At 71.5% G+C, this 56053-nt stretch carries 55 protein-coding genes (2 of these 55 only partly in view); 34 read left to right on the forward strand and 21 right to left on the reverse strand.

Translation table 11 applies throughout. The features are described from left to right. The 19 genes from rho to ACH4OW_RS18170 all read left to right on the forward strand — a co-directional run. Positions 1-1217 carry the 3' portion of a transcription termination factor Rho gene (gene rho, locus ACH4OW_RS18080; RefSeq protein WP_398028828.1) on the forward strand. Its footprint begins 841 nt before the window's first position, so 1217 of the gene's 2058 nt are visible here — the last part of the coding sequence; its start codon lies off the left edge, out of view; the stop codon is at positions 1215-1217. A 377-nt stretch (positions 1218-1594) separates the two neighbouring features. Beyond that, the gene (locus ACH4OW_RS18085) at positions 1595-2719 is read left to right on the forward strand and encodes an LCP family protein (protein ID WP_398028830.1); all 1125 of its coding nucleotides are present in this window, start codon (positions 1595-1597) and stop codon (positions 2717-2719) included. Positions 2720-2893: 174 nt separating this feature from the next. After that, the gene (gene rpmE / locus ACH4OW_RS18090) at positions 2894-3118 is read left to right on the forward strand and encodes a 50S ribosomal protein L31 (RefSeq protein ID WP_003981327.1); all 225 of its coding nucleotides are present in this window, start codon (positions 2894-2896) and stop codon (positions 3116-3118) included. A gap of 158 nt (positions 3119-3276) precedes the next feature. After that, entirely contained in the window at positions 3277-4356 is a 1080-nt protein-coding gene (prfA, locus tag ACH4OW_RS18095) for a peptide chain release factor 1 (RefSeq protein ID WP_398029081.1), read from the forward strand. A 100-nt stretch (positions 4357-4456) separates the two neighbouring features. Then, positions 4457-5296, forward strand: a complete 840-nt coding sequence (gene prmC / locus ACH4OW_RS18100; RefSeq protein ID WP_030017734.1) for a peptide chain release factor N(5)-glutamine methyltransferase — start codon at positions 4457-4459, stop codon at positions 5294-5296. A gap of 53 nt (positions 5297-5349) precedes the next feature. Next, positions 5350-5997, forward strand: a complete 648-nt coding sequence (locus ACH4OW_RS18105) for an L-threonylcarbamoyladenylate synthase (protein ID WP_360132112.1) — start codon at positions 5350-5352, stop codon at positions 5995-5997. Beyond that, positions 5994-6656, forward strand: coding sequence for a protein-tyrosine-phosphatase (locus ACH4OW_RS18110; RefSeq protein WP_398028833.1), 663 nt, complete (start codon positions 5994-5996; stop codon positions 6654-6656). Before ACH4OW_RS18105 ends, ACH4OW_RS18110 begins: the two co-directional genes overlap by 4 nt. 437 nt (positions 6657-7093) lie before the next feature. Continuing rightward, entirely contained in the window at positions 7094-8407 is a 1314-nt protein-coding gene (glyA, locus tag ACH4OW_RS18115; protein ID WP_398028836.1) for a serine hydroxymethyltransferase, read from the forward strand. A 99-nt stretch (positions 8408-8506) separates the two neighbouring features. Beyond that, positions 8507-9862, forward strand: a complete 1356-nt coding sequence (locus tag ACH4OW_RS18120; protein WP_360132103.1) for an MraY family glycosyltransferase — start codon at positions 8507-8509, stop codon at positions 9860-9862. A 290-nt stretch (positions 9863-10152) separates the two neighbouring features. Further along, positions 10153-10590 (forward strand): hypothetical protein, encoded by a 438-nt coding sequence (locus ACH4OW_RS18125; RefSeq protein WP_360132100.1) that lies wholly within the window; start codon positions 10153-10155, stop codon positions 10588-10590. Between the two features lie 279 nt (positions 10591-10869). Then, entirely contained in the window at positions 10870-11667 is a 798-nt protein-coding gene (gene atpB, locus ACH4OW_RS18130) for a F0F1 ATP synthase subunit A (protein ID WP_360132311.1), read from the forward strand. An 80-nt stretch (positions 11668-11747) separates the two neighbouring features. After that, entirely contained in the window at positions 11748-11987 is a 240-nt protein-coding gene (gene atpE, locus ACH4OW_RS18135) for an ATP synthase F0 subunit C (protein ID WP_030022192.1), read from the forward strand. 62 nt (positions 11988-12049) lie between these two features. Further along, positions 12050-12598, forward strand: coding sequence for a F0F1 ATP synthase subunit B (locus ACH4OW_RS18140; protein ID WP_398029083.1), 549 nt, complete (start codon positions 12050-12052; stop codon positions 12596-12598). Next, positions 12595-13410 carry a F0F1 ATP synthase subunit delta gene (locus ACH4OW_RS18145; protein ID WP_360132094.1) on the forward strand — a complete coding sequence of 272 codons (816 nt, stop codon included), beginning with the start codon at positions 12595-12597 and terminating at the stop codon, positions 13408-13410. Before ACH4OW_RS18140 ends, ACH4OW_RS18145 begins: the two co-directional genes overlap by 4 nt. Positions 13411-13561: 151 nt before the next feature. Then, entirely contained in the window at positions 13562-15154 is a 1593-nt protein-coding gene (gene atpA, locus ACH4OW_RS18150) for a F0F1 ATP synthase subunit alpha (protein WP_398028839.1), read from the forward strand. 20 nt (positions 15155-15174) lie between these two features. Then, positions 15175-16095: a F0F1 ATP synthase subunit gamma gene (locus ACH4OW_RS18155; protein WP_360132089.1), complete on the forward strand. Its 921-nt coding sequence runs from the start codon at positions 15175-15177 to the stop codon at positions 16093-16095. A gap of 5 nt (positions 16096-16100) precedes the next feature. Continuing rightward, on the forward strand, positions 16101-17543 hold the full coding sequence (gene atpD, locus ACH4OW_RS18160) for a F0F1 ATP synthase subunit beta (RefSeq protein ID WP_360132086.1): 1443 nt from the start codon (positions 16101-16103) through the stop codon (positions 17541-17543). Between the two features lie 108 nt (positions 17544-17651). Next, the gene (locus tag ACH4OW_RS18165; protein WP_003981308.1) at positions 17652-18035 is read left to right on the forward strand and encodes a F0F1 ATP synthase subunit epsilon; all 384 of its coding nucleotides are present in this window, start codon (positions 17652-17654) and stop codon (positions 18033-18035) included. A gap of 119 nt (positions 18036-18154) precedes the next feature. Next, a complete protein-coding gene (locus tag ACH4OW_RS18170; RefSeq protein ID WP_360132083.1) occupies positions 18155-18604 on the forward strand; it encodes a DUF2550 domain-containing protein in 450 nt (149 codons plus the stop codon). Positions 18605-18818: 214 nt separating this feature from the next. On the opposite strand, the gene ACH4OW_RS18175 is transcribed toward ACH4OW_RS18170, so the two are convergent. From ACH4OW_RS18175 to ACH4OW_RS18185, 3 genes are all read right to left on the reverse strand, one after another. After that, positions 18819-20951 carry a glycosyl hydrolase family 18 protein gene (locus ACH4OW_RS18175; RefSeq protein ID WP_398028845.1) on the reverse strand — a complete coding sequence of 711 codons (2133 nt, stop codon included), beginning with the start codon at positions 20949-20951 and terminating at the stop codon, positions 18819-18821. Positions 20952-21140: 189 nt separating this feature from the next. Next, complete coding sequence (locus tag ACH4OW_RS18180) at positions 21141-21827, reverse strand: response regulator transcription factor (protein WP_360132079.1); 687 nt, start codon at positions 21825-21827, stop codon at positions 21141-21143. Continuing rightward, positions 21824-23059, reverse strand: a complete 1236-nt coding sequence (locus tag ACH4OW_RS18185; RefSeq protein ID WP_398028848.1) for a sensor histidine kinase — start codon at positions 23057-23059, stop codon at positions 21824-21826. Before ACH4OW_RS18185 ends, ACH4OW_RS18180 begins: the two co-directional genes overlap by 4 nt. A gap of 164 nt (positions 23060-23223) precedes the next feature. Here ACH4OW_RS18185 and ACH4OW_RS18190 point away from each other — a divergent pair, with 164 nt between their 5' ends. After that, the gene (locus ACH4OW_RS18190; RefSeq protein WP_398028851.1) at positions 23224-23835 is read left to right on the forward strand and encodes a hypothetical protein; all 612 of its coding nucleotides are present in this window, start codon (positions 23224-23226) and stop codon (positions 23833-23835) included. Positions 23836-23841: 6 nt separating this feature from the next. Here ACH4OW_RS18190 and ACH4OW_RS18195 read toward each other — a convergent pair whose 3' ends face one another. The 3 genes from ACH4OW_RS18195 to ACH4OW_RS18205 are packed head-to-tail and all read right to left on the reverse strand — an operon-like array spanning position 23842 to position 25987. Continuing rightward, positions 23842-24414 carry a cob(I)yrinic acid a,c-diamide adenosyltransferase gene (locus ACH4OW_RS18195; protein ID WP_360132070.1) on the reverse strand — a complete coding sequence of 191 codons (573 nt, stop codon included), beginning with the start codon at positions 24412-24414 and terminating at the stop codon, positions 23842-23844. Positions 24415-24424: 10 nt separating this feature from the next. Next, positions 24425-25180, reverse strand: coding sequence for an ABC transporter permease (locus ACH4OW_RS18200; protein WP_398028854.1), 756 nt, complete (start codon positions 25178-25180; stop codon positions 24425-24427). A gap of 24 nt (positions 25181-25204) precedes the next feature. Further along, positions 25205-25987: an ATP-binding cassette domain-containing protein gene (locus tag ACH4OW_RS18205; RefSeq protein ID WP_360132064.1), complete on the reverse strand. Its 783-nt coding sequence runs from the start codon at positions 25985-25987 to the stop codon at positions 25205-25207. 81 nt (positions 25988-26068) lie between these two features. Here ACH4OW_RS18205 and ACH4OW_RS18210 point away from each other — a divergent pair, with 81 nt between their 5' ends. The 4 genes from ACH4OW_RS18210 (at position 26069) to ACH4OW_RS18225 (ending at position 31080) form a co-directional block, all read left to right on the forward strand. After that, positions 26069-26710, forward strand: a complete 642-nt coding sequence (locus ACH4OW_RS18210; protein ID WP_360132062.1) for a TetR/AcrR family transcriptional regulator — start codon at positions 26069-26071, stop codon at positions 26708-26710. 126 nt (positions 26711-26836) lie between these two features. Next, positions 26837-27685, forward strand: a complete 849-nt coding sequence (locus ACH4OW_RS18215) for a 3-hydroxyacyl-CoA dehydrogenase family protein (RefSeq protein WP_398028857.1) — start codon at positions 26837-26839, stop codon at positions 27683-27685. Positions 27686-27952: 267 nt separating this feature from the next. After that, positions 27953-28276 (forward strand): STAS domain-containing protein, encoded by a 324-nt coding sequence (locus ACH4OW_RS18220; protein ID WP_360132056.1) that lies wholly within the window; start codon positions 27953-27955, stop codon positions 28274-28276. Positions 28277-28572: 296 nt separating this feature from the next. After that, entirely contained in the window at positions 28573-31080 is a 2508-nt protein-coding gene (locus ACH4OW_RS18225; protein WP_398028859.1) for an ATP-binding protein, read from the forward strand. A gap of 94 nt (positions 31081-31174) precedes the next feature. Here the strand turns inward: ACH4OW_RS18225 and nucS are convergent, their stop codons facing one another. Then, complete coding sequence (gene nucS / locus ACH4OW_RS18230; RefSeq protein ID WP_360132050.1) at positions 31175-31837, reverse strand: endonuclease NucS; 663 nt, start codon at positions 31835-31837, stop codon at positions 31175-31177. A 214-nt stretch (positions 31838-32051) separates the two neighbouring features. Here nucS and ACH4OW_RS18235 point away from each other — a divergent pair, with 214 nt between their 5' ends. Beyond that, complete coding sequence (locus tag ACH4OW_RS18235; protein WP_360132047.1) at positions 32052-32444, forward strand: SCO5389 family protein; 393 nt, start codon at positions 32052-32054, stop codon at positions 32442-32444. 226 nt (positions 32445-32670) lie between these two features. On the opposite strand, the gene ACH4OW_RS18240 is transcribed toward ACH4OW_RS18235, so the two are convergent. After that, complete coding sequence (locus ACH4OW_RS18240; RefSeq protein WP_360132044.1) at positions 32671-33699, reverse strand: LLM class flavin-dependent oxidoreductase; 1029 nt, start codon at positions 33697-33699, stop codon at positions 32671-32673. Between the two features lie 189 nt (positions 33700-33888). Between ACH4OW_RS18240 and ACH4OW_RS18245 the strand changes: the two genes are divergently transcribed. Continuing rightward, positions 33889-34206 carry an ATP/GTP-binding protein gene (locus tag ACH4OW_RS18245; RefSeq protein ID WP_360132041.1) on the forward strand — a complete coding sequence of 106 codons (318 nt, stop codon included), beginning with the start codon at positions 33889-33891 and terminating at the stop codon, positions 34204-34206. 12 nt (positions 34207-34218) lie between these two features. On the opposite strand, the gene ACH4OW_RS18250 is transcribed toward ACH4OW_RS18245, so the two are convergent. The 7 genes from ACH4OW_RS18250 to mce form a co-directional block, all read right to left on the reverse strand. Beyond that, complete coding sequence (locus ACH4OW_RS18250; protein WP_398028863.1) at positions 34219-35415, reverse strand: ABC transporter permease; 1197 nt, start codon at positions 35413-35415, stop codon at positions 34219-34221. Further along, positions 35412-36647 carry an ABC transporter ATP-binding protein gene (locus ACH4OW_RS18255; protein WP_398028865.1) on the reverse strand — a complete coding sequence of 412 codons (1236 nt, stop codon included), beginning with the start codon at positions 36645-36647 and terminating at the stop codon, positions 35412-35414. The genes ACH4OW_RS18250 and ACH4OW_RS18255 overlap by 4 nt, the downstream gene beginning before the upstream one ends. A gap of 126 nt (positions 36648-36773) precedes the next feature. Further along, a complete protein-coding gene (locus ACH4OW_RS18260; protein WP_360132308.1) occupies positions 36774-37547 on the reverse strand; it encodes an ABC transporter permease in 774 nt (257 codons plus the stop codon). 2 nt (positions 37548-37549) lie between these two features. Beyond that, a complete protein-coding gene (locus ACH4OW_RS18265; RefSeq protein ID WP_360132032.1) occupies positions 37550-38593 on the reverse strand; it encodes an ABC transporter ATP-binding protein in 1044 nt (347 codons plus the stop codon). 238 nt (positions 38594-38831) lie between these two features. Then, positions 38832-39770, reverse strand: coding sequence for a cellulose-binding protein (locus ACH4OW_RS18270; RefSeq protein ID WP_360132029.1), 939 nt, complete (start codon positions 39768-39770; stop codon positions 38832-38834). Between the two features lie 114 nt (positions 39771-39884). Further along, positions 39885-44129, reverse strand: a complete 4245-nt coding sequence (gene scy / locus ACH4OW_RS18275) for a polarized growth protein Scy (protein ID WP_398028868.1) — start codon at positions 44127-44129, stop codon at positions 39885-39887. Positions 44130-44328: 199 nt separating this feature from the next. Next, positions 44329-44802: a methylmalonyl-CoA epimerase gene (mce, locus tag ACH4OW_RS18280; RefSeq protein WP_398028870.1), complete on the reverse strand. Its 474-nt coding sequence runs from the start codon at positions 44800-44802 to the stop codon at positions 44329-44331. Between the two features lie 173 nt (positions 44803-44975). Between mce and ACH4OW_RS18285 the strand changes: the two genes are divergently transcribed. After that, positions 44976-46151: an acetyl-CoA C-acetyltransferase gene (locus tag ACH4OW_RS18285; protein ID WP_360132305.1), complete on the forward strand. Its 1176-nt coding sequence runs from the start codon at positions 44976-44978 to the stop codon at positions 46149-46151. 56 nt (positions 46152-46207) lie between these two features. Then, complete coding sequence (gene meaB / locus ACH4OW_RS18290; protein WP_398028872.1) at positions 46208-47167, forward strand: methylmalonyl Co-A mutase-associated GTPase MeaB; 960 nt, start codon at positions 46208-46210, stop codon at positions 47165-47167. Positions 47168-47704: 537 nt separating this feature from the next. Here meaB and ACH4OW_RS18295 read toward each other — a convergent pair. After that, positions 47705-48388, reverse strand: coding sequence for a PepSY domain-containing protein (locus ACH4OW_RS18295; RefSeq protein WP_398028874.1), 684 nt, complete (start codon positions 48386-48388; stop codon positions 47705-47707). A 75-nt stretch (positions 48389-48463) separates the two neighbouring features. Here ACH4OW_RS18295 and ACH4OW_RS18300 point away from each other — a divergent pair, with 75 nt between their 5' ends. Next, positions 48464-49126: a response regulator transcription factor gene (locus tag ACH4OW_RS18300; RefSeq protein ID WP_360135565.1), complete on the forward strand. Its 663-nt coding sequence runs from the start codon at positions 48464-48466 to the stop codon at positions 49124-49126. After that, entirely contained in the window at positions 49119-50516 is a 1398-nt protein-coding gene (locus tag ACH4OW_RS18305) for a HAMP domain-containing sensor histidine kinase (RefSeq protein WP_360135563.1), read from the forward strand. The genes ACH4OW_RS18300 and ACH4OW_RS18305 overlap by 8 nt, the downstream gene beginning before the upstream one ends. Positions 50517-50519: 3 nt before the next feature. Here the strand turns inward: ACH4OW_RS18305 and ACH4OW_RS18310 are convergent, their stop codons facing one another. The 4 genes from ACH4OW_RS18310 to ACH4OW_RS18325 all read right to left on the reverse strand — a co-directional run bounded on the left by ACH4OW_RS18310 (position 50520) and on the right by ACH4OW_RS18325 (position 53130). Further along, complete coding sequence (locus ACH4OW_RS18310; RefSeq protein ID WP_360135561.1) at positions 50520-50996, reverse strand: MarR family transcriptional regulator; 477 nt, start codon at positions 50994-50996, stop codon at positions 50520-50522. Positions 50997-51101: 105 nt separating this feature from the next. Beyond that, complete coding sequence (locus ACH4OW_RS18315) at positions 51102-51875, reverse strand: AIM24 family protein (protein WP_360135559.1); 774 nt, start codon at positions 51873-51875, stop codon at positions 51102-51104. Further along, on the reverse strand, positions 51872-52522 hold the full coding sequence (locus ACH4OW_RS18320; RefSeq protein WP_360135557.1) for an AIM24 family protein: 651 nt from the start codon (positions 52520-52522) through the stop codon (positions 51872-51874). The genes ACH4OW_RS18315 and ACH4OW_RS18320 overlap by 4 nt, the downstream gene beginning before the upstream one ends. Then, positions 52522-53130 carry an AIM24 family protein gene (locus ACH4OW_RS18325; RefSeq protein WP_398029085.1) on the reverse strand — a complete coding sequence of 203 codons (609 nt, stop codon included), beginning with the start codon at positions 53128-53130 and terminating at the stop codon, positions 52522-52524. Before ACH4OW_RS18325 ends, ACH4OW_RS18320 begins: the two co-directional genes overlap by 1 nt. Before the next feature lie 159 nt (positions 53131-53289). On the opposite strand from ACH4OW_RS18325, the gene ACH4OW_RS18330 reads away from it, so the two are divergent. Together ACH4OW_RS18330 and ACH4OW_RS18335 are read left to right on the forward strand one after the other, a co-directional pair. Continuing rightward, complete coding sequence (locus ACH4OW_RS18330; RefSeq protein WP_360135553.1) at positions 53290-53634, forward strand: DUF3817 domain-containing protein; 345 nt, start codon at positions 53290-53292, stop codon at positions 53632-53634. Beyond that, positions 53631-53936: an MTH1187 family thiamine-binding protein gene (locus ACH4OW_RS18335; protein WP_398028878.1), complete on the forward strand. Its 306-nt coding sequence runs from the start codon at positions 53631-53633 to the stop codon at positions 53934-53936. Before ACH4OW_RS18330 ends, ACH4OW_RS18335 begins: the two co-directional genes overlap by 4 nt. A 25-nt stretch (positions 53937-53961) precedes the next feature. Here the strand turns inward: ACH4OW_RS18335 and ACH4OW_RS18340 are convergent, their stop codons facing one another. After that, on the reverse strand, positions 53962-54960 hold the full coding sequence (locus ACH4OW_RS18340) for a DUF5937 family protein (RefSeq protein WP_360135549.1): 999 nt from the start codon (positions 54958-54960) through the stop codon (positions 53962-53964). A gap of 122 nt (positions 54961-55082) precedes the next feature. On the opposite strand from ACH4OW_RS18340, the gene ACH4OW_RS18345 reads away from it, so the two are divergent. Beyond that, the gene (locus ACH4OW_RS18345) at positions 55083-55841 is read left to right on the forward strand and encodes a hypothetical protein (protein WP_398028880.1); all 759 of its coding nucleotides are present in this window, start codon (positions 55083-55085) and stop codon (positions 55839-55841) included. A 67-nt stretch (positions 55842-55908) separates the two neighbouring features. After that, on the forward strand, positions 55909-56053 hold the start of the coding sequence (locus tag ACH4OW_RS18350) for a MarR family transcriptional regulator (RefSeq protein WP_360135547.1). It continues 365 nt past the right edge of the window; only the first 145 of its 510 coding nucleotides appear in the window; it begins with the start codon at positions 55909-55911; the stop codon falls past the right edge of the window.

The following is a 56053-nucleotide window of genomic DNA, read 5'->3' on the forward strand; positions in this document are numbered from 1 at the left end:
GCTACCGCGACCGCCGCGGCCGCCGCGGCCGTGAGGACTTCGGCAACGAGCCGCAGGTCTCCGAGGACGACGTCCTGATCCCCGTCGCGGGCATCCTCGACATCCTCGACAACTACGCGTTCATCCGGACCTCCGGCTACCTGCCGGGCCCGAACGACGTGTACGTCTCGCTCGCCCAGGTCCGCAAGAACGGCCTGCGCAAGGGCGACCACGTCACCGGCGCGGTCCGCCAGCCCCGCGAGGGCGAGCGCCGCGAGAAGTTCAACGCGCTGGTGCGCCTGGACACCGTCAACAGCGTCGCGCCCGAACAGGGCCGCGGCCGCCCGGAGTTCGGCAAGCTGACGCCGCTTTACCCGCAGGAGCGGCTGCGCCTGGAAGGTGAGCCGGGCGCGCTGACGCCGCGGATCATCGACCTGGTCGCGCCGATCGGCAAGGGCCAGCGCGGTCTGATCGTGGCGCCGCCGAAGACCGGCAAGACCATGATCATGCAGGCGATCGCCAACTCGATCACCCGCAACAGCCCCGAGTGCCACCTGATGGTCGTCCTGGTCGACGAGCGTCCCGAAGAGGTCACCGACATGCAGCGGTCGGTCAAGGGCGAGGTCATCTCCTCGACCTTCGACCGTCCCGCCGAGGACCACACCACCGTCGCCGAGCTGGCCATCGAGCGCGCCAAGCGCCTGGTGGAGCTGGGCCACGACGTGGTCGTCCTGCTGGACTCGATCACCCGTCTGGGCCGTGCGTACAACCTCGCCGCGCCGGCGTCGGGCCGCATCCTGTCCGGTGGTGTCGACTCGACCGCGCTGTACCCGCCGAAGAAGTTCTTCGGTGCGGCGCGCAACATCGAGGACGGCGGCTCGCTGACGATCCTGGCCACCGCGCTGGTCGAGACCGGCTCGCGGATGGACGAGGTGATCTTCGAGGAGTTCAAGGGCACCGGCAACATGGAGCTCAAGCTCGACCGGAAGCTCTCGGACAAGCGCATCTTCCCGGCGGTGGACGTGGACGCGTCCAGCACCCGTAAGGAAGAGATCCTGATGGGCAGCGACGAGCTGGCCGTCGTCTGGAAGCTGCGCCGCGTGCTGCACGCCCTGGACCAGCAGCAGGCCATCGAGCTGCTGCTGGACAAGATGAAGCAGACGAAGTCCAACGCGGAGTTCCTGCTCCAGATCCAGAAGACGACCCCCGGCATGGGCAACGGCAACGGCAACGACTGAGGCCTGCCCGGGTCCCTGGCCGAGCGAAGGCGCTCGTACAAGCGCCGGACGCGGCCATAGCCGTACGGCAGAGCCCTCCCGGTCACTTCGGTGGCCGGGAGGGCTTCTCGCTGTCCGCAGAACCCGCAGATTGTTGCCTTGCGCACACGCGCAATGTCGGCGGATGCCTCCCTTCCACTTCCAGGGACCGGACGAAAGCCCTGGTCACAAGGGACGTAGCGCACTGCCGCCGGAGCCTTGCGGTGCCGTTTTCTAAGAATGGCTCTCAATCCCGCTGTGCAACCCTTCCGGTCTACCCCCCGTCTTTCAAAGCGCAACAAACCGTGGCTGAACGGTGACGGCGAGGGGCAGCCGAGAGAACGAGGACTGAGGAGCAGATGGCGGACAGCAGCAAGGCCGCGCAGGCGGCCACCGGCCGTTCCCGCGGCATACGCGCCACGGGCCGCCGGCGCAAGGGCCCGACCCGGCGCCGCCGTGCCCTGACGATCACCGTGTGCGCGCTGGTCAGCTGCGTGCTGCTCGGCGGCGCGGGACTCGGCTACGTCTACTTCAAGCTCAACGGCAACCTGAAGGGCGTCGACATCAACGCCGCCCTGGGCAAGAACCGGCCCCAGGACAACGACGACGGGTCGATGGACATCCTCGTCATGGGCTCGGACTCCCGGGCGGGCGCGAACGGCTCGTACGGCACGGACGAGGGCAACGCCCGCTCCGACACCGCGATGATCGTGCACGTCTACAAGGGCCACAAGAAGGCCAGCGTGGTCAGCATCCCGCGCGACACCATGGTCCAGCGCCCCGACTGCACCAAGGACGGCAAGAACATCCCGGGCCAGCGCAAGGCCATGTTCAACACCGCCTTCGAGGTCGGCGGGCCGGCCTGCGCCGTCAAGACCGTCGAGTCGATGAGCGGCATCCGTATGGACCACTTCGTCGAGGTCGACTTCACCGGCTTCAAGAAGCTCATCGACGCCCTGGGCGGCGTGGACATCACCACCACCAAGCCCATCCACGACAACAAGAGCCACCTGAACCTGGAGCCCGGCAAGCACACCCTCAACGGCGAGGACGCGCTCGGCCTCGTCCGCACCCGGCACGGCGTGCCCGGCGGCGACGGCAGCGACCTGGGCCGCATCCAGCTCCAGCAGACCTTCATCAAGGCGCTGATGAAGCAGGTCAAGAGCATCGGGCTGCTGTCCAACCCGGCGAAGCTCTACGGCATCGCCGACACCGCCACCAAGGCCATCACCACCGACACCGACCTGAACTCGGTCAACGCGCTCATGGGGCTCGCCAAGCAGATGGGCGGCATCGGGTCGGACAACATCGACATGGTGACGCTGCCGGTGACGTACGACCCGAAGAACCCCTCCCGCGTCCTGCCGCTGGAGAAGCAGTCGAAGCAGGTGTGGGACGCGCTGGGCCAGGACCGGGACATCCCGAAGGAAGCGATCAAGGATTCCGCAGGTGACAAGGGCGGAACCGGCAGTTACGTAAAGTAGCTGAACCGTTTCTTCCGCGCATTTCCCGGCACCCCGGCACCCCCGGGGAATACCTCCGGGCCCACCCCGGTTTTGGGAGATGCGACCAGTCCTGGCAGACTGGACCGTCGGCCCCGGTTCACGTGACGCAATCCGCGGAACGACCCGGAGCCCTCCCGAACCTAGGAGAATCCCTTGAAGCGCGACATCCACCCGGAGTACGTCGAGACCCAGGTCAGCTGCACCTGCGGCGCGTCGTTCACCACCCGTAGCACCGTGGCCGGCGGCACCATCCGTGCCGACATCTGCTCCGAGTGCCACCCGTTCTACACGGGCAAGCAGAAGATCCTCGACACCGGTGGCCGCGTGGCCCGCTTCGAGGCCCGCTTCGGCAAGGCCGCTGGCTCCGCCAAGAAGTAGCGACCCGCAAGGCGCCGGTTCCCGGTCGCCCCTCCGAGGGGCGGCCGGACCGGCGTTTTGTCGTCCAGGCCACGGATCAGGCCGGAGATCCGCGGCCGCGGCAGCGCGCCGCACAGGTGCCGGCAACCGGTATACACAGCCAGGTGAGGAACCCCACGATGTTCGAGGCGGTCGAGGAACTGATCGGCGAGCACGCCGATCTCGAAAAGCGGCTGGCCGACCCCGCGGTCCACGCCGACCAGCGCGAGGCCAAGCGGCTCAACAAGCGCTACTTCGAACTGACCCCGATCGTCACCACGTACCGCTCCTGGAAGCAGACCGGCGACGACATCGGCACCGCCCGCGAACTGGCCGCCGACGACCCCGACTTCGCCGACGAGGTCAAGGACCTCGAAGCCGCCCGCGAAGAGCTGACCGAGAAGCTGCGGCTGCTGCTCGTACCGCGCGACCCCAGCGACGACAAGGACGTCATCCTGGAGGTCAAGGCCGGCGAGGGCGGCGAGGAGTCCGCGCTGTTCGCCGGCGACCTCCTGCGCATGTACCTGCGCTACGCCGAGCGCGTCGGCTGGAAGACCGAGATCCTGGAAGCCAACGAGTCCGACCTCGGCGGCTACAAGGACGTCCAGGTCGCCGTGAAGACCAAGGGCGGCAACGGCGCCACCGAGCCCGGCCAGGGCGTGTGGGCCCGCCTGAAGTACGAGGGCGGGGTGCACCGCGTCCAGCGGGTGCCCGCCACCGAGTCCCAGGGCCGCATCCACACCTCGGCGGCCGGCGTGCTCGTCACGCCCGAGGCCGAGGAGGTCGAGGTCGAGATCGGCCCGAACGACCTGCGCATCGACGTCTACCGGTCCTCCGGGCCCGGCGGCCAGTCCGTCAACACCACCGACTCCGCCGTACGGATCACCCACCTGCCCACCGGCATCGTCGTCTCCTGCCAGAACGAGAAGAGCCAGCTCCAGAACAAGGAGCAGGCCCTGCGCATCCTGCGCTCGCGGCTGCTGGCCGCCGCCCAGGAAGAGGCCGAGAAGGAAGCCTCCGACGCCCGGCGCAGCCAGGTCCGCACCGTCGACCGCTCCGAACGCATCCGGACGTACAACTTCCCCGAGAACCGGATCTCGGACCACCGGGTCGGCTTCAAGGCGTACAACTTGGACCAGGTCCTCGACGGCGAGCTCGACCCGGTGATCCAGGCGTGCGTGGACGCCGACTCGGCCGCCAAGCTCGCGGCCGCCCAGTAAGCCCGTACAAGCCCGTAGAACGAGCCGGAGGAACAGCGTGCCGTCGCCTTCCGGGGGCCACGCCCCCCAGCGGCCCCGCCGCGGGCCCAGTCCCCGTACCGTGCTGCTCGCCGAAGTGGCCCAGGCCACCCAGCGGCTGGCCGACGCCGGCGTACCCTCGCCGCGCTTCGACGCGGAGGAACTCGCCGCGCACGTCCACGGCGTCAAGCGCGGCGAACTGCACCGCGTCCCCGACGCGGACTTCGACGCCCGCTACTGGGAAGCCGTCGCCCGCCGCGAGGCCCGCGAGCCGCTCCAGCACATCACCGGGCGCGCCTTCTTCCGCTACCTGGAGCTGCACGTCGGCCCCGGCGTCTTCGTACCCCGTCCGGAGACCGAGTCCGTCGTCGGCTGGGCGATAGACGCCGTACGGGCCATGGACGTCGTCGAACCGCTCATCGTCGACCTGTGCACGGGCTCCGGAGCCATCGCACTTGCCCTGGCCCAGGAAGTGCCGCGCTCCCGCGTGCACGCCGTCGAGCTGTCGGACGAGGCCATGCAGTGGGCACGCAAGAACGTCGAGGGGTCCCGCGTCGTTCTCCAGCAGGGCGACGCGCTGACCGCGCTACCCGAGCTGGACGGCCAGGTGGACCTGGTCATCTCCAACCCGCCGTACATCCCGCTGACCGAGTGGGAGTACGTCGCACCCGAGGCACGCGACCACGACCCCGAGCTCGCGCTGTTCTCGGGCCAGGACGGCCTGGACACCATCCGCGGCATCGAGCGGACCGCACACCGCCTGCTGCGGCCCGGCGGCGTCGTGGTCATCGAGCACGCCGACACCCAGGGCGGCCAGGTTCCGTGGATCTTCACCGAAGAGCGGGGCTGGGCCGACGCGGCCGACCACCCCGACCTGAACAACCGGCCCCGCTTCGCCACCGCGCGCAGGGCGACGCCATGACGAGCCCGGCCCCCACGAGTCATCTGTACGTTCCGCACGAGGAGGTCCGTTAAATGGCACGGCGTTACGACTGCAGCGACGCGACCGACCGCGCGACCGGTCTGCGCGAGGCCGCATCGGCCGTCCGTCGCGGCGAGCTGGTCGTGCTGCCGACCGACACCGTCTACGGCATCGGCGCGGACGCGTTCAGTGCCGAGGCCGTCGGTGACCTGCTCCAGGCCAAGGGCCGCGGGCGCGGCATGCCCTCGCCCGTGCTCGTCGGCTCCCCGAACACCCTCCACGGGCTCGTCACGGACTTCTCCGAGCAGGCATGGGAACTGGTCGACGCCTTCTGGCCCGGCGCGCTCACCCTGGTCGCCACCCACCAGCCGTCGCTGACCTGGGACCTGGGCGAGACCCGCGGCACGGTCGCGGTCCGCATGCCGCTGCACCCGGTCGCCATCGAGCTGCTCACCGAGTTCGGCCCGATGGCCGTCTCCAGCGCCAACCTCACCGGCCACCCGTCGCCGCAGGACTGCGACGCGGCCCAGGAAATGCTCGGCGACTCCGTCTCCGTCTACCTGGACGGCGGCCCGACCCCCGCCGCCGTGCCGTCCTCCATCGTGGACGTCACGGGCCCGGTGCCGATGCTGCTGCGCGCGGGCGCGATCAGCGCGGAGGAGCTGCGCAAGGTGGTACCGGACCTTGAGGTGGCGAATTGATTGCCCCCATGGGGCGTGGCATAGCGGGACCCGGCGAGGACACCTACCGCACCTTCCGCATCCTCCACGTCAGCACCGGCAACGTCTGCCGCTCGCCCATCACCGAGCGGCTCCACCGGCACGCCCTCGACCTGCGTCTGGGCGAGGACCGCGGCGGCCTGGTCGTGGAGAGCGCCGGCACCTGGGGCCACGAAGGCGCGCCCATGGAGACCCACGCCGCCACCGTTCTGGCCGATTACGGAGCGGATCCGGCCGATTTCACCGGCCGCGAGCTGCTGGACGAGCACGTCATCCGGGCCGACCTCGTCCTGACCGCCACCCGCGACCACCGTGCCCAGGTCATCTCCATGGGCCATTCGGCGGGACTGCGCACCTTCACGTTGAAGGAGTTCAACCGCCTCGTACGGGCCATAGACCCGGCCACGCTGCCCGAGCCCGACCCGGCGCTGCCCGGCGGCGGGCTGGTCGAGCGCGCCCGCGCCCTGGTCGGCGCCGCCGCCGCGCTGCGCGGCTGGCTGCTGGCACCGAACCCGGAGGCGGACGAGGTCTACGACCCGTACGGCGCGCCCATCACGTTCTTCCGCTCCATCGGCGACGAGATCAACCAGGCGCTGGACCCCGTGGTGACCGCCCTGACGGGAGTTCCGGCCCGCGCCTGACCCTCGGGGCGGCGGGACCGCGAACGGGGCTCTGGGGGGCGCGGAGGACGCTCTGCGGCTTCGTGGCGGCCGCGCTTGGGTAGGCCCCCGGTGGGGGGATGTGGCGTTCGATTCGGCCTGGAGGGGGGCGGCCGGGGTCTGGCGCGCCGCCTCGGGTTGCCGTGGCTTCGTGGCGGCGGCGCTTGGGTAGGCCCCCGGTGGGGGGACGTGGCGTTCGATTCGGCCTGGAGGACGGGCGGTCGGCCCCGGGCCCGGCGCCGCCTCGGGCCGCCGGGCTTCGTGGCGGCCGCCTTTGGGTAAGCCCCCGCTGGGGGGACGATCACGTTCGATTCGGTCTGTGGGGCGGGTAGCGCGTCCACGGGCGGCACATCCGGCGCGCCCGGATGGCGCTCCGCGCCTACATTGGGACTACGTTCCTACGAGGCCCGGAGCCAGCCATGTCCGCCACCACCGCGTCACCCCGGAGCGAGACCACGGCTGCCCGGCGGGCGGGCGGCTACGCGGTGCCCTCCTGGAGCCCCGACTTCGCCGCGCTGCTGGAGCAGGACCCGGAGATCGCCGGGGTGCTGCTGGGCGAGGCGGCGCGGCAGGGCGACGGGCTGCAGCTCGTCGCCGCCGAGAACTTCACCTCGCGGGCCGTGCTCGCCGCCCTCGGCTCCCCGCTCGCCAACAAGTACGCCGAGGGCTACCCCGGCGCCCGGCACCACGGCGGCTGCGAGGTCGTGGACCTCGCCGAGCGCCTCGCCGTGGAGCGCGCCACGGACCTGTTCGGCGCCGAGCACGCCAACGTCCAGCCGCACTCCGGCTCTTCGGCCGTGCTGGCCGCCTACGCCGCCTTGCTGCGCCCGGGGGACACCGTCCTGGCCATGGCGCTGCCGCACGGCGGGCACCTCACCCACGGTTCGCCCGCCAACTTCTCCGGCCGCTGGTTCGACTTCGCCGGGTACGGCGTCGATCCGCACACGGGGCTGCTGGACTACGAGGAGGTGCGCGAGCTGGCCCGCCGGCATCGGCCGAAAGCCATCGTCTGCGGCTCGATCTGTTATCCGCGGCATCTGGACTACGCCGTCTTCCGGGAGATCGCCGACGAGGTGGGCGCGTATCTCATCGCGGACGCCGCCCACCCCATCGGGCTGGTCGCCGGGGGAGTGGCGCCCAGTCCCGTGCCGTACGCGGACGTCGTGTGCGCCACCACCCACAAGGTCCTGCGCGGCCCCCGCGGCGGGATGATCCTGTGCCGCGCCGAGCTGGCCGAGCGCATCGACCGGGCCGTTTTCCCCTTCACCCAGGGCGGCGCTCAGATGAACTCCGTCGCCGCCAAGGCCGTCGCTTTCGGCGAGGCCGCCACCGATGCCTTCGCGGCCTACGCCCGGCAGGCCGTCGCCAACGCGCGGGCGTTGGCCGCCTCTCTGGAGGAGGAGGGGCTGACGGTCACCACCGGGGGTACGGACACCCACTTGATCACCGCCGATCCGGCGCCGCTGGGGGTGGACGCCCGTACGGCCAGGGGGCGTTGCGCGGCGGCGGGGATCGTGCTGGACACCTGTGCCCTGCCGTGTGCCGAGGACCCGTCGGGGCGCCGGCCGGGGCTGCGGCTGGGCGCCGCGGCGCTGACCACCCAGGGGATGGGCGAGGAGGAGGCCGTACGGGCCGGCGCGCTGCTCGCGGCGGCCGTCCGGGAGGACCCGCGGGCCCGCGCGGGAACCGTGGCATTGGTCCGGCGCTTTCCGCCATATCCCGATCGGGGCTGAGGCCGGGAACCGTTCGCCTGAGCGGGTTGTCTTCCCTTACGTTCACGGATAGGGGGCGGACACGCATATGGTGTGTGGCTGTGATGGCCAGCGATACCAATGGGGCAGCCCGTGCGTGAATACCTGCTGACGCTGTGCGTCACGGCCGCGGTCACTTACCTCCTGACCGGGCCGGTACGGAAATTCGCCATCGCGGCAGGCGCGATGCCGGAGATCCGCGCGCGTGACGTGCACCGCGAACCCACCCCGCGCCTCGGCGGCATCGCCATGTTCGGCGGGCTGTGCGCGGGTCTGCTGGTCGCCGCCCACCTCACCAACCTCAAGTCCGTCTTCGAGCACTCCAACGAGCCGCGCGCGCTGCTGTCGGGCGCCGCGCTGATCTGGGTGCTGGGCGTGCTGGACGACAAGTGGGGCGTGGACGCGCTGGTCAAGCTCGGCGGGCAGATGATCGCCGCCGGTGTGATGGTCCTTCAGGGCCTGACGATCCTGTGGATTCCGGTGCCCGGCATCGGCACCGTCTCGCTGAGCCCTTGGCAGGGCACGCTGCTGACGGTCGCTCTGGTCGTCATCACCATCAACGCCGTCAACTTCGTGGACGGCCTGGACGGGTTGGCCTCGGGCATGGTGTGCATCGCCGCCGCGGCCTTCTTCATGTACGCGTACCGGATGTGGTTCGGGTACGGCATCGAGGCGGCCGCGCCCGCGACGCTGTTCTCGGTCGTCCTGATGGGCATGTGCCTGGGCTTCCTGCCGCACAACATGCACCCGGCGCGGATCTTCATGGGGGATTCGGGCTCGATGCTGATCGGGCTGGTCATGGCGGCCGGCGCGGTCTCGGTGACCGGCCAGGTGGACCCGGACCTACTCAACCTGAAGGCGGGCAGCGTCCGCGAGGCCACCCACGCGATGGTGCCGGTCTACATCCCGCTGCTGCTGCCGCTGACGATCATCGCGGTGCCGGTCGCGGACCTGGTGCTGGCCATCGTGCGCCGTACCTGGAAGGGCCAGTCGCCGTTCGCCGCCGACCGCGGCCACCTGCACCACCGACTGCTGGAAATCGGCCATTCGCACAGCCGGGCCGTCCTGATCATGTACTTCTGGTCCGCGCTGATCGCCTTCGGCGCCGTGGCGTACTCGGTGAACAACGCCAGCGTGTGGGTCGTGATGGGCATCGTGCTGCTGAGCGCGATCGGGCTGGTGCTCCTGCTGCTGCCGCGGTTCACGCCGAGGGCGCCGCGCTGGGCGGAGTGGATGGTTCCGCCGCGGTACCGGCGCAGCGTGCAGGCGGCGGCCGTGGCCGCCGCGGCCGCCGAGAGCGCGGCGATCGAGGAGGCCGGGCATCCGGACGCCGCGGATGGGGGGCGGCGGCCGGTGCCGGCGGGGATCAACGGGGCCACTGCGATCGGCGACCGGTCGCGCTTCACGGACCGCCGGAAGGCCGGAAGTCATCGCTGAGACAGCGTGTCGCTCGCACGGGCGACGCTCGAAAATCCGCCCAATAGGTCCCATAGCAGACCGAAGATGAGTGTGTCGCGCTCCAACGCGCGGGTTACTGCTCACGTGTGACGGGTAGCACACCGAGCAGGTAAAGACCTCATCAAATAGTTTGTGATACCGTTCACGAAACCCGGCGACAGAGCCGAAGGACCGTAGTGCGACGGTCCATCGGCCTCAGGTTCTCCCTCAGGCCGGGTCTACGCTCGTCCCTGACGACACCACCCCCATTTTCCTGCCGGAGCGCCGCCATGCAGTCCACTGACGCCCGCCTACTTGCCAATGTCTCCGTACCCTCACTCGCCACCGGCGCCGTCGGCGTCGTGATCAGTGCTGTGGTCGCGGGCGGGCCGGGGGCGATCGGGGCGCTCATCGGAACGGTGCTGGTCCTGGTGTTGATGGGGTCCGGCCTGGTGGTCCTCCAGCAGACCGCGAAGCGCCTCCCCGATCTATTCCAGATGATGGGGCTGCTGCTGTACGCGGTGCAGATCCTGGCGGTCGCGATCTTCATGATCGTCTTCAAGGACACCACGCTCTTCAACGTCAGGGCGTTCGCCTTCACCCTGCTCGCCACGGTCCTGGTGTGGATCGCCTTCCAGGCCCGCAGCTATATGAAGGCAAGGATTCTCTACGTGAATCCCGAATCCGCCGAGTCGAAGAAGGCGGAAACCGCGGGGTCGCGGACGTGAGGCGTAGGGCCGGAATAAAAGCCCACGCGAGAGCCTGCTATCGTCCGGTGCCAACTGCGGCGCAGTCGGCGCAGGCGGCTGAGCTTCCAGGTCCCGAACGAGGGAACCGGTTGCGAGCCCGGCCGACGCCTGTGAACCGATCCGGCCCCGCGCCGGTCAGCTGCCCCCCAATCCGTAAGACCAGTCCAGTGCCGCACCGTGGCTCAATGCCGCGCCGACACAACGAGGTTGCCGTACCCATGCGCCACGCTGAAGGAGCTCGCGGTGAGTGCTGAAACGATGCTCGCCCTCGACACGGAGTGCCACCTCTTTATCCCGGGGTGTGGCTTCGAGGCCCCGGGCCTTCATTCGTTCGTCTTCGAGCCCCTTTTCACCATCGGTGGCTACGAGTTCAACAAGCCGATGCTGCTGGCTCTGCTCAGCACCGTGATCATCGTGGCGTTCTTCTGGGCCGCCTTCGGTCGCGCCAAGGTGGTGCCCGGCAAGCTGCAGATGATCGGCGAGGCGGGTTACGACTTCGTGCGCCGCGGGCTCGTCTACGACGCGCTCGGCAAGAAGGAGGGCGAGAAGTTCGTCCCCTTCATGGTCGCGCTGTTCTTCTTCGTGTGGATCATGAACTTGTGGTCGATCATTCCGCTCGCCCAGTTCCCGGTGACCTCGGTCATCGCGTTCCCCATGGGTCTGGCCCTGGTGGTGTACATCACCTGGCTGGTGCTGACGTTCAAGCGGCAGGGCTTCGTCGGCGGTCTGAAGAACCTCACCGGCTACGACAAGTCGCTCGGCTGGGTCCTCCCGCTGATCATGTTCCTGGAGCTGCTGCAGCACCTGATCATCCGGCCCTTCACGCATGCGGTCCGACTGTTCGCGAACATGTTCGCGGGCCACATGCTCATCCTGATGTTCACCGTCGCCAGCTGGTACCTGCTGAACGGCATCGGCATCGCCTACGCGGGCGTCTCGTTCGTCATGACCATCGTGATGACGGCTTTCGAGCTCTTCATCCAGGCCATCCAGGCGTACATCTTCGTGCTCCTGGCCTGTAACTACATCCAGGGCGCGCTCGCCGAGCACCACTGAGCCCCCAGGTACTCCAGCAGTCCCACCAGACGTCCGGTGGCCAACCCCCACCGGTCCATGAAAGAGAAGGAAGACACGGCATGTCCGCGACTCTCGAACTCGCCGCCGGCCTCACTGGCAACGTCGCTTCGATCGGCTACGGCCTCGCCGCCATCGGCCCCGGCGTCGGCGTCGGCATCATCTTCGGTAACGGCACCCAGGCCCTGGCCCGCCAGCCCGAGGCCGCCGGCCTGATCCGCACCAACCAGATCATGGGCTTCGCCTTCTGCGAGGCGCTCGCCCTCATCGGCATCGTCATGGGCTACGCGTACCCGTCCTAATCACGGAACGCACCGACGACGCCACTTAGACGGAAGGCATTGATGTGAGCGCCCTGGTGAACATGGCGGCGGAGGTTCCTGAGAACCCCCTCGTCCCGCCGATTCCAGAGCTGGTCATCGGCCTGATCGCTTTCTTCATCGTCTTCGGCTTCCTCGCGAAGAAGCTCCTCCCGAACATCAACAAGGTTCTGGACGAGCGCCGCGTGAAGATCGAAGGCGGTATCGAGAAGGCGGAGGCCCTACAGGCCGAAGCCCAGCAGGTCCTGGAGGACTACCGGTCCCAGCTCGCCGACGCGCGCCACGAGGCCGCCCGGCTGCGCCAGGAGGCGCAGGAGCAGGGAGCGACCCTGATCGCCGAGATGCGCGCCGAGGGCCAGCGGCAGCGTGAGGAGATCATCGCTGCCGGCCACGCGCAGATCGAGGCGGACCGCAAGCAGGCCGCGCAGTCGCTGCGCCAGGACGTGGGCAAGCTCGCCACCGACCTGGCGGGCAAGCTGGTCGGCGAGTCCCTCGAGGACCACGCCCGCCAGAGCCGGACCATCGACCGCTTCCTCGACGAGCTTGAGGCCAAGGCGGCGTCGGACTCGACGAAGGCAGAGGCCGGCCGATGAATGGAGCGAGCCGCGAGGCACTCGCCTCCGCACGCGAGCAGCTCGACGCGCTGACGGACAACATTGCCGTCGACGCCGCGAAGCTCGCCGAGGAGCTGGCTGCCGTCACCGCTCTGCTCGACCGCGAGGTGTCGCTGCGTCGGGTCCTCACCGACCCGGCGCAGGCCGGCGAGGCCAAGGCCGAGCTGGCCGGGCGTCTGTTCGGCGGCCAGGTCGGCGGCGAGACCGTCGACCTGCTCTCCGGCATGGTCCGCTCCCGCTGGTCGCGCTCGCGCGACCTGGCGGACGCGACGGAGGAGCTGGCGTACTCCGCCGACCTCGTCGCGGCGCAGCGGGCCGGCGCCCTCGACGACGTCGAGGACGAGCTGTTCCGGTTCGGCCGCATCGTGGCCTCGTCGAACGACCTGCGGGCCGCGCTGACCGACCGCACCGCGCAGGGCCCGGCCAAGGCCGAGCTGCTGCGCTCGCTGCTGGGCGGCCGGTCCAACCCGGTCACCGAGCGGGTCGTGGTCCGGCTTGTCGCACAGCCGCGGGGCCGTAGCCTGGAAGCGGGGCTGGACGCCCTGTCGAAGCTGGCCGCGGCGCGCCGGGACCGGATGGTCGCGGTGGTCACCTCCGCGGTTCCGCTCAGCGACACCCAGCGGCAGCGCCTCGGCGCGGCACTGGCTTCGGTGTACGGACGGCAGGTCCACCTGAACCTCGACGTGGACCCCGAGGTCCTCGGCGGAGTGCAGGTCCGGATCGGCGACGAGGTCATCAACGGCACCATCGCGGAGCGCCTCGACGAGGCGTCCCGGCGGATGGCCGGCTGACCCACCCACCAACTCAAGAAGTAGTACGGCGGCCCGAGTTGGGCCGTGGACGCAGTGACATCACGGGGGCAACCGCCCCTGCCTGCGGCGGGGGGACGTGCATGACCCCCGTAAACGACGACGGGCCCAACAAGGAGAGCAGGGAACCCAGATGGCGGAGCTCACGATCCGGCCGGAGGAGATCCGGGACGCGCTGGAGAACTTCGTCCAGGCGTACAAGCCGGACGCGGCCTCGCGCGAGGAGGTCGGGACGGTCAGCGAGGCCGGTGACGGCATCGCGAAGGTCGAGGGTCTTCCCTCGGCGATGGCGAACGAGCTGCTGAAGTTCGAGGACGGCACGCTCGGTCTTGCGCTGAACCTGGAAGAGCGCGAGATCGGTGCGGTTGTCCTCGGTGAGTTCAGCGGTATCGAGGAGGGCCAGCCGGTGCGCCGCACCGGTGAGGTGCTCTCGGTCGCCGTGGGCGAGGGTTACCTCGGCCGCGTCGTCGACCCGCTGGGCAACCCGGTCGACGGCCTCGGCGAGATCGAGTCCGAGGGCCGCCGCGCCCTGGAGCTCCAGGCTCCGGGCGTCATGGTCCGCAAGTCGGTCCACGAGCCGATGCAGACCGGCTACAAGGCCGTCGACTCGATGGTGCCGATCGGCCGCGGCCAGCGTCAGCTGATCATCGGCGACCGCCAGACGGGCAAGACCGCCCTGGCCGTCGACACGATCATCAACCAGCGCGACAACTGGCGTTCCGGCGACCCGAAGAAGCAGGTCCGCTGCATCTACGTCGCCATCGGCCAGAAGGGCTCCACCATCGCGTCCGTGCGCGGCGCGCTGGAGGAGGCCGGTGCCCTGGAGTACACCACCATCGTCGCCGCCCCGGCGTCCGACCCGGCGGGCTTCAAGTACCTGGCGCCCTACACCGGCTCGGCCATCGGCCAGCACTGGATGTACCAGGGCAAGCACGTCCTGATCATCTTCGACGACCTCTCGAAGCAGGCCGACGCCTACCGCGCCGTGTCCCTGCTGCTGCGCCGTCCGCCGGGCCGTGAGGCGTACCCGGGTGACGTCTTCTACCTGCACTCCCGCCTGCTGGAGCGCTGCGCGAAGCTCTCCGACGAGCTCGGCGCCGGTTCGATGACGGGCCTGCCGATCGTCGAGACCAAGGCGAACGACGTGTCGGCGTTCATCCCGACCAACGTCATCTCCATCACCGACGGCCAGTGCTTCCTGGAGTCCGACCTGTTCAACGCGGGCCAGCGCCCGGCGCTGAACGTCGGTATCTCGGTCTCCCGCGTCGGTGGCTCGGCCCAGCACAAGGCCATGCGCCAGGTCTCCGGCCGGCTCCGCGTGGACCTCGCCCAGTTCCGTGAGCTGGAGGCGTTCGCCGCCTTCGGTTCCGACCTGGACGCGGCCTCCAAGGCCCAGCTCGCCCGTGGTCAGCGCATGACCGAGCTGCTCAAGCAGGGTCAGTACGCCCCGTACCCCGTCGAGGAGCAGGTCGTCTCCATCTGGGCCGGCACCAACGGCCACATGGACGACGTCCCGGTCGAGGACGTCCGCCGCTTCGAGCGCGAGCTGCTGGACTGGATGGGCCGCGAGAAGAAGGAGCTGCTCACCAGCATCGCCGAGGGCGCCAAGATGTCCGACGACACCATCCAGGCTCTCGCCGACACCGTCACCGCCTTCAAGCAGCAGTTCGAGACCTCGGACGGCAAGCTTCTCGGTGAGGACGCTCCGGTCAGCACGAGCAAGTGACGACGGAAGGGACCTGATCCATGGGAGCCAAGCTCCGGGTCTACAAGCGTCGCATCCGCTCCGTCACCGCGACCAAGAAGATCACCAAGGCGATGGAGATGATCGCCGCCTCGCGCATCGTCAAGGCGCAGCGCCAGGTGGCGGCATCGACGCCGTACGCGAGTGAACTGACCCGCGCGGTGACGGCGGTTGCCACCGGCTCGAACACCAAGCACGCCCTGACGACCGAGGCGGACAACCCCACGCGGGCCGCGGTGCTGCTCATCACGAGCGACCGCGGTCTGGCGGGCGGCTACTCCTCCAACGCCATCAAGGCCGCCGAGCAGCTCACCGAGCGGCTCAAGGCCGAGGGCAAGGAGGTCGACTCCTACATCGTCGGCCGCAAGGGTGTCTCGTACTACTCGTTCCGTGAGCGCAAGGTCACGGACTCGTGGACCGGCTTCACCGACAGCCCGACGTACGCGGACGCCAAGGCCGTCGCCGGGCCGCTGATCGCCGCCGTCCAGCAGGACACGGCCGAGGGCGGCGTGGACGAGCTGCACATCGTCTACACCGAGTTCGTCTCGATGATGACGCAGACGCCGGTCGACAACCGGCTGCTGCCGCTCAGCCTCGAAGAGACGGCCGAGGAGGCGCAGGAGTCGGCCAAGGGCGAGATCCTGCCGCTGTTCGACTTCGAGCCGTCGGCGGAGGACGTCCTGGACGCCCTGCTGCCGCGGTACGTCGAGTCGCGCATCTACAACGCGCTGCTGCAGGCCGCCGCCTCGAAGCACGCCGCCACGCGGCGCGCGATGAAGTCGGCGACCGACAACGCGGAAGAACTCATCAAGTCGCTCTCGCGGCTTGCCAACGCGGCCCGCCAGGCCGAAATCACCCAGGAAATCAGCGAGATCGTCGGTGGCGCGAGCGCACTGGCCGACGCGACCGCGGGGAGTGACTGACAACTATGACCACCACTGTTGAGACGGCCACGGCGACGGGCCGCGTCGCGCGGGTCATCGGCCCGGTCGTCGACGTGGAGTTCCCCGTCGACGCGATGCCGGACATCTACAACGCGCTGACCGTCGAGGTCCTCGACCCGGCCGAGGCCGGCAAGAAGAAGACGCTGACCCTTGAGGTCGCCCAGCACCTGGGTGACGGCGTGGTCCGCGCGATCTCGATGCAGCCCACCGACGGCCTGGTCCGCCAGGCCGCGGTGACCGACACCGGCGAGGGCATCACCGTGCCCGTCGGTGACGTCACCAAGGGCAAGGTGTTCAACACCCTCGGCGAGATCCTGAACGTGGACCCGTCCACGGTCGAGGTCAACGAGCGCTGGCCGATCCACCGCAAGGCCCCCAGCTTCGACCAGCTGGAGTCCAAGACCGAGATGTTCGAGACCGGCGTCAAGGTCATCGACCTGCTGACCCCGTACGTCAAGGGCGGCAAGATCGGTCTGTTCGGTGGTGCGGGCGTCGGCAAGACCGTCCTCATCCAGGAAATGATCTACCGCGTGGCCAACAACCACGACGGTGTGTCGGTGTTCGCCGGTGTCGGCGAGCGCACCCGTGAGGGCAACGACCTCATCGAGGAGATGACGGACTCCGGCGTCATCGACAAGACCGCGCTGGTCTTCGGCCAGATGGACGAGCCCCCGGGCACCCGTCTGCGGGTGGCGCTGGCCGGTCTGACGATGGCGGAGTACTTCCGTGACGTCCAGAAGCAGGACGTCCTCTTCTTCATCGACAACATCTTCCGGTACACCCAGGCGGGTTCCGAGGTGTCCACCCTGCTCGGCCGCATGCCGTCCGCGGTGGGTTACCAGCCGAACCTGGCGGACGAGATGGGCCTCCTCCAGGAGCGCATCACCTCGACCCGTGGTCACTCGATCACCTCGATGCAGGCGATCTACGTCCCCGCGGACGACCTGACCGACCCGGCGCCGGCCACCACCTTCGCCCACCTGGACGCGACCACCGTTCTGTCGCGTCCGATCTCGGAGAAGGGCATCTACCCGGCGGTGGACCCGCTGGACTCGACGTCCCGCATCCTGGACCCGCGCTACATCTCGCAGGACCACTACAGCTGTGCCTCGCGGGTCAAGACGATCCTGCAGAAGTACAAGGACCTGCAGGACATCATCGCGATCCTCGGCATCGACGAGCTGGGCGAGGAGGACAAGCTCACCGTCCACCGCGCCCGCCGCATCGAGCGCTTCCTGTCGCAGAACACCCACGTGGCGAAGCAGTTCACCGGTGTCGACGGCTCGGACGTGTCGCTGGACGAGTCCATCGCGGCGTTCAACGCGATCGCCGACGGCGAGTACGACCACTTCCCCGAGCAGGCGTTCTTCATGTGCGGTGGCCTCGAGGACCTGAAGGCGAACGCCAAGGAGCTGGGCGTCTCCTGACGGCCGGCCTCGTTCCGGGGGCGGCCATGGCCGCCCCCGGTCCGTACGACCACTAGTATTTGACCCAACATCTGCCGTACCCGGCAGGTGGAGACCCGAGGAGCCATCGTGGCTGAGCTGCACGTCGAGTTGGTCGCCGCCGACCGTCAGGTCTGGTCGGGCGAGGCCAGCCTGGTCGTCGCGCGCACCTCGTCGGGCGACATCGGCGTCATGCCGGGGCACCAGCCGCTGCTCGGCGTGCTGGAATCCGGCCCGGTGACGATTCGTACGACCGGCGAGGACGGTGACGGCACCGTCGTCGCCGCCGTGCACGGCGGCTTCATCTCGTTCGCCGACAACAAGCTGTCTCTGCTCGCGGAGATCGCCGAGCTGTCGGACGAGATCGATGTCCAGCGCGCGGAGCGGGCCTTGGAGCGGGCGAAGTCGGAGGCCGACGCGGCCGCCGAGCGCCGCGCCGATGTCCGGCTGCGTGCGGTGGCGGGCGTGCACTGAGCCCACCACCGACGAGGCAAGTCCCTCAGCCGCGGGCTGCGCTGGTTTCCACCAGGGCGGTCCGCGGCTGAGGCAATGCAGGTGCGTTCCCCGGATACGAGGCGAGGAGGTCGGTGGAGATGGTCCTCGCTCTGCTTGTGAGCGGCGCGGTTGTCGTACTGGTGCTGCTGGGGCTCTTCGTCTTCGGACTGCGCAGACGGCTCATCCAGCGCTCCGGCGGCACCTTCGACTGCAGCCTGCGGTGGAACGTGCCCGACGAGGAGGCCGAGCCCAGCGGCAAAGGCTGGATCTACGGCGTCGCGCGCTACAACGGTGACCGCGTCGAGTGGTTCCGCGTCTTCTCGTACGCGCCCCGTCCGCGCCGTGTCCTGGAGCGCTTCTCCATTGAGGTGCTGGAGCGGCGCACCCCGCAGGGCGAGGAAGAGCTGGCCCTGCTCTCCGACTCCGTCGTGCTCGCCTGCCGCCACCGCGGTACGAGGCTGGAGCTGGCCATGAGCGAAGACGCCCTGACGGGCTTCCTGGCCTGGCTGGAGGCGGCGCCTCCGGGGCAACGAGTCAATGTGGCTTGAATAAGAGGGGTTCGTTGATTGGGGGTCCCCCCGGACGGAGTCTGGGGGAGAGTCAATGTGGCTTGAATAAGAGGGGTTCGTTGGTTGGGGGTCCCCCCGGACGGAGTCTGGGGGAGGGTGAACGTGGCCTGAGGCCGTACTTCGGCTGGAACGGCCGGAGGCCGGGAAGGCGGGGGCGACGCCGCCTCCCCGGCCGGTCGGGGGTGCGGCCGGGTTACTTCAAGCCGCTGTCGATGGCGGTCATCAGTTCACCGTCGGCCGTGTCGCCGCTGAATTCCCAGAAGAACGCGCCGCCCAGTCCCTGCTGCTTGGCGTAGTTCATCTTGCCGACGATCGTCGCCGGGGTGTCGTAGCTCCACCAGTTGCTGCCGCAGCGCGCGTAGGCGGTGCCGGCGACGGTGCCGGTGGACGGGCAGCTCGTCTTGAGGATCCTGTAGTCCTCGATGCCCGCCTCGTACTTGCCGGGGGCCGGGCCGGTGGCGGTGCCGCCGGGGGCGTCCTGGGTGACGCCGGTCCAGCCGCGCCCGTAGAAGCCGATGCCGATCAGCAGCTTCTTCGCGGGGACGCCCTTGGCCTTGAGCTTCTGCAGGGCCGCGTCGGTGTTGAAGCCCTGCTTCGGGATGCCGGTGTAGGACGTCAGGGGCGAGTGGGGGGCGGTGGGGCCGGTCTTGTCCCAGGCGCCGAAGAAGTCGTACGTCATGACGTTGTACCAGTCGGCGTACTGCGCGCCGCCGCCGTAGTCGGCCGCGTCGATCTTGCCGCCGTCCGAGCCGTCGGCGGTGATCGCTGCGGTGACCAGCTGCTTGCCGAACTTGTCACGGAACGCCTTCATCATGGTGCTGAAGGCCGCCGGGCCGCTGGTGTCGCAGGTCAGGCCGCAGGCGTTGGGGTACTCCCAGTCCAGGTCGATGCCGTCGAAGAGGCCGGCCCAGCGCGGGTCGTTGACCAGCTGGTAGCAGGAGTCGGCGAAGGCCGCGGGGTTCTTGACGGCGTCGGTGAAGCCGCCGGACCAGGTCCAGCCGCCGAAGGACCACAGGATCTTGATGTTCGGGTACTTCGCCTTGAGCTTCTTGAGCTGGTTGAAGTTGCCGCGCAGCGGCTGGTCCCAGGTGTCGGCGACGCCGTCCACGCTCTGGTCGGCGGTGTACGCCTTGTCGGTGGCCGCGTAGGCGTCGCCGACGGTGCACTTGCCGCCCTGGACGTTGCCGAAGGCGTAGTTGACGTGCGTCAGCTTGCTCGCGGAGCCGGAGGTGACCAGGTTCTTCACGTGGTAGTTGCGGTCGTAGACGCCCCACTCGGTGAAGTAGCCCAGCTTGACGGCGTCGACCGGCTGTCCGCCGCCGCCGGTGGTGCGGACGGTGGTGGGGGCGCTGGCGGGGCCGGTCTGGTCGGCGGTGTCGCGGGCGACGACCGTGTAGGTGTAGTCGGTGCCCTTGGTGAGGCCGCTGTCGGTGTAGGCCAGCTTCTCGACCGTGGCGACCTTCGTGCCGTCGCGCAGCACGTCGTAGTTCTTGACGCCCTTGTCGTCGGTGGCCGCGGTCCAGCTGAGGCGTACGGAGGTGTCGGTGATGTCGCTCGCCACCGGCTTGCCGGGCGCGGAGGGCGGGGTGTCACCGGGCTGTCCGCCGCCGGTGGTGCGGACGGTGGTGGGGGTGCTGGCGGGGCCGGTCTGGTCGGCGGTGTCGCGGGCGACGACCGTGTAGGTGTAGTCGGTGTCCTTCGTCAGGCCGCTGTCGGTGTAGGCGAGCTTCTCGACGGTGGCGACCTTGGTGCCGTTGCGGAGGATGTCGTAGTTCTTGACGCCCTTGTCGTCGGTGGCCGCGGTCCAGCTGAGGCGTACGGAGGTGTCGGTGACGTTGCTCGCCACCGGCTTGCCGGGCGCGGAGGGCGGGGTGTCGCCGGGCTGCGTACCGTCGCAGGGGCCGCCGTTGAGCTTGCAGCCGGTCACGTCGCCGCCGCCGGAGCCGGTGCCGATGAACCCGAAGCTGACCGAGGCACCGGGGGAGATGGTGCCGTTCCAGCTGAGGTTCTTGGCGGTGTAGTGCCCGTTCGAGCCGCTGACCTGGGCGTCCCAGGCGGAGCCGACGGTGGTGCCGGAGGGGAAGTCCCACTCGACGGTCCAGCCGTTGATGGTGGTGGTGCCGGTGTTCTTCACCGTCCACTGCCCCTGGAAGCCGGTACCCCAGTCGGAGACCTTGGTGTACGCGGCGGTCGCCGACTCGGCGGCGTGCGCCGGGGAGGCACCGGCCAGGCCGATGAGCGCGGCCACGGGCAGGAGGAGGGCGGTGAGGGCCGCGAGGGCTCTTCGTCGGGCGTGGGTGGTGCGTATCAAGGTTCCGGGTGTCACGGATGCTCCCAGGTAAGGGGGTGGGGAAGGTGGGGGAACCTGCGCCGCCCGGTGAGCGCTGTGGGGCGCGCTCACCGCAAAGATGTGAAGGGAGCGTAAAAAGGTCCAGACCTACGGTCAAGAGGTCTGGACCAAAGTGGGTGGCGCCCTCCGCCGCGCCGCGCGGGACCGCGGCGGCCGCTACCCGTATCAGCCGTCGCTGACACCCAATTCCTGCGCCAATACCGCCGCTTGCACCCGGCTGCGCAGCTCCAGCTTCCCCAGCAGGCGGCTGACGTGCGTCTTGACGGTGGCCTCCGCCATCTCCAGGCGTTCCGCGATGCCGGCGTTCGACAGGCCCATGCCCAGGCAGCCCAGCACCTCGCGCTCGCGGCGGGTCAGCGCGTCCAGGACGGCCGGGTCCGGCGCAGAGCCGCTCCCCGGCTGCCGTACGCCGCGGGGGTTGGCGAACTCCGCGATCAGCCGGCGGGTCACCGCAGGGGCGATCAGCCCCTCGCCCGCGGCCACCGTGCGCACCGCGTCCAGCAGCGCCGCCGCCTCGCTGTCCTTGAGCAGGAACCCGGCGGCGCCGGCGCGCAGCGCCCCGAACACGTACTCGTCCAGGTCGAAGGTGGTCAGCACCAGCACGTCCGCCAATCCCTCGGCGACGATCTCCCGGGTGGCCGACACGCCGTCCAGCTTGGGCATCTGAACATCCATCAGTACGAGGTCGGGCCGCAGCTCGCGGGCCAGCCGTACCGCCTCCTCGCCGTCCGCGGCCTCCCCCGCCACCTCGATGTCGGCGGCGGAGCGCAGGATCAGTACGAGGCCGGCCCGCACGGCGGACTGGTCCTCGGCGATCAGTACCCGGACCGGGCGGCCGGTGGCAGCTGTCATCGTTCCTCTTCCTCCTCGCGGACCGGCAGGGTGGCCCGCACCCGCCATATCTTGCTGCCGCCGTGCCCGCCGCCGTCCTCCGGACCGGCCTCGAAGCGGCCGCCGAGCAGTTCGATCCGCTCCCGCATGCCGATCAGGCCGGCGCCGGAGCCGGGCGCGCGTGGCCCGGGCCGGTCGCCGAAGGGGCTGGTGACGTGGACGGTGAGCGGGCCGCCGGTGTCGTGGGCGAGGCGGACCACGACCTCGCCGGGCGCGGCGTGCTTGAGCGCGTTGGTCAGGGATTCCTGCACGATGCGGTACGCGGCCAGTTCGACCGGCGCGGGCAGCCGCGTGCCGCCGCCCGCGTCCCTGGCGTCCTCCAGGGTGAACGTCAGGCCGCTGCTCGCCCCGTTGACGCGGGCCTGCGCCAGCAGCGCCTCGACCCCCTCCAGCGTCGGCGTCGCCTGGGCCTCCGCCGCACCGCCGGGGGCCTTCTCGTCCCGCAGCAGCCCGATCAGGCGCCGCATCTCGGCGAGGCCCTGGACGCTGTTCTCGCGGATCACGCCGAGCGCCTCGCGGCTGGCCGCCGGGTCGTCTATGGCCTGCGCGGCCGTGGAGTGGATCGCGATGGCGGACAGGTGGTTGGCGACCATGTCGTGCAGTTCGCGGGCCATCCGGGCGCGTTCCGCCACGATGGCCTGCGTACGGTCCATCTCGGCCAGCAGCGCGACCTGTTCGGCCTCCAGCCGGGCGGCCAGGGCGGCGTTGCGGTGCTCGCGGATGATGACGCCGGTCCAGGCGGGGCCGACGGTGATCACGCCGACGCCGACGCCGATCAGCAGGGCCTGGGGGTCCCGCAGGATCGCCGCCGGGACGATGGTGGCGACGACGGTGAGCAGGATGCTGATGACCGGCACGCGCCGGGCGGTGGCCGGCGGCCCGTACAGCACCGCGGCGTACATGATGTCGGTGAACATCACGACCGTGGCGACCAGTCCGGAGCTGGACACGTCCACGGCGAGCGCGGCGGTGGCCACGGCCAGCGAGGTCCGCGGGGCGACGCGGCGCAGCAGTTCGGCACCGGACATGGCGGCCAGGGCCACCAGCGCCAGCCAGCCGGGCAGGTCCAGCAGCGGGGGGCCGGTGCGCAGCCCCAGCCCGTACAGCAGCAGGCCGCCGAGCAGCCCGCAGACCGCGATGCGCACGTCGTCGCGGTGCGGCCGTGCGAGGGCGGCGAAGGGTCGTGCGGTCACGTCTCCATCAAACACGGCGGCGCGGCCCGCTGCCTCCACGGCACGGGCGAAGCCGGGCGGCCGCGCGGTACATCGAAAGATGCAGTGCGGGATCGTCGCGTGCGACGAGGTGACGGCCGGTTTCCGGGGCGAGGCTGGAGGGGACAGGAAAGAAGGGGAGTCCCGTGATCGTCGCGTTGATCGTCATCTGCGAGGTCGGCTTCTGGGTGCTGCTGGCCATCGGGCTGAGCCTGCGGTACCTGGCGAAGCTGCCGCGTACCGGCGCCGCCGTACTGCTGCTGGAACCGGTGCTGGAGCTGGTCCTGATGGTCGCCACGGCCGTGGACCTGAAGAACGGCGCGCAGGCCGACATCAAGCACGGGCTGGCCGCCGTCTACATCGGCTTCTCGGTCGCGCTGGGGCACCGCACGATCAAGTGGGTGGACGTCCGTTTCGCCCACCGCTTCGCGGGCGGCCCCCCGCCGGTGCCGGTGCCGAAGTACGGCAGGGAGCGCACGGTCTTCGAGTGGCAGTCGGCGGGCCGCTGGATTCTCGCCGCGCTCATCGCGATCGGGCTGCTGCAGCTCGCGGCCTGGTATGTGGGCGACCCCGCGCAGACCACTTCGCTGCACGACTGGCAGACCAAGATGCTCTTCGTCATCGGCATCAACCTGGTGATCGCGGTGAGCTATACGATCTGGCCGAAGAAGGCGCCGGCGGGCCACCTGCCCCCGGGCGGCGCGGAGGACCGCGACCGCGCCGGGGCCGGCCGACAGGGCCCGCCCGCGTCCCAGTAGCCCGTCCTACCGTTCGCCGCCCGGCACCCACAGCACGTCGCCCAGCTCCTTGTTGGCGGTGCGGGCCAGGATGAACAGGAGGTCGGAGAGGCGGTTGAGGTAGGTGGCGGTGAGGTGGTTCATGGTGTCGCCGTGCATTTCCAGGGCCGCCCAGGTGGAGCGCTCGGCGCGGCGGACGACCGTGCACGCCTGGTGCAGCAGCGCGGCGCCCGCCGTACCGCCGGGAAGGATGAAGCTGCGGAGCTTCTCCAGGCTCTCCAGGTAGTGGTCGCAGTCGGCCTCCAGCTTGTCGATGTAGGTCTGTTCGACGCGCAGCGGCGGGAACTCCGGGTTCTCCACCACCGGCGTGGACAGGTCGGCGCCCACGTCGAAGAGGTCGTTCTGCACCCGGACGAGGACCTTGACCACGTCCTCCGGCAGCGAGCCCAGCGCGACGGCCACGCCGATCGCCGCGTTGGCCTCGTTGGCGTCGGCGTACGCCGCGATGCGCGTGTCGGTCTTGGCGGTGCGGCTCATGTCGCCGAGGGCGGTGGTGCCCTTGTCGCCGGTACGGGTGTAGATGCGCGTCAGATTGACCATACGGGCGAGCCTACGCCGCGGCCTTGCGGAAGGCGCGGGCGCAGACGGCAGCGGCCGGCGCGGCGAGCCCGGCCGCGACCAGCGCGCCGTACAGCACGGGCGCCCCGGTGTAGTCGCCGACGTACGCCGCGCGGACGCCGTCCACGAGGTAGCGCAGCGGCATGGCGTGCGAGAGCGCGTCGAGCCAGCCGGGAGCCAGGGCCATGGGCAGCATCAGGCCGGACAGCAGCATCGTGGGCATCGTGGCGGCGTTGACGACGGGCCCGAACTCCTGGGGTGTGGCGACCTTCATGGCCAGCGCGTACGAGAGCGAGGACAGCGCGACGGCCGTCGCGGCGACGAACGCGAAACCGATGAGGATGCCGCCCAGCGGCGCCCGCAGCCCCATCACCAGCGCCGCCAGCACCAGCAGCACCGACTGGAGGGTGAGCAGCGCCGCGTCCCGCAGCACCCTGCCCAGCAGCAGCGCGAGCCGGCTGACGGGCGTTGCCCGCATCCGGGACAGCACGCCGTACTGCTTCTCAAGGATGATGGAGAAGCCGCAGAACGACGCGCCGAAGAGCACGAGTTGGAGCAGCAGGCCGGGAACCAGGACCTGCCAGGAGCTGCCCTCGGAGGCCAGCGGCATGCCGGTCAGCAGCGGGCCGAAGAACAGCAGGTACAGCAGGGGCATCAGGACGCCGAAGAGCATCTGCATCTTGGAGCGCAGGGTCTGCCGGGCGTAGCGCCCGAAGATCAGGGCCGTGTCGGACAGGACGGAGGGCATGCGGGGCTCCTGGGGGAGGGGTGGTCAGACGGCTACGGGGGTGTGGTCGGCGGGTGCCGGACCGCGCCCGGTGATCGCGAGGAAGGCGTCCTGGAGGGACGCGTCGGGTGAGCCGGCATACTCGGTCTTGAGCGCGCGCGGGGTGCCCTCGGCGGCGACCACGCCCTGGTCCACGACGACGAGGCGGTCGGCGAGCGCGTCCGCCTCGTCGAGGTAGTGGGTGGTCAGGACGACGGTGGTGCCGAAGTCCGCACGCAGCCGCCGGACCAGCTCCCACAGGCCGGCCCGGCTGCCGGGGTCGAGCCCGGTCGTCGGCTCGTCCAGGAAGAGCACCGCGGGCCGGTGCGTCAGGCCCAGCGCGATGTCCAGGCGCCGCCGCTGTCCGCCGGACAGCGCCCCGCACGCGCGGTCCAGCAGCCCGTCGAGGCCGAGGGCGTGCGCCAGTTCGCCGGCGCGGGCCGCGGCCGCGGCCTTCGGCAGGCGGTGGAGCCGCCCTTGGGTCACCAGTTCCTCGCGTACGGAGACGGCGGGGTCCACGCCGCCGGACTGGGCGACGTAACCGCTGTTGCGCCGTACGCCGGCCGGGTCGCGGGCGAGGTCGCAGCCGGCCACCGTCGCGCTGCCGCCGGTGGGGGCGAGGAGCGTGGTGAGCATGCGCAGGGTGGTGGTCTTGCCGGCGCCGTTCGGGCCGAGGAGGCCGAGGATCTCGCCGCGCTCGGCGGTGAGGTCGATGCCGCGTACGGCTTCGACGGTGCCGCGTGGGGTGGTGAACGTCCGGGCCAGCCCGGTCGTGGTGATGACTGCCATGCGGGACAGAAAAACAGAGCCAGTGGAAATTTGCAATGGCCCCAAAAATCAATGAGGTCCAAGAAGGCTTACGATGGGCGCATGGCAGAAGGGCTCAGGGAGCGCAAGAAGCGGCAGACCCGCCAGCACATCTCCGACATGGCCACCGGCCTGTTCCTGGAGCGCGGCTTCGACGCGGTGACCATCGCGGAGATCGCCGAGGTCTGCGACGTCTCGGTCAACACGGTCTACAACTACTTCCCGGCCAAGGAAGACCTCTTCATGGACCGCAGCGCCGGGCTGGTGGACCGCCTCGCGCGGTATGTGCGCGGCCGGGACGAGGGGGAGTCCGCCGCCGCCGCCGTCCTGCGCGAGCTGCGCGAACAGGTCGAGGCGGTGTCACCCGCCGTCGGGCTGATCGAGGGCTACGACCGCTTCCTGCGCGTCATCGAGGGCGCCGCGTCCCTCAAGGCCCGGCTCTGGCACCTCCAGCAGGAGCAGCTCACCCGCCTGGAGGAGGCCCTGCGGCAGGAGGCCGGCGCGGCGGCGGACGACTGGCTGCCGCTCATGGTGGCGGGCCAGCTCAACTGGGTGCACGCCACCCTCACGACGTACATCGGCCGCGAGATGATGGCCGGGCGCGCACCCGGCGAGGTGTCACGCGAAGCGCTCGCCCTGCTGGACGAGCTGGAGGACGCGCTCGGCGGAAAGGTCCTCAACTACGCCGTGCGCGGCGGCCGGTGAGGCCGCGCGGTGTGATGTCCGTCATCTGAGACGTGACGCGCATCTCTAACCCTCCTATCGATCGCCGGTGGGCGCTAACGTCACTGCCGAGAGCCGTTACGTGCACAGCGTGTTAGGGGACAGCCAGTGGCAAAGAAGCTCGCCGTCATCGGGGCCGGACTCATGGGTTCCGGCATCGCGCAGGTCTCGGCCCAGGCGGGCTGGGAGGTCGTCCTCCGCGATGTGACGGAAGGGGCGCTGGCCCGCGGCCGCAGCGGCATCGAGAAGTCGTACGAGAAGTTCGTGGGCAAGGGCAAGCTGGCCGCCGAGGACGCGGAACGGGCGCTGGGCCGGATCGCCACCACGACCGACCTGGACGCGGCCGCCGACGCCGACATCGTCGTCGAGGCCGTCTTCGAGCGGATCGACGTCAAGCGGGAGATCTTCCAGAACCTGGACAAGCTGGTGAAGGACGAGGCGGTGCTCGCCTCCAACACCTCCGCCATCCCGATCACCAAGATCGCGGCGGCCACCGGGCGCCCCGAGCGGGTGGTGGGCACGCACTTCTTCTCGCCGGTGCCGATGATGCAGCTGTGCGAGCTGGTGCGCGGCTACAAGACCAGCGACGAAACCCTCGCCACAGCCCGCGCGTTCGCCGAGTCGGTCGGCAAGACCTGCATCGTCGTCAACCGCGACGTGGCGGGCTTCGTGACCACCCGTCTCATCTCGGCGCTGGTCGTCGAGGCGGCGAAGCTGTACGAGTCCGGGGTGGCGAGCGCCGAGGACATCGACACCGCCTGCAAGCTGGGCTTCGGGCACGCCATGGGGCCGCTGGCCACCGCCGACCTGACCGGCGTGGACATCCTGCTGCACGCCACCGACAACATCTACACCGAGTCGCAGGACGAGAAGTTCGCGCCGCCGGAGATCATGCGGCGGATGGTCGATGCCGGCGATATCGGACGCAAGAGTGGGCAGGGCTTCTACGAGCACTGATACCGCGCCGGACGGCTACGGGCCCGCGCACCGCGCTGACACCGCGTCAGCCGCCGGGCCCGGCACCGCTCCGGGCCCGGCGGCGGGCACACCGGCCACCGGTGGCACACCCGTCACGGCAGCCGTCGCGTCAGCCGCACGGTCCGGCGGCGTCACCCCCAGGGGTGAAATCGGTATCGGTTCGCTTACAGGCGGCAACTTCGCCGCATGAGAGGCAGTCAGTTCTGTAGACGTAACGATCGAGCACTCATCACCCGGGGAGCGCATATGCACATCAGGGGCGACCACGCCGAGCTGGTCGTCGGGGGCCGCCTCGACGTCCGCAGCGCGGCGGACGCCCGTACCGTCCTGCACGCCGCCGTCGACGCCGGCCAGGGCGACCTCGTGCTGGATCTGACCGCGCTGGACTCGTGGGACGCCACCGGGCTCGGCGTGATCATGGGCGCGCACCGCCGCGCCGGGCGGGCCAACCGCCGCCTCGTACTGCGCGGCGTGCCGCCGCAGATGCAGCGGCTCCTAGTGGCCACCCGCCTGCACCGCATCCTCGCCATCGAAGGCGGCATCGAGGCGGAGTCGCTGCCACGGGTCTGAGGGCCGCCGGCCCACGGACGCGCCCCGGCCCCCGGCCCCGGCGCAAGATCAATGCCGCATACGCGAAGGATTCTCACAACACTGTGACGTTCCGGGCAGCAACGGACCCCGGCGCTTCGTAGATACTGGGCGAAGGTCTAAGGTTCGGTTCTCCGCCGTCCGGTTTCCACGCCACGGCGGGCACCGGACCAGAAGCGGCGGCCGGGGAGCACCCCGGTCGTAGGCTGGGGGAGTGCGGACGGCCGGGCAAGCAAGCGGTCGACGGCACGCCAAGCGCATCTGGGGGGCTTTTCACCATGGACCCGAACAGCAACCGGGGACCTGAGGAGTACGGCGAGCAGGAGCACCCCGGCCGCCCGCCGGTGCCCCCGCGCGGCGGCTCCGGCGCCGCCCCCGGCGGGCCCGCGCGCACCGTACGGCTCGTCTCGGGCCCCTACCTGCTCACCGTCAACCCGGTCGACGGCAGCGAGATCGAACCCTGCCCGCCCGGCGAGCAGCCCGCCGTCCCCGGCAAGCACGGCCCCGAGGAGCGCGCCGAACTGGCCCGCGCCGCCGAGCCGCCCGCCGTACCGGTCTCCGCCGGCCGCCAGGGCGCGCTGCTGGAGCGCGAAGAGGAGACCGACCGGCTGGTGCGGCTGCTGTCCCGCGGCAGGTCCGTCCGCGTCACCGGCCCCTCGGGCTCCGGCCGTACCCGCCTGCTGGACGCCGTCGCCACCGCCTGCGAAGGCTTCGCGCCCGACGGGGTGGTCCGGCTCTCCGGATACCACCGCACGCCCACCGACGTGATGTACGAGCTGTTCGCCGCCGTCCACCGGGCGCCGCTGCACCGCCCCGACCGCGGCGAGCTGCTGCGCCTGCTCGGCGAGATCGGCGCCATCGTCGTCCTGGACGACCTCGAATTCGGCGGCGCCGCGCTCGACGAACTGCTGGGCGCGACCCCCGAGTGCGCCTTCCTGCTCGCCGCCACCCCCGACGTCGCCGCCCCCTCCGCGGGCTCCCACCTGGAAGAGGTCTTCCTCGGCGGGATCGGCCGCACCGCGTGCAGAGAACTGCTGGAGGGCGTCGTCGGGCGGCCGCTCGCCGACGACGAGGCCGCGTGGGCCGCCGACCTGTGGTTCGAGTCCGAGGGGCTGCCGCTGCGCTTCGTCCAGGCCGGCGCCCTGCTGCGGCAGCGCCTGCGCGGCACCCCTGGCGTGTACGACGCGTACGGCGTCTACGCGGACCAGCCGCACGAGGCGCCCCAGGAGACCGACGACGCCCGGGACCTGCCGCTGCCGACCGTCGCCGAGGCCGCCTCGCCCGCGCCGCTGCTCGCCTCCGGGCTGAGCGAGGCGGCGCGCGAGACGCTGCGCTTCGCCGTCGCCCTGGGCGGCGAGCTGCCGCACCAGGCGCACCTGCCCGCGCTCGCCCAGGACACCCACGCGGACGCCGCCCTCGGCGAGCTGCTGGACTGCGGGCTGATCACCCCGGCCGGCGCCCACTACCGGCTCGCCGCGACCGTGGCGGACCAGCTGGCGGCCGCCGGGTACGAAGAGGGCGCCGGCGACCGGGCGCTGACCGCGGCCCAGCACTACGCCTGGTGGGCCGGCCACCCCTCGGTCACCCCCGAGCGGGCCGCCGCCGAGGCCGACGCGATCCTGGCCGCGATGGGCGTGCTGACCGGCAGCCGGGACGGCGGCCACCCCAGCGCCGCCGTGCTGCTGGCCCGTACGGCCGCCCCAGCCTTCGCCGCCGCCCTGCACTGGAGCGCCTGGGAGCGCAGCCTGCGGCACGGCGCCGAGGCCGCCAGGATCGCCGGCGAGGTCGCCGAGGAGGCGTACTTCCACCACGAGCTGGGCGTGCTCGCGCTGTGCACCGGCAACCTGGACCGGGCCAGGGCCGAGCTGGAGGCGTCCATAGGGCTGCGCGGCGTGCTCTCCGACCGGCGCGGCACGGTCGCGGGACGGCGCGCCCTGGCCCTGGTCGCGGACCGCTCCGGCACGTTCACCCCGCCGGCGGGCACGGCGGCGGCCGCCGCCGAGGAGATCCCGGACGCGCGCTCGGAGGAGTCGGCCTCGCCGCCCGGCGGGGTGCCCGCGGCCCTCGCGGCGGCGCCGGCCGTCGACGCCACCGCGCCGACCGTGATCACCCGCAGTGCCGCCGGCGGCATCGGCAAGGGCGGCGGCGCGGCCAAGGGGCGCCGGGCCCTGCTGCTCGGCACCCGGCGCAACCTGGTCGCCGCGGGCGCGGGCGCGCTGCTCGTCGCCGTACTGGGCACCGTCGTCACCCTGGGCGCCGTCTCGGGCTCCGACGGCGGCGCGGGCGACAAGGTCAAGACCGAGCAGTCCGCCGAGACGGGCAAGGACGGCGGCGGCCTGCCCGCCGACCAGCCGGGCAGCGGCACCTCCCGGCCCGGCCAGGGCGCCCGCCCCGGCACCGGCCACGGCTCGCCGGCCCCGGCCGCGCCCGGCACCAGCGGCAAGCCGGGCACCGGCGGCCCGACCGCCCCGAGCACCGGCGCGACGGCCCCGTCGACCCGGCCGACGGACGGCAGCAAGCCGCCGACCGAGCCGACCACCCGGCCCACCGACCCGAGCACGTCCGGCAAGCCGACGGACAAGCCCACCGGCGAGCCGACGGACAAGCCGACCGACAAACCCACGGACAAGCCGACCGACAAGCCGACGGACAAGCCCACCGACAAACCCACGGACAAGCCCACCACCGGCGACCCGACGGGGACGTCCGGCAACCCGGCGCCCAGCAGCGCCGGCGGCAGCGGCCCGGGGACCACCGGCTCCGGGAGCGGCACGACCGACACCTGAGCACGACCGGCACCTGGAAAACGCGCATCGGCCGGGACCCGCGCGGGTCCCGGCCGATGCGCGTTCCGGCGGCCAGGGGGCGGCCGGAACGGACTCAGAACAGCCGCAGCTTGTCGTCCTCGATGCCGCGCAGCGCGTTGTAGTCCAGGACGACGCAGCCGATGCCGCGGTCGGTGGCCAGCACCCGCGCCTGCGGCTTGATCTCCTGCGCCGCGAAGACGCCCTTCACCGGGGCCAGGTGCGGGTCGCGGTTGAGGAGTTCGAGGTAGCGGGTCAGCTGCTCGACACCGTCGATCTCACCGCGCCGCTTGATCTCCACGGCCACCGTCCCGCCGTCCGCGTCACGGCACAGGATGTCCACCGGGCCGATGGCGGTGGGGTATTCGCGGCGGATGAGCGAGTAGCCCTCGCCGAGGGTCTCGATCCGGTCCGCGAGCAGCTCCTGAAGGTGCGCCTCCACGCCGTCCTTGATGAGGCCCGGGTCCACCCCCAGCTCGTGGGCGGAGTCGTGCATCACCTCTTCCAGGGTGATGATGAGCTTCTCGCCGCCCTTGTTCTCCACCGTCCACACGCTGCCGTCACCCTCCTTGAGGGTGCAGGGCGGGGACATCCAGTTGAGGGGTTTGTAGGCACGGTCGTCCGCGTGGATGGAGACCGAACCGTCCGCCTTCACCAGGATGAGGCGGGGGGCCGAGGGGAGGTGGGCACTGAGCCGGCCCGCGTAGTCCACGGAGCAACGGGCAATGACGAGACGCATGGTGCGCCACGCTACTCGACCGGGGGCCGCGGGCGCGATTCGCCCCTGGAAGGCCCCGTACGCGCCCGGCCGGTTGTCTCTGCAATCTCCTGGTGCGGGCCGGGTGCGCGGCATAACGTGGAAGCAGGGGGTCGTGATACGGACACGCTCCGTCGTGATCCTCCCGTCCCATCCCTGAGGCCCCGTCCCGGCGGGGCCGCGAGAGGAGAACCTCATGTCGCTCGACGTCTCACCGGCCCTCCTCGAACAGGCCGAGCGAGGCGAGGTCGACGAAGCGGAATTTGTCGACTGCGTCCGGACCTCCTTGCCCTACGCATGGGGGATGATCAGCTCCCTGGTGGCCCGGCTGAAGGTGGACGGCGGCCAGTTCGCCGACAACCAGACGCCGCCGCCGGACGAGCAGGCGCGCGGTCAGTTGCTGCGCGCGCTGGCGAGTGACGCGATACGCGGGTCGTTGGAGCGCCATTTCGGCGTGCGTCTGGCGTTCCAGAACTGTCACCGGGTCGCGGTCTTCCCGCTCGGCCCGTCGGCGGACGACAGGCTGGCCAAGTTCACCTCGGTCCGGGGCCAGCTGCTGAACCAGTCGCCCCGGTTGCGCGACTGCTGACCGGGCGCTGCCGCCGCGTACGCGGGGACGCGGCGCCGTACGGTGCCGGTGCGGCGGTGGCAGTACGAGGCAACTCGCCTGGTGGCGCGGGCACTTGTGACACGCCATAGGGCGTGCTGCGGACGCGGTCCCGAGGAACGGCGCCAACGCGCCGGGCGCGGGGGGACCGCACCGCGGCGTCACCGGCGGACGCGGCGGGCCGGGCACCCGGCCCGCCACGCCCGGCTCACCCGAGCCGCGGCAGCACCTCGGCGCCCAGCCGCCGTACGTTCTCCTCGGTGGCCGCGAGATCTCCCGACCCCTCGACGAGCAGCGCGAAGCGCCGGATGCCGGTCCGCTCCGCCGAGGCCGCGAGCCGGTCGGCGCACAGCCGCGGCGGGCCCACCGGATGCAAATCGCAGAGCAGTTCCGTATACGCCAGCGGGTCGCGCATGGCGCGGTAGCGGCCGTCCACCGTCTCGTGGGCCGCCAGGCCGCGCCGCAGCCAGCCCGGCATCGCCTTGGTGAGGACCTCGGCGGCGCCCTGGCGGGTGTCGGCGATCTGCACCACTCCGGCCGAGACGTGCTCCGCCGCCGCCACCTCGTCCGGGTCCCGCCCGGACGCCAGCGCGGACCGGCGCCACAGCGCGACCATCTCCGCCTTGTCCTCGTCGCCGCAGTGCATGCCCAGCAGCATCGGCAGGCCGCGCTCGGCGGCCAGCCGCACCGACCCGGACGAGGTGCACGCCACGACGACCGGCGGGCCGGCCGGCCGCTCCAGCGACTCGGCGGGCCGCGGCACCACCGCGACCTCCCGGAAGGAGTGACGTTCCCCCGCGGCGCCGACCCGGGGGTCGCGCAGCCAGCGCAGCAACAGGTCCAGCGACTCGGGGAAGTGTCGTTCGTACGCGGCCAGTCCCGAGCCGAAGACCTCCAGGTCGACCCACGGGCCGCCGCGGCCGACACCCAGGGTGAACCGCCCGCCGGTGGTCAGGTGCAGCAGCGCCGCCTGTTCCCCGAGGGTGACCGGGTGCTGCGTCGGCAGCACGCTGACGGCCGTGCCGACGCCGATGCGGTGCGTACGCCCCAGCATCAGCGCGGCGAGCGTGGCCGCCGACGGGCACACTCCGTACGGCACGAAGTGGTGCTCCGCCAGCCAGACCGCATCGAGCCCGGCCTCCTCCGCGATCTCCGCCGAGCGCACCGCCCGGTGCAGTGCCTCCCCCTGTCCCTGGCCGGGAAACTGAGCGGCCAGGATGAAAGCCCCAACGCGCATCGCTCTTCTGCCTCCTCGCAGCCGACGCGACATCCCCCTAATACGCAACAACGTGTGACACGTGCCAAGGGCACGGCCTGGGGGCGAAGTTCCCCGATGATCGCAGGATTGTGGTAGGCGGCATCGCCCCGTACGGAGCCGCGTAGGGTGGTGACGGCCCGTGACCCCGCAGATTTCCCGAGGTGCCCAGTGTCTCCGCGTCGAAACCGTCCCCGCGGCGGTGAGAAGCCAGCCGACCTCACGGGCGGGGGCCGCTACGGTCTCGAACGTACGGAGGAGTGGCGCGGCGAGGAGTGGGTCGTACGGCACCTGGGGGGTGGCGGGGCGGCCAAGCACTACCGGTGCCCGGGGTGCGACCAGGAGATCCCGCCGGGGGTGCCGCACGTGGTGGCCTGGCCCCGGCACGGGGACGTGGACGACCGCAGACACTGGCACAAGGCGTGCTGGAACGCACGGGACCGCCGGAGCGCGAAGCTCCAGCGGTCCCGTAACGCGCCGAGGTACTGAGAAGGGTCCCCGTCAGACGTCGCGCTTCTCCAGCGCGGCGTACGCGCCGCCGAGGACGACGGCGGTGACGCCCGCGAGGACGAGCAGCGGCTGCCAGCCCTCCGGCCCGCCGGGCAGGAACGGCTGGCCGTAGATCGCGCCGAGGCTGCTGGGGATCGAGTACTGGATCATCGCCTTCGCGAGCGGCTGCAGGCTCTCCGAACCGATCATGAACACGGCCAGCAGCATGGGCAGCAGGACCAGGCCCGTCATCGCGCTGATGGCGCCCGCCGAGTGCCGCAGCAGCGAGCCCGCGCCCATGGCCAGCAGGCTCAGCAGGGCCACGTACAGACCGGCGCCGACCGTGGCGCGCAGCCACTGGTCGCCCGTCGGTGCCGGGCCGTCGAGCATGCCCGCGTGCAGCAGCGAGACCAGGGTCGTGGAGACCGTGGTGATGACGAAGGTGAGCGCGAACAGGACGATCGCCTTGGCGGTCAGCACCCGCGCCCGGCTGGGGCAGGCCGTGAACGTCGTACGGATCATTCCCGTGCCGTACTCGGAGGAGATCACCAGCACGCCGAGGGGGATGACGCACAGCGTCCCCAGCAGCAGGCCGAACCAGGCACCGCCCAGCAGCGGGTCGAAGGTCTGGTCGGTGGTGGACAGCGCCAGCGCCGTCAGCAGGCCGACGCCGACGACCAGGATGATCATCGCGCCCAGCGTCCACATCGTGGAGCGCACCGAGCGGATCTTCGTCCACTCGGAGGCGAGGGCGTGGCCCAGGTTCGTGCGGCGGACCGGGATCGGCGAGACGTAACCCGGGGCGGCGCCGCCGGGGCCGCCGCCCTGCCAGGCCGCCGGGATCTGCGGCTGCCCGCCCGCGTGGGCCTCCTGGCCGGGCTGCTGCTGGTACGGCTGCTGCGGGGGCACGGGGCCCGCGGGCGGCTGCTGCGCCTGGAGCATCATGGTGCCCGCGTCCTTGGGCGCGCCGTGCGGGGCGTGCTGGGCAGGCGTGCCGTGCGGGGCCGGCGGCTGCTGGGCCTGAAGCATCATCGTGCCGGGAGAACCGGCCGGCTGCTGCTGCGCCTGGAGCATCATCGTGCCGGGAGCGTCGGCAGGCGGCTGCGCCGGCGGCTCCGGAGCCCCGGCGGGAGGCATCGGAACGCCGGCGCCGGGGGCGTCGGTGTCGTGCGGCTCAGGCTGCTGCTGCGGCTGCTGAGGGCTGGTCATCGGGCGTCCTCGTTGTGGGGCTTGGAGATGTCGGCGGGGGCGGCGGGCTGGGCGGGCGGCATCGGCGCCGGCGCGCCGGCCTGCGGCTGCCCGTACGGGTTGGGCTGCCCGTACGGCGCCCCCTGGCCGGCCATCGGCGGCGGGTAGCCCTGGCCCGGCGCGCCGCCGGGGCCTTGCGCATAGGGGTTGGGCTGCTGCCCGTACGGGCCCGGCTGCGGCGCTCCGGGCGCGTACCCCTGCGGCGGTTGCCCCGGCATACCGGGCCCCTGCTGCCCGTAACCGGGCGCGACCTGCTGGAGGCCCGCCCGCTGGTCGGTCGTCGAGCGGTAGTCCACGACACTCTGCGTCAGCCGCATGTACGCCTCTTCCAGGGACGCCTGGTGCGGCGACAGCTCCCACAGGCGGATGTCCGCGTCGTGGGCGAGGTCGCTGATGCGCGGGAGCGGCAGCCCGGTGACGCGCAGCGCGCCGTCCTGCTCCGGTACGACCTGGGCGCCCGCCTCGCCGAGCAGCGAGCCCAGCTTCTCGCGCAGCGCCGGCTCGGTGTCGGGGGTGCGGACCCGGGCGAAGTCGGCGGAGTTGGCCGAGATGAAGTCCTTGACCGACATGTCGGCGAGCAGCTGCCCGCGGCCGATGACGATCAGGTGCTCGGCGGTCAGCGCCATCTCGCTCATCAGGTGCGAGGAGACGAAGACCGTACGGCCCTCGGAGGCCAGTTGCTTCATCAGGTTGCGGACCCACAGGATGCCTTCGGGGTCCAGGCCGTTGACTGGCTCGTCGAAGAGCAGCACCTGCGGGTCGCCGAGCAGCGCCGCCGCGATGCCCAGCCGCTGGCCCATGCCGAGCGAGAAGCCGTTGGAGCGCTTGCGGGCGACGTCCTGGAGGCCGACCACGCCGAGTACCTCGTCGACCCGGCGCGCCGGGATGCCGGAGAGCTGGGCGAGCGAGAGCAGGTGCTGGCGCGCGCTGCGGCCGCCGTGCACCGCCTTGGCGTCGAGCAGCGCGCCGACGTGCCGCGGGGCGTTGGGCACCTTGCGGAACGGGATGCCGCCGATCGTGACGCGCCCCTCGGTCGGGGTGTCGAGTCCCAGGATCATGCGCATCGTCGTCGACTTGCCGGAGCCGTTGGGCCCCAGGAAGCCGGTGACGGTGCCCGGACGCACCTGGAACGACAGCTGGTGCACGGCCGTCTTGGCGCCGTAGCGCTTCGTCAGGCCGACTGCCTCGATCATTCTCCGCCCCTCAGAAATGGTTCGGGGCAGAGGTGCTCTCGTACCCCCGTAAGGGTTAGGAGGTTATCGGGCGGTTGACGGTTCCCGTCAAAACGCGGGCACCGGGGCGGGTGGGGCCGCGGGGACTCAGGCGTCCCGCCGCTTGAGCAGCGCGTATCCGCAGAACAGTACGGCGGCCGTCCACGCCAGCATGATGGCGAACCCGCCCCACGGCCCGTACGGCACGTCGCTGCCCGCGGGCGGCACCACCTGCATCACCTTCTGGCCCGCCTGGTCGGGCAGGTACCAGCCGACCTTCTTGGTGGCCGAGACGTTGCCCAGGATGTTGGAGATCAGGAAGAAGAACGGCATCAGGATGCCGAGCGACAGCATGGGGCTGCGCAGCATCGCCGCCACGCCCATCGAGAACACCGCGATGAGGGTCATGTACAGCCCGCCGCCCACGACGGCGCGCAGCACGCCGGGGTCGCCGAGGGCCGCCGCGTGCTCGCCCAGCATGGCCTGCCCGATGAAGAAGGCGAGGAAGGCCGTCACGAAGGAGACGACGAGGGCGAGCAGCGCCGCGACGGCGATCTTGCAGAAGAGGAAGACGCCGCGCTGCGGTACGGCGGCGAGCGAGGTGCGGATCATGCCGGTGCCGTACTCGTTGGAGACCACCAGCACCCCGAAGACGATCATCGCGAGCTGGCCCAGGCCCATCCCGGCGAAGCTGACGTTCGTGGGGTCGAAGGCGAGCCGGTCGCGCGGCGACATGGTGCCGAAGTCGTTCGAGGCGAGCAGGCAGATCAGCGCGCCCAGCGCGACGGTGACGACCAGCGCGATGCCCAGCGTCCACACCGTGGACCGCACCGAACGGATCTTGGTCCACTCCGACCGCAGGACCTGGGGGACCGCCGCCATCGTCACGCCCCCCGCTTCTTGCCGCGCCAGCCGGCGCCCCAGGCGTCCGGGCCGGGCGGCCCGCCGGCCGTCGGCGCCCCCGGTGTGCCCGGAGGCGGCGGCGCGCCCGGCAGGCCGTCCTCCGGTGCCGCCGGGCGCGGCCCGTCCGTATGCGCGTGGTACTCCACCGACCCGGCGGTCAGCTGCATGAACGCCTCCTCCAGGGACGCCTGCTGCGGGCTCAGTTCGTGCAGGACGAGACGGTGCTGCGCGGCCAGTTCGCCGAGGTCGGCGGCGCTCGCCCCGTCGACCTCCACCGCGTCGCCGGCCGCCACCGCGGCGAACCCGGCGCCGCCGAGCACGTCGAGCAGCCGCTCGCGCTCCGGCGACCGCATCCGTACGTACGAGCGGGAGTTCTGCCGGATGAACTCCGGCATCGAGGTGTCCGCGAGCAGCCGGCCCTGCCCGATGACGATCAGGTGCTCGGCGGTCAGCGCCATCTCGCTCATCAGGTGGGAGGAGACGAAGACCGTACGGCCCTGGGCGGCCAGACCCTTCATCAGGTTGCGGATCCAGTGGATGCCCTCGGGGTCGAGCCCGTTGACCGGCTCGTCGAACATGAGGATCTCGGGGTCGCCGAGCAGCGCCCCGGCGATGCCCAGCCGCTGCCCCATGCCCAGCGAGAAGCCCTTCGAGCGCTTCTTGGCCACCGCGGTCAGCCCGACGGTGTCCAGCACCTCGTGGACGCGGGCGCGCGGGATGCCGTTGCTCTGCGCCAGGCACAGCAGGTGGTTGAAGGCGCTGCGGCCGCCGTGCAGGGCCTTGGCGTCCAGCAGGGCGCCGACGTGCCGCAGGGGCTCGGACAGCTGACGGTAGTGCCGCCCGTCGATACGGACCCGGCCCGACGTCGGGTGGTCGAGGCCGAGCACCATCCGCATGGTCGTGGACTTGCCGGCGCCGTTGGGGCCGAGGAACCCGGTGACGATGCCGGGCCGCACGGTGAAGGTCAGCCCGTCCACGGCGAGCTTCTCCCCGTAGCGCTTGGTCAGCCCCGCGATCTCGATCATGTACAGCACGCTAAACGCGGTCCCGGAGCCCCGCATCTCGGACAAACCGGGCACCTGGGGGCCGGTACCCGAACGTGCCGTACGACTGCTGAAAGCATTCCGCCCGCCCGGCCTCCCGAAGGAAGGCGGGGCGGGCGGGCGGTGCCTGCGTGCCGTCGCACGAGGTGGCGGCCGTCACGGGGACGGGCGGGGAAACCCGTCGGCCGGCCGCACCGGCGTCACAACGACGAACGGCGCCTCAGCGCGACTGCTGCGCCGGGACGCCGCGGGAGATGGGCTCCTCGTCCGCCGGGGTGCCGGCCGCGGCGACCGCCGCGCCGGTCAGCGTGGCGAGCATCTCGCGGACGTTCGTCAGCTGGGCGTTGATCGAGTCCCGGCGGTTGGTCAGCGCCGCCAGCTCCCGCTCCGACTCGCTGCGGATCCGGTCCGCCTTGGCGTTCGCGTCGGCCACGATGTCCTCGGCCTGGCGCTGCGCCGTCTCCACCGTCTGGCGAGCCCGGCGCTCCGCGTCCGTGCGCAGCTTCTCGGCCTCCAGCCGCAGCTGCTCCGCCCGGTGCTCGATCTCCGCGAGCCGCTTCTCCGCCTTGGCCTGACGCGAGGCCAGGTCCCGTTCGGACTGCTCGCGGCGCTTGGCCAGGTTCGTCTCGAAGTCCGCCGCCGCCTGCGCGGCCTTGGCGCGGGTCTCCTCGAAGAGGGATTCCGCCTCCTCCCGCTTGGACTGCGCGTCCTTCTGCGCCTCGGCGCGCAGCGCGGTGGCCTCGCCCTGGGCCTTCTCGACGATACGGGCGCCCTCGTCCTCGGCCTTGGCCTTGCGCTCCGACGCGAACTGCTCGGCGTCGTTGCGGACCTGCTGGGCAGCCGACTCGGCCAGCTCGCGGTGCTGCTCGGCGGCCCTGCGGGCCTCCTCGCGCAGGTCCTTCGCCTCTTCCTCCGCGAGCCGGAGGATCTTCTCGACGCGCGCGCCGAGGCCCGCGTAGGACGGTTCGGCGTCGTTGACCTGGGCCTGGGCGTTCTGCGTTTCGAGGTGCAGCTCCTCGATCCGCTTCTCCAGGGAGGTGATGCGGGCCAGGGCGCTGTCGCGGTCGGCGACCAGCTTCGAAATGCGGTCGTCCACCTGACCGCGGTCGTACCCACGCCGCACGAGCTCGAAGCCGTAGGGGGAGGAAGTGTCGCTCATGGGGTTCCTGTCGAAAGAGACCGGTGAGGTGATAAAGGGAATCCTAGGGGCCGCAACGGCGTGTCATCGAGTCAATGCGCGTTTGAAGTGGAGAATGGCCCCTCATTCGGGTGGCTACCCCTCAGACTGCTTGCCACTCGAACGAGTTGCGCCCGCTCCCGCGGCGGCCTTCGCCCCCTCCTTGCCGCCACCGTTCGCGGGTGCCTCGAAAGATTCCAACGCTTCCAGGACATCCTGGACACGGGAGATCTCCGCGTTGATGTCCTTACGGCGCCGCACCAGCACCTCCAGCTCGCGCCGGCCCTCCTCGACGATCCGCTCCGCCTCCGCGCGGGCCTCGGCGCGCAGCCGCTCCGACTCCCGTACGGCCTCGGCCTTCTTCTGCTCGGCCTCCTTGAGCAGCCCCTCCGCCTTCTTCACCGCGGCGATGCGCACCTTGCTCGCCTCGCTGCTGGCGTCCGACACCATCCGCTTGGCCTTCTCCTCGGCCTCCGCCTGCTGCTGCGTGGCCTGCGCGATCAGCTTGTCGACACGCTCCCCGGCGTTCTTCATCGTCTCCGACGACTCGCGGCGGGCCCGGTCGTGCAGCTCCTCGACCTCGCTCTCGATACGGGCCCGCAGCTCCTCGGCGCGGTCCCTTATCGCGGTGGCGTCCCCGCGGGCCTCGCTCAGCAGCGTGTCCGCGTCCGTACGGGCCTTCTCGACCATCGCGTTGCCCTCGGCGGTGGCCTCGGCGGCGATCCGCTCGGCCTCCTTGCGGGCCGCGCCCACCATCCGGTCGGCCTGCTCCTCGGCGGCGGTCGCCGCCTTCAACGCCTCCTCCTGGGCCTTGGCGATCAGCTGGTCGGCCTGCTCGGCGGCGTCCGCACGGCGCTGCGCCGCGTCCTTGCGGGCCGCGTCGACGGTCTGCTCCGACTCCTCCAGGGCCTCGGTGCGCAGCCGGTCGGCCTCCGCCTCCGCGTCCTCCTTGATCTGCGCGGACTCCGCACGCGTACGGGTGGCGTGCTCCTGCGCGGAGGCGACGGTGTCCGCCGCCTCGGCGCGCAGCCGGTCCGCCTCGGCCGTGGCCTCGGCGATCATCCGGTCCGCCTGCTCGCGGGCGTCGGCCCGGGTACGGTCCGCCTCCCGCTCGGCCGCCGCGGTGGCCTCGGCGGCGTCCGCACGCAGCTTCTCGGCCTCGCCGCCGGCCTCGGACATCAGCTGGTCGGCCTGCTCGGCGGCGTCCGAACGGGTCTTGTTCGCCGCCTCCCGCGCCTGGTCGCCGATGCGTTCGGCCTCCTGGCGCGCGGTCTCCAGCGCCTCGGCCGCCTCGGCGCGCAGCCGCTCGGCCTCGGCGGTCGCCTCCGCGACCAGCTCCGCGGCCCGCTGCTCGCCCTCGGCCCGCAGCCGCTCGGCGGCCTCCCGGCCCTCGCGGACCGTGCGGTCCGCGTCGTCCTGTGCCGAAGAGGTCAGCTCGGTCGCCTCGGTGACGATCCGTTCGGCCTCCGCGCGCGCCTCGGTGACGAGCCGGTCCACCTGCTCGGCGGCGTCCGAACGCATCCGGTTGGCGTCGTTGCGGGCCTCCGCGCGGGCGCGGTTGGCGTCCTGCTCGGCCGAGGCCAGCGCGTCGGACGCGTCCGTACGCAGCTGCTGCGCCTTGGCGGAGGCGTCCGCCACCATCTTCTCGGCCTGTGCGGTGGCCTCCGCGATCAGCGTGTCGGCCTGCTCGGCGGCGTCCGTACGGGCCTGGCCCGCCGCCTCGCGCGCCTCGTCCAGCGTGCTGTCGGCCTCCGCGCGGAGCCGCTCGGCCTCCGCGATGGCCTCCGAAACCGTGCGGTCCGCCAGCGACTTGGCGGCCTCGGCCTCCTCCTGCGCCTCGCGCCGGGTGCGCGCCGCGTCCTCGGAGGCGCGCTCGCGCTCCGCGTAGGCGTCCGCCCGTACCCGGTCGGCCTCCTCCTGCGCCTCGGTCCGCGTACGCTCCGCGGCGTGCTCGGCGGCCGAACGCAGCCCGGCGATCTCCTCCTCGGCCTGCTCGTGCAGCCCGGCGACCGCGTCCCGCACCTGCTGGGCGGTCTGCTCCGCCGCGGCCACCAGCTCGGCGGCGCGCCGGTCCGCCTCCTCGACCAGCCGCTCCGCCTCGGCCTGCGCCTCGCCCACCCGCTTACGGGCCGAGGCGAGCAGCTCCTCGCTCTGCTCGCGCGCGTCCGTGCGCTCCTGGTGGGCCTCCTCGCGGGCCTCGCCGAGCAGCTCCTCGGCCTCCCGGCGGCGGCGGGCCGCCTCCTCCTGGGCGGCGGCCAGCGCCTCGGCGGCCTCCGCGCCGGTGCGCTCCGCGGCGGCAGCGGCCTCCGCGCGCACCCGGTCGGCGGTCTCCTTGGCCTCGGTTTTCAGACGCTCCGCCTCGGCGGCGGCGTCACTGCGCAGCCGTACGGCCACGGACTCGCCCTCGGCGCGCGCGGCGGACGCATCGGTCGCCGCCTCCGTACGCAGCCGCTCGGCCTCGTCCTCGGCCTGCTGCTGGAGCACCCGCAGCCGCTCCGCCGACTCGGCCTTGAGCCTGGCGGCCTCCTCCTGCGCCTCCCGGCGCAGCTTCTCGGCCTCGCCGCGGGCGTCGCGCAGCGACTCCTCGGCCGCGGCGACCTTCTCCGCCGCCTCGGCGTGCAGCCGGTCCAGTTCCTCCTGCGCCTCGGCCCGGCGCTCGGCGGCGGCCTCCTCGGCCTCCGTACGCAGCCGGCGCGCGGCCTCCTCGGCCTCGGCGCGCAGCGCGGCGGCGGCCTCCTCGCTCTCGCCGCGCAGCTCCTCGGCCTCGGCGCGGGAGCGTTCCAGCAGCTCCTCGGCCTGCTTGCGCAGCGCCGTGGCCCGCTCGACGGCCTCGGTGCGCAGCCGCTCGCTCTCCGCGCTCGCGCCCGAACGCGTCTCCTCGGCGTCGGACTTCGCCTTGGCCAGCAGCTCCTCGGCGGTACCCGCCGCCTCCTCGATCTGCTGGACCGCCTCGCGGCGCGCCTCGGCCCTGATCCGGTCGCCCTCGTCGACGGCCTCGGCCCGCAGCTGCTCGGCCTCCCCACGCAGCCGGCGCGCCTCCTCCTGGAGCTCGACGGTCTTGGCGCGGTACTCCTTCGTGTCGTCCTTGGCGGCGCCCTTGAGCTGCTCGGCGGTGTCGTGCGCCTCGCCGCGCAGCCGGTCCGCCTCGGCCTCGGCCTCCCCGCGGACCCGCTCGGCCTCCTCGGCGGCGGCCTTCGTGATGGCCTTGGCGTCCTCGGACGCCTTGGTCAGCACCTCCTCGGCGGACCGCGCGGCCTTCGCGAGCTGCGCGGCGGAGTCCTCCGCCGCCTTGGAACGGGCGGCCTCCTGCGCCTCGGCGACCAGCCGCTCCGCCTCCGTACGGGCGTCCGCGCGCAGCTGCTCGGCCTCCGCCTTGAGGGCGTCGGCCTCCTTCGTGGCCTCGGCGACCAGCCGGGCGATCTCCGCCTTGGCCGTCCGCAGCCGCTGCTCCTGGTCCGACTCGGCGGCCGACAGCCGCTTGGCGGCGTTCTCCTGCGCCTCGGAGACCAGCTTCTCCGCCTCGGCGCGGGCCTCGCGCAGCGCGCGGTCGGCCTCCTGCATCCGCTCCTCGGCGGTCCGCGTCAGCTCGGCGGCCTGGCGCCGCGCCTCCTCGGACTCCGTACCGACACTGGTGCGCAGCTGCTCGGCCTGGTCCGTGGCCTCCTGGGCCTGGCTGGAGGCGGCGTTCAGCAGCCGCTCGGCGTCCGTACGGGCCCGGCGCAGGATCGCGTCGGCCTCGGTACGCGCCTGTTCGGCCTCGCTGCCCAGCCGCGCGCGGGTCTGCTCGGCCAGCCGCTGCGCCTCGGCGCGGGCGGCGGTCAGCGCCTGCTCGGCCTCGGCCCGCGACTCGTCCAGGAGACGGCGCGCCTGCGCCTCCGTACGGGAGCGCAGCTGCTCCGCCCAGGCCACGTTCTCGTTGACGTGCGACTCGACGGTCTGGCGGCGCTCGTTCAGCTCCTCGTCCAGCCGGCGGCGCCGCTCCACCGCCTCGGCGTGCAGGTCGGCCTCCAGGCGCGCCTGGCGCTCGGCCTGCTCCTGCAACAGCCGCTGCGTCTGGGCGCGCGCCTCGCGCACCTCGCGCTCGGCGTCGGTACGCAACTGGTCGGCCTGGATCTGGGCGTTGCGCAGCAGCTGCTCGGCCTGGTGGCTGACGTTGTCGTAAGCGGGGCGGGCCGCGATGGTGCGCCGCGCCTCGTGGAGCTTGGCTCGCAACACCTCGACCTGGTATCCGAGGTCGTCGGCGTGCTGGACCGCCTTGTCCCGCTCCGTCTTCAGCCGCTCCATCTCGGCCTCGAACTGCGAGAGGTGGTCGTCAGCCTCGTAGCGGTCGTTGCCCCGCACTGCGCGGTCCCATCCGTCCCCTGGTCATGGTGGCGGCCGGCTCCCATCTGCCCGTTCGCAGCGCGAAATGCCTCGTGCGCAACGCGTGCTGGAGCTGACCCTTCCGAAGAAATGGTGTCAGATCATCGGCGGAGTGTGGACCGAGCCCCGACCCGGCCCCCGGCCGAAGGTGCACTCTACCGGCCGGGGAAGGGAAAGGTCAGTGCTCTGTCGTGGAGGTAGACGAGGAAGCGGGGGCGGCAGTTCCCTCGTGGGGGGCCGCGGTGACCAGTTCGGTCAGTACGCCGTGGCAGTCCTTGGGGTGCAGAAAAGTGATCCGCGACCCCATGGAGCCCACCCGCGGCTCGTCGTAGAGCACCCGCACCCCCTTGTCCCGGATGGCCCCGGCGTCCCCGTCCACGTCCGCGGTACCGAAGGCGATGTGATGCACCCCCTCGCCGTTCTTGGCGAGCCACTTGCCCACCGCGGAGTCCGCCCGGGTGGGTTCCAGGAGCTGGAGGTACGAGGCGCCGCCGTCCGACGTATCGTTGATCTTGAGCATGGCCTCGCGGACGCCCTGCTCCTCGTTGACCTCGGTGTGGAACACCTCGAAGCCGTACGTGGCGCGGTAGAACTCGACGGTCGCGTCGAGGTTCTCGCAGGCGATCCCGATGTGGTCGATTCGCGTCAGCATGCCTCCAGTGCACCGCTCGCACGCGCGGTTACGCAACGTGCGCGCGATCACACCCGCAGCCCGGTGACCCGGCGCCTACCGCTCAGTACATTGACGGGAACCCTCGTTAACCTCCCTGTACAGGAAGGGCCGCGCTGATGTCGACAGCGAACGGTACGTCCAGCACCACCTCCGTGATCGTCGCGGGCGCCCGTACCCCCATGGGCCGCCTGCTGGGATCCCTGCGCAGCTTCTCCGGCGCCGACCTGGGGGGTGCGGCCATCAAGGCGGCGCTGGACCGGGCGGGCATCGGCGGCGACCAGGTGCAGTACGTGATCATGGGCCAGGTGCTCCAGGCCGGCGCCGGCCAGATCCCCGCCCGCCAGGCCGCCGTCAAGGCCGGCATCCCCATGAGCGTCCCGGCGCTGACCGTCAACAAGGTCTGCCTCTCCGGCCTCGACGCCATCGCCCTCGCCGACCAGCTGATCCGCGCCGGCGAGTTCGACGTGGTCGTCGCCGGCGGCCAGGAGTCCATGACCAACGCGCCCCACCTCCTGCCCAAGTCCCGCGAGGGCTTCAAGTACGGCGCCGTCGAAATGCTCGACTCGATGGCCCACGACGGCCTCACCGACGCGTACGAGAACATCGCCATGGGCGCGTCCACCGAGAAGCACAACACGCGCCTGGGCATCGGCCGCGCCGAACAGGACGAGATCGCCGCCCGCTCCCACCAGCGCGCCGCCGCCGCCCAGAAGAACGGCCTCTTCGAGGCCGAGATCACCCCCGTGGAAATCCCGCAGCGCAAGGGCGAGCCGGTCGTCTTCAGCAAGGACGAGGGCATCCGCGGGGAAACCACCACCGAGACCCTCGCCAAGCTCCGCCCCGCCTTCTCCAAGGACGGCACCATCACCGCCGGCACCTCCTCCCAGATCTCCGACGGCGCCGCCGCGGTGGTCGTCATGAGCAAGGCCAAGGCCGAGGAACTGGGCCTGGAGTGGATCGCGGAAATCGGCCCGCACGGAAACGTGGCAGGCCCGGACAATTCCCTCCAGTCCCAGCCCAGCAACGCGATCCGCCACGCGCTGGGCAAGGCCGGTCTCACCGTCGAGGATCTTGACCTGATCGAGATCAACGAGGCGTTTGCCGCGGTGGCCGTCCAGTCAATGAAGGACCTCGGGGTATCCCCGGAAAAGGTGAACGTCAACGGCGGGGCCATCGCGCTCGGTCACCCGATCGGCATGTCCGGCGCCCGCATCGTCCTCCACCTCGCCCTGGAACTGCGCCGGCGCGGCGGCGGCGTCGGCGCGGCGGCACTGTGCGGCGGCGGCGGCCAGGGCGACGCGCTGATCATCCGCGTACCGGGCAAGTAACCCGCGTACACGCAACCAATCCGCGTACGCGCAACCGAGGTGGGAGGAGCTGGGCAGTGGTGGACGTCCCCGAACTGGTGGACCAGGCACGGCAGGGCCGGCCGCGGGCCGTGGCCCGGCTGATCTCGCTGGTGGAGGGCGCGTCCCCGCAGCTGCGCGAGGTGATGGCGGCCCTGGCCCCCCTGGCGGGCCAGGCATACGTGGTGGGCCTGACCGGCTCCCCCGGCGTAGGCAAATCCACCACCACCTCCGCCCTGGTCACCGCCTACCGCCGGGCAGGCAAACGGGTCGGCGTCCTCGCCGTCGACCCGTCCTCCCCCTTCTCCGGCGGCGCCCTCCTCGGCGACCGCGTCCGCATGTCCGAACACGCGTCCGACCCCGGCGTCTACATCCGCTCCATGGCCACCCGAGGCCACCTGGGCGGCCTCGCATGGGCCGCCCCCCAGGCGATCCGCGTACTCGACGCGGCCGGCTGCGACGTGGTCCTCGTGGAAACCGTCGGCGTCGGCCAGTCCGAAGTGGACATCGCCGGCCAAGCCGACACCACGATGGTGCTCCTCGCTCCCGGCATGGGAGACGGCATCCAGGCAGCCAAGGCCGGCATCCTCGAAATCGGCGACGTCTACGTCGTCAACAAGGCCGACCGGGACGGCGCCGACGCGACGGCCCGCGAACTCAACCACATGCTCGGCCTCGGCGAGGCCCGCGCGCCCGGCGACTGGCGTCCGCCGATCGTCAAAACGGTCGCGGCGCGGGGCGAGGGCCTCGACGAGGTCGTCGAGGCCCTGGAAAAGCACCGCGCGTGGACCGAGGAACACGGCACCCTGGCGACTCGACGCCGAGCGCGGGCGGCCCGCGAGGTCGAAACAATCGCCGTCACCCAGCTACGGGAGCGGATCGGCGACCTGCGGGGCGACCAGCGCCTGGACGTCCTGGCCGAACGCATCGTGGCGGGTGCACTGGACCCGTACGCTGCGGCGGACGAGCTGGTGGCGGGCCTGACGGAGCGCGCGTAGCGCGTAGCGCGCTGGCGCGCGGTTTTGCGCTTGCCTGGTCGCGCTGCGCGCGTTTGCGCGTTCGGTCCGGTGGGTGGGGGGCCGGGGCCCCGCAGGGGTCTCTCCTCACCGCAGTCGCGGAAGCCTTGTCTTGAAAGCTGAACCTGGTGTTGCGACGTGTCGGCTGCGGGGAGCCCCCTGCGTGTCCCCGGCCCCGGGCCCGGAGCGCGGCCACCCCGCCGTCGTGGCCGAGGCCCCCCAAAGGGGGCAGTTCTTTGTCTTCCCGGGGTGGGTCCCCGGTGGCGAGGAGGCCGCCTCCTGGTTGCTGCGCTGCTGGTGGTTTTTCTTCTTCTCCACCCCCACTCGCGCGGGGGTGCGGAACCGGCCGGAGGGGACGTGCAGGGGGGTGTCCCCGCAGCCGACAGCTCGCTACACCAGGTTCAGCGTTCAAGACATGGCGTCCGCGAGTGCGGTGAGGAGTCACCCCCCTGCGCGGCCCCGACCCCAAACGAAACCAGTTGCACCCCCGCGCGAAGCGCAAAGCCCGCGCGCAGCGCGTCAGTCGTCTTCGCCGTCACCGACGACAGTCGCAACCGTGACCTGCCCAGACTTCAAGTCAACGTTCAGCTTGTGCTCCTTGCCGTCCTTGGACACGGTCTCAACTTCCCAGACAGCCACCGCACGGTGGTCGTCGTCCAGGTCGACAGACGTGGCCGTCCCATACGAGGCGGCAGCCCGATCCGCCGCTTGCGCGGCGCCGACCGCAGCCCCCCGCAGCTCCGCACGGACCCCGGCGACCCCGTCGCCCTCGTGCTGCCCCAGCACCTTCCCGTTGCCCGCGTCCAGCGTGACCTCGTGCCACTTGTCGTCCTTGCCGAGGATGTCGACCTCCCAGACCAGGCCGGGCCGGTCCTCGTCGAGGTCGATGCCGGTGACGGTGCCGGGGGCGGCCTTCTGGGCCGAGGTGGCGGCCTGCGTGGCGGATACGGAGGCCGCCTTGGCCTCGCGCGCGTCCTCGTTGACGTCGTCGTCGGGAACGCTGACGCTGGACCGCGGCGTCGAAGACGCACTCGGCGTCGAAGACGCCTTCGGCGTCGAGGACGTCGTCCCGGAGTCGCCGAAGGCGACCGCGGTTCCGCCGCCGATGACGGCGGCCGCCGCCGCGGCCACCGTGGCGATGACGATGTTGCGCTTCATGGTGATCTCTCCCCGGTGGGTGTCGTGCTCGATGACGTGATCCACCGTGGCGGAGGGAAGCTGAAGCCAGGCTGAAGTCACCTGAAGCGGGCTTCAGCAACGCGATGGCATCGTGGGCGCATGCGTCTGTTGATCGTGGAGGACGAGAAGCGGCTGGCTGTGTCGTTGGCCAAGGGGCTGACGGCCGAGGGGTACGCGGTCGATGTGGTGCACGACGGCCTCGAAGGGCTGCACCGGGCGGGTGAGGGCGCGTACGACCTGGTGGTGTTGGACATCATGCTGCCGGGGATGAACGGCTATCGCGTGTGCGCGGCGCTGCGCGCGGCGGGGCATGACGTGCCGGTGCTGATGCTGACGGCCAAGGACGGGGAGTACGACGAGGCGGAGGGGCTGGACACCGGCGCGGACGACTATCTGACGAAGCCGTTTTCGTATGTGGTGCTGGTGGCGCGGGTGAAGGCGCTGCTGCGCCGCCGTGGGCGGACGGCGTTGCCCGTGTTGCGGCTGGGGGAGTTGAGCATCGACCAGGGGGCGCGCCGTGTGGAGCGCGGCGGTGTGGAAGTGGTGTTGACGGCGAAGGAGTTCGCCGTGTTGGAGCAGTTGGCGTTGCGCGCGGGCGACGTGGTGTCGAAGGCGGAGATCTTGGAGCATGTGTGGGATTTCGCGTACGAGGGCGACATCAACATCGTCGAGGTGTACGTGAGCGCGCTGCGGCGGAAGCTGGGCGCGGGCATGATTGCGACGGTGCGTGGTGCCGGGTACCGGCTGGTGTCCGGTGCGTAGGGTTTTCGGGAAGGTCCGGGTCCGGGCCGCGGTGGGTGCCTCGCTGGTGGTGGCGTTGGCGCTGGTCGCGGCGGGGACGGCGTTGCTGCTGGTGTTGAAGACCAATCTGGTGGGTCAGGCGGATCTGCAGGCGGAGAACGCCGCGCGGGAGGTCGCGACGCAGATCGCGACCGGCAAGCCGTACGAGAAGCTGGATCTGCCGGACGGGGACGAGCGTCCGGTGGTGGTGCTGTCCGAGGACGGGCGGGTGCTGGCGGCGGGTGAGGACGTGCGGGCGGTGGACGGGAAGGCCGTGACGGAGCGGCATCCGCCGGCCGCGCGGCAGCCGGACGACGATGACGACGACGATCACGAGATCAAGCCGGGCGAGGTCGGGGACAAGGCGCGGCTCACCGGTGGTACGGCGACGGTCGGCCACCGTACGGCGGATTACCGGTTCGCCACCGTCGAGGCCAAGGACACTCAGGGCGGCAAGGCCGTCGTACGGGCCGGGGCACCGTTGGCGGCGGAGCAGGAGGCGGTGGGCTCGGTGCGTACCGCGATGCTCATCGGGCTGCCCTGCCTGCTGCTGGTGGTGGCGGGGGTGACCTGGCTGGTGACGCGGCGGGCGCTGCGGCCGGTGGAGGGGATCCGGAGGGAGATGGCGGCGATCACGGCCAGCGCCGACCTGTCGCGGCGGGTGCCGGAGCCGGGGTCGCGGGACGAGATCGACCGGCTGGCCCGTACGACCAACGAGACGCTGGGCGCGCTCCAGGAGTCGGTGGAGCGGCAGCGGCGGTTCGTCGCGGACGCCTCGCACGAGTTGCGCAGCCCGATCGCGAGCTTGCGGACGCAGTTGGAGGTGGGGATCGCGCACCCGGAGCTGCTGGACGCGGAGGGCGCGGTGGAGGACGCCGTACGGCTGCAGAACCTGGCGGCCGACCTGCTGTTGCTGGCGCGGCTGGACGCGGGGGAGCGGCCGGCGGACGCGCGGATCGACCTGGCGGCGCTGGTGCGGGAGGAGGTCTCGCAGCGGGTGGGGGACCGGTTCGCCGTGGAGGTGGGCGAGCTGGCGGGGGTGGAGGTCGCCGGGTCGCGGAGCCAGCTCGGGCGGGTGCTGGGGAATCTGCTGGACAACGCGCAGCGGCACGCGCGCGGCAGCGTACGGGCGAGTGTGGCGCGTGAGGGCGGGTGGGCCGTGCTGCGGGTCGAGGACGACGGGCCCGGGGTACCGCCGGAGGAGCGGGAGCGGATCTTCGAGAGGTTCGTGCGGCTGGACGACGCCCGCAGCCGCGACGACGGCGGGGCCGGTCTGGGCCTCGCCATCGCCCGTGACGTCGCCGAGCGGCACGGCGGCACGCTGGCCGTGCGCGAGGGTTCGGTGTTCGCACTGCGGCTGCCGGCGGTGTAGCCGTCAGATCTTGCCGCGGCGGCCTCTGAGATGTTCGGCCACCGGGGCCAGGGACTCTCTCAGGGAGTCGAGGTTCTCGGGGGTGAACAGGTCGATGAAGTGCCGGCGTACGGATGCGACGTGGTGCGGCGCGACCCGGCGCATGGTGTCCCAGCCTTCGTCGGTCAGTACCGCGTAGAGGCCGCGGCGGTCGGACTCGCAGCTTTCGCGGCGCACCAGGCCGGCGTTCTCCATCCGGGTGATCTGGTGGGACAGGCGGCTCTTGGACTGGAGGGTGGCGGCGGCCAGGTCGCTCATGCGCAGCCGCCGGTCCTCGGCCTCGGAGAGGTTGACCAGGATCTCGTAGTCGTTGTTGGTCAGTCCGAACGGCTGCAGATCGCGCTCCAGCTGGTGCATCAGCAGCCTGCTGACGTCCAGGTGGGTGCGCCAGGCACGCTGCTCCCGGTCGGTCAGCCAGGGAGTGTCGCTGTCGGTCGTCATGAATGAATTCTACCCGTGAAAGTTGAATATCGAATTAGTCATGGCTCTGTGACGTGGCTCAGGCGCTTGCTCAGGCGTTCGAGGTCACCGTCCGCAGACTACCGCTCACAGCCCGAAGCGGCGCTGGAGGCCCCCGAGCCCGCCCGGGAGCTGCGGCAGTTGTGAGCCACTTTGGCGAGTTGCCTCGCCCCCGCCCGGCACCCCCGCATCGGCCGTGATCTCGCCCGTGGCCAGCTCCGGCATCAGCTGCTCGGTGGACTGGAGCAGCACCGTGCCGGCCCCGACGAACTCGAACTGGTGCTCCTCGCCGGAGACTCCGCCCAGGCCCGTGTGCGCCCGTACGCCGCCGAGGAATCCGCGCAGGTACTGGTGGTCGTAGTGGTGGCAGGGCGAGGGGCAGTCGGCCCAGCCCACCAGGGCCTGCGGGTCCACCCGGATCGGCGGCTCCATGAAGACGACCGGGCCGTTGGAGGCGGCCACGAACTTGCCCGTGCCGATGAGCGTCAGGAAGCCCGGGATGATCGACTGCTTCAGCGACAGAGATGGCTGAAAGGCGAGCAGGTTGCCCGAGCGAATGGTCAGGTTGCCGTCTTCCAAATCGTAGGAATTGACGTCGAATGCCCGGTCGGCGAGGAGCATCTTGCCCTGGCCCTCGGCGACGACCCAGTCCGCCGCGTGCAAAGGCGAATGGAAACTGTGGGCGACGAGGCGGTCCAGCGCGCCGTGCCCGATGCCCTGGAAGTCGATCCGCCCGTAGTAGGCGATCATCTTCCCCTTCTGCAGGAACCACTGGCCGTTCAGGTCCACGCTGAACGTGTAGTCGTTGACGTTGTCGTCCGAGGGGAGCGTGTGGGGGTCGTGGATGACGGGACCGGTCACAGTTTCTCCTCCGACGCCTGTACGTAGACGGTGCCCTGGCCGGACAGCTCCAGCTGGAACGCTTCTCCCGAGCCGCGGCCGACCATGTCGCGCCAGCCGAGGGCCGTGGAGAGCTTGTTGCGGACGTCGCCGCGGTGCGCCACGTACGCCTGCGGGTCGACGTGTACGGGCCGCTGCGGGGTGATCGGCAGCTCGATGACGCCGCCGTGCGCCATCACGGCCACCGCCCCCTGTCCCTTGAGGGTCGTGGTGAACAGGCCCTGGCCGGTCACCTGGCCGCGCACCATGCCCATCACGCCGCCCTGCGACCCCATGAACATCGTGCCCTGCTGGAGCGTCCCGTCGAAGGCGAGCAGCCGGTCGGCCTCGACGTACAGGGTCTCGCCGGTCAGGTCGACGACGTGGATGTGGTGGCCGCCGTGGCCGAAAAGGACCGTTCCGCTCCCTTCCACGGTCATCAGGGGCGTCGCCTCGTTGGCGATACGGCGGCCGATCATCGAGCCGATGCCGCCCTGGCCGCCCTGGATATTGGGGGTGAAGCTGACGTCGCCCTGGTAGGCGAGCATCGCGCCGCGCTGGCTGTACATCCGCTGCCCCGGGCCGATCTGCGCGCGCACCATGCGGGAGTTGACGGGGGTGAACGGCATCAGACCTCCCCGCCGATCGTGTTGCGCTCGCTGGGCTGTACGTACACCAGGCCCTCGCCCTCGAAGCGGATCTGGAAGGATTCGCCGGAGCCTTCTCCTATGAAGGTGCGGAAGTTCACTCCGGACTGGAAGTGCTGCTTGAGGTCGCCGGTGTGCGCGACGTACGCGCCGGGGTCGACCTGGAGCGGGTACTGCTTGGTGACGCGCAGCACCACGGCGGGGCCGTCGGAAATGATCGCGGCCTGGCCGCTGCCCTCGACGGTGGTGGTGAACAGGCCGTTGCCCTGCGAGGCGCCGCGCAGCCCGGTGAAGGTGGTGCCGGTGCGCAGCGACGCGTCCGTGCACAGCAGGTTGCTGGACTCCACGTACAGCTTCTCGCCGTGCAGCTGTACGAGGTTGATCTCGCTGGCGCGGTCGGCGAAATAGCAGGTGCCGTGGCCTTTCACCTCCATCACTTCCATCTGTTCGCCGGTCAGCCGGCGGGTGACCATGCCGCGCAGCCCGTCACCGCCGCCGGTCATCTTCTTGAACGTCATCTGGCCGTCGTAGGCGACCATCGAGCCGTTCTTCGCCTTCACGGCATCGCCGGTCATGTCGACGGCGAGCACTTTGCTCCCCTGGAGCCGAAACTGAGCCACAGGATCGAAGGTAACCGGCGTGCCGACCCCTGAACAGTGATCCTTTGCGGGCCTGCAACAATGGTGACGCTCTTGTGAAATGACGCACAAGCGCCCCGTGTCGCCACCTGCCACCCGAACGAGGTTCCCGTGGACATCAAGACCGCATCCGCCCTGCGCCGGCTCCGCCTGGCGTCCGTGCCCGAAGCCGCTTCCTGGTTGCTGCTGATCGTCTGCACCATCCTGAAGTACACGACCGACTTCAACGCGGTGCCGGTCCTGGGCCCGGTGCACGGCGTGCTGTTCATCCTGTACGTGCTCTTCTGGCTGGACGCCTGGAACCGCACGAAGTGGTCCTTCGGGACCGCCGCCCTCTACTTCGCCCTGTCCATCGTGCCGACCGGCGGGTTCATCGCCGACCGCCGCCTCAAGCGGGAGGCCGAGGCCGTCGTCATCGCCGCGCGCGCCCGCAGGGAAGGCGTGGTCAACGCATGATCGTCGCATTTTCGGTGAGCCCGCTGGGGGTGGGTGAAGACGTCGGTGAGTACGTCGCCGACGCCGTACGGGTGGTCCGCGAGTCCGGGCTGCCCAACCGTACGGACGCCATGTTCACCTCCGTCGAGGGCGAGTGGGACGAGGTCATGGACGTCGTCAAGCGCGCCGTGGCCGCCGTGGAGGCCCGCGCCGGACGCGTGTCGCTCGTCCTGAAGGCCGACATCAGGCCCGGTGTCACCGACGGCCTCACCTCCAAGGTCGAGACCGTCGAGCGCCACCTCGCGGCGGGCTCCGAAGGCTGAGGGACCGACCCCCGCCCGCGCGCTCTCAGTCCGGCAGCGCGCCGCCCGCGCTGAGCGCGATGCCCAGCGGCGTGCGCTCGTACAGCACCTGGTGCCCGTGCCGGCGCGACGTCAGCAGCCCGGCGTCGCGCAGCACGGACAGCTGCGCCGAGACCGACGAGGGCGCGAGCCCCAGCCGGTGGGCCAGGGCCGTGGTGGACGCGGGCTCGTGCAGCGCCGTGAGCACCGCGGCCCGGTTCACGCCGAGCAGCCTGGCCAGCGCCGGGCCCGTCTCCGGCTCGTTCCACAGCCCGCCGATGCCGCGTGCCGGGTAGACGACGGTGGGCTGCCAGTGCGGTTCGAAGGCGCTGATCACGTCGGGCCACACGAAGACGCTCGGCATCAGCAGCACGCCCCGCCCGTCCAGGTCCTGGATCTGGAGGAACCGGGCGCGGGTGCGCACCGTGAGGGTGTCGCCCGACCAGGTGATCCGCGGGTCGAGGTCGGCGAACAGCCCCGCCAGCCCGCCGGTCGCCAGCTGCCGTGACCGGTAGGCGACCTCGGCCTCCAGCAGGGCGCGCAGCCGCGGCCAGTCCGGGGCCAGCAGCGCGTGCCAGGCCCGTTCGGTGACGTCGGCCAGTTCCCGTACGGCGCCCGCCGGGTCGGCCAGCATCGCGCGTCCCTGCGGGGAGTCGGCGGCGCCCGGCGTGCAGGCCAGCGACTTGGCCAGCTCGGCGCGGGCGATGGCCGGGTCCGTGGCCCGTACCCGCGCCAGCTCCTCGTCGAAGGAGGCGAGCGGCGACTTTGGTGGCGGGCCCAGGAAGTCCGGGGTGTAGCCGGGCTGCGGGGACGGCATCAGGAGCCGCAGCGCGGACAGGTCGAGTCCGGTCAGCGCCTCGCGCATCCGCCGCAGCCACGGCAGGTGGTAGCTGTGCCGGTCGGTGTGTTGCAGCGTCCGTACGGCCTCGTGCGTCTCGCACAGCGGCGAGATGCCGAAGCGGATGCGCAGCAGGTCCTCCGCGCCGAAGCGCATGTCCAGCGGCATGGCCGTGGCCCCCCTTTTCCTTGCCCTCTCTTAACTCTTCCCGGCCGGAAACCCGTCCCGGCACGCATTCGGCTGTGGACGAAAGACTGGGGTCCCGGCGGCCGCGTCGGCACGCTGCCGCCATGCCACCGCCCTCCGGGCCCGGTGCGGACCGGGAGGCCGGTGCCGGATACCGGGCCGTCTTCGCCGTACCGGAATTCCGCCACGTCTTCGCCGCGCACCTCCTGTCCACGCTCGGCGTGGTCCTGTGCGAGATCGCCCTGTCCGTGCTCGTCCACCGGCTCACCGGCTCCCCGCGTACACGGGCCGCGACGCTCGGCGACGTCCTGGGCGAGGGCGACCTGTTCGTCCTGGGGCGCTCGGTGATCCGCATCATCAACCAGAGCGGGCAACTGGCCGGGTTCGCCGCCGGGGGGCTGCTGCTGTGTGCCATGCCGGTCGGGGCGATCACCGGCGAGGCCCTGGCCGGCACCTTCCTCGGCCCGCGTGCCCGTGCCCGGCTGACGTTCCCGCTGGGTGTCTTCTGCGTGCTGCCTTCCCTGGGGTTCGCCGCGCGGCCCTCGCTCGGCTGGGCGGTCCTGCTGCTCGTGCTGACCGGCACCGGCATCGCGTACAACTTCGGCGTGGACCGCTGGTTCGTGGCCGCCGTCCCCGACGAGCTGCTGGGGCAGGCGATGACGGTGATGCAGGCGGGACGTATGACGATCATGGGCCTGGGGATGGGCGCGGCAGGCGCCGCCGCCGAGTACGCCCCACTGTGGGTGGTGATGCCGGCGGGCGGCGTGGTGGGGGCGGTGTCCGTGCTGCTGGTGGTGTCCGAGGTACGGCGGACCGGCGGTGACCGGTTCCCGGCCCCCGATGCCGCGGGTATCCCGGCGTGACCCCGTACGGGTACCGAAAACTGAGACGGGGCTGACCACGATATGACCGACCGGTAGGGTCGAAGGCGTGCCGAAGCCGCTCAGTCTCGCCTTTGACCCCATCGCCCGCGCCGATGAACTGTGGCAGCGACGTTGGGGAGCCGTGCCGTCCATGGCCGCGATCACCTCGGTCATGCGCGCCCACCAGATCCTGCTGTCCGAGGTGGACGCGG

The organism is Streptomyces sp. NPDC017056 (assembly GCF_044332485.1).
In the GTDB taxonomy this organism is placed as follows: Bacteria; Actinomycetota; Actinomycetes; order Streptomycetales; family Streptomycetaceae; genus Streptomyces.

Coding starts and splice junctions, on each gene's coding strand:
- ACH4OW_RS18320 (WP_360135557.1), bottom strand. CDS start 52,522: ATGCCGTTCACCCCCGTCAACTCCCGCATGGTGCGCGCGCAGATCGGC.
- ACH4OW_RS18310 (WP_360135561.1), bottom strand. CDS start 50,996: ATGACGACCGACAGCGACACTCCCTGGCTGACCGACCGGGAGCAGCGT.
- ACH4OW_RS18270 (WP_360132029.1), bottom strand. CDS start 39,770: ATGAGCGACACTTCCTCCCCCTACGGCTTCGAGCTCGTGCGGCGTGGG.
- ACH4OW_RS18155 (WP_360132089.1), top strand. CDS start 15,175: ATGGGAGCCAAGCTCCGGGTCTACAAGCGTCGCATCCGCTCCGTCACC.
- atpB (WP_360132311.1), top strand. CDS start 10,870: ATGCTCGCCCTCGACACGGAGTGCCACCTCTTTATCCCGGGGTGTGGC.
- ACH4OW_RS18240 (WP_360132044.1), bottom strand. CDS start 33,699: ATGCGCGTTGGGGCTTTCATCCTGGCCGCTCAGTTTCCCGGCCAGGGA.
- ACH4OW_RS18265 (WP_360132032.1), bottom strand. CDS start 38,593: ATGATCGAGATCGCGGGGCTGACCAAGCGCTACGGGGAGAAGCTCGCC.
- ACH4OW_RS18335 (WP_398028878.1), top strand. CDS start 53,631: ATGATCGTCGCATTTTCGGTGAGCCCGCTGGGGGTGGGTGAAGACGTC.
- ACH4OW_RS18220 (WP_360132056.1), top strand. CDS start 27,953: ATGCACATCAGGGGCGACCACGCCGAGCTGGTCGTCGGGGGCCGCCTC.
- atpA (WP_398028839.1), top strand. CDS start 13,562: ATGGCGGAGCTCACGATCCGGCCGGAGGAGATCCGGGACGCGCTGGAG.
- nucS (WP_360132050.1), bottom strand. CDS start 31,837: ATGCGTCTCGTCATTGCCCGTTGCTCCGTGGACTACGCGGGCCGGCTC.
- ACH4OW_RS18235 (WP_360132047.1), top strand. CDS start 32,052: ATGTCGCTCGACGTCTCACCGGCCCTCCTCGAACAGGCCGAGCGAGGC.
- ACH4OW_RS18170 (WP_360132083.1), top strand. CDS start 18,155: ATGGTCCTCGCTCTGCTTGTGAGCGGCGCGGTTGTCGTACTGGTGCTG.
- glyA (WP_398028836.1), top strand. CDS start 7,094: ATGTCCGCCACCACCGCGTCACCCCGGAGCGAGACCACGGCTGCCCGG.
- ACH4OW_RS18195 (WP_360132070.1), bottom strand. CDS start 24,414: ATGGTCAATCTGACGCGCATCTACACCCGTACCGGCGACAAGGGCACC.
- ACH4OW_RS18255 (WP_398028865.1), bottom strand. CDS start 36,647: ATGATCGAGGCAGTCGGCCTGACGAAGCGCTACGGCGCCAAGACGGCC.
- ACH4OW_RS18340 (WP_360135549.1), bottom strand. CDS start 54,960: ATGCCGCTGGACATGCGCTTCGGCGCGGAGGACCTGCTGCGCATCCGC.
- ACH4OW_RS18210 (WP_360132062.1), top strand. CDS start 26,069: ATGGCAGAAGGGCTCAGGGAGCGCAAGAAGCGGCAGACCCGCCAGCAC.
- ACH4OW_RS18120 (WP_360132103.1), top strand. CDS start 8,507: ATGGGGCAGCCCGTGCGTGAATACCTGCTGACGCTGTGCGTCACGGCC.
- ACH4OW_RS18300 (WP_360135565.1), top strand. CDS start 48,464: ATGCGTCTGTTGATCGTGGAGGACGAGAAGCGGCTGGCTGTGTCGTTG.
- ACH4OW_RS18145 (WP_360132094.1), top strand. CDS start 12,595: ATGAATGGAGCGAGCCGCGAGGCACTCGCCTCCGCACGCGAGCAGCTC.
- mce (WP_398028870.1), bottom strand. CDS start 44,802: ATGCTGACGCGAATCGACCACATCGGGATCGCCTGCGAGAACCTCGAC.
- atpD (WP_360132086.1), top strand. CDS start 16,101: ATGACCACCACTGTTGAGACGGCCACGGCGACGGGCCGCGTCGCGCGG.
- ACH4OW_RS18125 (WP_360132100.1), top strand. CDS start 10,153: ATGCAGTCCACTGACGCCCGCCTACTTGCCAATGTCTCCGTACCCTCA.
- ACH4OW_RS18205 (WP_360132064.1), bottom strand. CDS start 25,987: ATGGCAGTCATCACCACGACCGGGCTGGCCCGGACGTTCACCACCCCA.
- ACH4OW_RS18260 (WP_360132308.1), bottom strand. CDS start 37,547: ATGGCGGCGGTCCCCCAGGTCCTGCGGTCGGAGTGGACCAAGATCCGT.
- ACH4OW_RS18345 (WP_398028880.1), top strand. CDS start 55,083: ATGCCACCGCCCTCCGGGCCCGGTGCGGACCGGGAGGCCGGTGCCGGA.
- ACH4OW_RS18085 (WP_398028830.1), top strand. CDS start 1,595: ATGGCGGACAGCAGCAAGGCCGCGCAGGCGGCCACCGGCCGTTCCCGC.
- ACH4OW_RS18105 (WP_360132112.1), top strand. CDS start 5,350: ATGGCACGGCGTTACGACTGCAGCGACGCGACCGACCGCGCGACCGGT.
- ACH4OW_RS18225 (WP_398028859.1), top strand. CDS start 28,573: ATGGACCCGAACAGCAACCGGGGACCTGAGGAGTACGGCGAGCAGGAG.
- atpE (WP_030022192.1), top strand. CDS start 11,748: ATGTCCGCGACTCTCGAACTCGCCGCCGGCCTCACTGGCAACGTCGCT.
- ACH4OW_RS18250 (WP_398028863.1), bottom strand. CDS start 35,415: ATGACCAGCCCTCAGCAGCCGCAGCAGCAGCCTGAGCCGCACGACACC.
- prfA (WP_398029081.1), top strand. CDS start 3,277: ATGTTCGAGGCGGTCGAGGAACTGATCGGCGAGCACGCCGATCTCGAA.
- ACH4OW_RS18200 (WP_398028854.1), bottom strand. CDS start 25,180: ATGCCCTCCGTCCTGTCCGACACGGCCCTGATCTTCGGGCGCTACGCC.
- ACH4OW_RS18140 (WP_398029083.1), top strand. CDS start 12,050: ATGGCGGCGGAGGTTCCTGAGAACCCCCTCGTCCCGCCGATTCCAGAG.
- ACH4OW_RS18180 (WP_360132079.1), bottom strand. CDS start 21,827: ATGACAGCTGCCACCGGCCGCCCGGTCCGGGTACTGATCGCCGAGGAC.